The 57,671-nt window shown below is 38.4% G+C and carries 55 protein-coding genes and 1 other annotated feature (2 of these 56 cut by a window edge); of the genes, 47 read left to right on the top strand and 8 right to left on the bottom strand.

Features of this window, described 5'->3' with window-relative positions; genetic code table 11:
* The 18 genes from UR08_RS07785 to UR08_RS07700 form a co-directional block, all read left to right on the top strand.
* Nucleotides 1-769 carry the 3' portion of a metallophosphoesterase family protein gene (locus tag UR08_RS07785; RefSeq protein ID WP_115753099.1) on the top strand. The gene continues 461 nt to the left of window position 1, outside the view, so only the last 769 of its 1,230 coding nucleotides appear in the window; its start codon lies off the left edge, out of view; its stop codon occupies nt 767-769.
* On the top strand, nt 766-3,468 hold the full coding sequence (locus tag UR08_RS07780) for an ATP-binding protein (RefSeq protein WP_115753098.1): 2,703 nt from the start codon (nt 766-768) through the stop codon (nt 3,466-3,468). The genes UR08_RS07785 and UR08_RS07780 overlap by 4 nt, the downstream gene beginning before the upstream one ends.
* Before the next feature lie 38 nt (nt 3,469-3,506).
* The gene (gene yhaM / locus UR08_RS07775; protein WP_115753097.1) at nt 3,507-4,454 is read left to right on the top strand and encodes a 3'-5' exoribonuclease YhaM; all 948 of its coding nucleotides are present in this window, start codon (nt 3,507-3,509) and stop codon (nt 4,452-4,454) included.
* A 163-nt stretch (nt 4,455-4,617) separates the two neighbouring features.
* Nucleotides 4,618-5,931, top strand: coding sequence for a xylose isomerase (gene xylA / locus UR08_RS07770; protein WP_115753096.1), 1,314 nt, complete (start codon nt 4,618-4,620; stop codon nt 5,929-5,931).
* 16 nt (nt 5,932-5,947) lie between these two features.
* Complete coding sequence (xylB, locus tag UR08_RS07765) at nt 5,948-7,444, top strand: xylulokinase (RefSeq protein WP_115753095.1); 1,497 nt, start codon at nt 5,948-5,950, stop codon at nt 7,442-7,444.
* 113 nt (nt 7,445-7,557) lie between these two features.
* Nucleotides 7,558-8,007, top strand: a complete 450-nt coding sequence (locus UR08_RS07760; protein WP_115753094.1) for a VOC family protein — start codon at nt 7,558-7,560, stop codon at nt 8,005-8,007.
* 154 nt (nt 8,008-8,161) lie between these two features.
* On the top strand, nt 8,162-8,920 hold the full coding sequence (locus tag UR08_RS07755) for a Crp/Fnr family transcriptional regulator (protein ID WP_115753093.1): 759 nt from the start codon (nt 8,162-8,164) through the stop codon (nt 8,918-8,920).
* 158 nt (nt 8,921-9,078) lie between these two features.
* Nucleotides 9,079-12,090 carry an immunoglobulin-like domain-containing protein gene (locus tag UR08_RS07750; protein ID WP_115753092.1) on the top strand — a complete coding sequence of 1,004 codons (3,012 nt, stop codon included), beginning with the start codon at nt 9,079-9,081 and terminating at the stop codon, nt 12,088-12,090.
* Nucleotides 12,091-12,156: 66 nt separating this feature from the next.
* A complete protein-coding gene (locus UR08_RS07745) occupies nt 12,157-12,654 on the top strand; it encodes a DUF4352 domain-containing protein (protein WP_115753091.1) in 498 nt (165 codons plus the stop codon).
* A 22-nt stretch (nt 12,655-12,676) separates the two neighbouring features.
* Nucleotides 12,677-13,954, top strand: a complete 1,278-nt coding sequence (locus UR08_RS07740) for a nucleotide sugar dehydrogenase (protein WP_115753090.1) — start codon at nt 12,677-12,679, stop codon at nt 13,952-13,954.
* A gap of 15 nt (nt 13,955-13,969) precedes the next feature.
* Nucleotides 13,970-14,647 (top strand): YveK family protein, encoded by a 678-nt coding sequence (locus tag UR08_RS07735; RefSeq protein ID WP_115753089.1) that lies wholly within the window; start codon nt 13,970-13,972, stop codon nt 14,645-14,647.
* A 14-nt stretch (nt 14,648-14,661) separates the two neighbouring features.
* Entirely contained in the window at nt 14,662-15,333 is a 672-nt protein-coding gene (locus UR08_RS07730) for a CpsD/CapB family tyrosine-protein kinase (RefSeq protein ID WP_115753088.1), read from the top strand.
* 29 nt (nt 15,334-15,362) lie between these two features.
* On the top strand, nt 15,363-16,013 hold the full coding sequence (locus UR08_RS07725; RefSeq protein ID WP_115753087.1) for a sugar transferase: 651 nt from the start codon (nt 15,363-15,365) through the stop codon (nt 16,011-16,013).
* A gap of 46 nt (nt 16,014-16,059) precedes the next feature.
* The gene (locus tag UR08_RS07720; protein WP_240616055.1) at nt 16,060-16,764 is read left to right on the top strand and encodes a WecB/TagA/CpsF family glycosyltransferase; all 705 of its coding nucleotides are present in this window, start codon (nt 16,060-16,062) and stop codon (nt 16,762-16,764) included.
* Nucleotides 16,765-16,766: 2 nt separating this feature from the next.
* The gene (locus UR08_RS07715) at nt 16,767-17,276 is read left to right on the top strand and encodes an acyltransferase (protein ID WP_240616054.1); all 510 of its coding nucleotides are present in this window, start codon (nt 16,767-16,769) and stop codon (nt 17,274-17,276) included.
* A 1-nt stretch (nt 17,277) separates the two neighbouring features.
* The gene (locus tag UR08_RS07710; protein ID WP_115753085.1) at nt 17,278-18,513 is read left to right on the top strand and encodes an O-antigen ligase family protein; all 1,236 of its coding nucleotides are present in this window, start codon (nt 17,278-17,280) and stop codon (nt 18,511-18,513) included.
* 6 nt (nt 18,514-18,519) lie between these two features.
* Nucleotides 18,520-19,938 carry a lipopolysaccharide biosynthesis protein gene (locus tag UR08_RS07705; protein WP_115753084.1) on the top strand — a complete coding sequence of 473 codons (1,419 nt, stop codon included), beginning with the start codon at nt 18,520-18,522 and terminating at the stop codon, nt 19,936-19,938.
* Nucleotides 19,939-19,952: 14 nt separating this feature from the next.
* Nucleotides 19,953-21,071, top strand: coding sequence for a glycosyltransferase family 4 protein (locus UR08_RS07700; protein ID WP_115753751.1), 1,119 nt, complete (start codon nt 19,953-19,955; stop codon nt 21,069-21,071).
* Nucleotides 21,072-21,089: 18 nt separating this feature from the next.
* Here the strand turns inward: UR08_RS07700 and UR08_RS07695 are convergent, their stop codons facing one another.
* The 4 genes from UR08_RS07695 to UR08_RS07680 all read right to left on the bottom strand — a co-directional run bounded on the left by UR08_RS07695 (nt 21,090) and on the right by UR08_RS07680 (nt 23,663).
* A complete protein-coding gene (locus UR08_RS07695) occupies nt 21,090-21,962 on the bottom strand; it encodes a peptidylprolyl isomerase (protein ID WP_115753750.1) in 873 nt (290 codons plus the stop codon).
* Between the two features lie 135 nt (nt 21,963-22,097).
* Complete coding sequence (locus UR08_RS07690; protein WP_115753083.1) at nt 22,098-22,637, bottom strand: DUF3267 domain-containing protein; 540 nt, start codon at nt 22,635-22,637, stop codon at nt 22,098-22,100.
* Between the two features lie 172 nt (nt 22,638-22,809).
* Nucleotides 22,810-23,172 carry a YtxH domain-containing protein gene (locus UR08_RS07685; RefSeq protein ID WP_115753082.1) on the bottom strand — a complete coding sequence of 121 codons (363 nt, stop codon included), beginning with the start codon at nt 23,170-23,172 and terminating at the stop codon, nt 22,810-22,812.
* 68 nt (nt 23,173-23,240) lie between these two features.
* Complete coding sequence (locus UR08_RS07680; protein WP_115753749.1) at nt 23,241-23,663, bottom strand: HIT family protein; 423 nt, start codon at nt 23,661-23,663, stop codon at nt 23,241-23,243.
* 163 nt (nt 23,664-23,826) lie between these two features.
* On the opposite strand from UR08_RS07680, the gene UR08_RS07675 reads away from it, so the two are divergent.
* Both UR08_RS07675 and UR08_RS07670 read left to right on the top strand, forming a co-directional pair.
* Complete coding sequence (locus UR08_RS07675) at nt 23,827-24,576, top strand: ABC transporter ATP-binding protein (protein WP_115753081.1); 750 nt, start codon at nt 23,827-23,829, stop codon at nt 24,574-24,576.
* Entirely contained in the window at nt 24,563-25,783 is a 1,221-nt protein-coding gene (locus UR08_RS07670) for an ABC transporter permease (protein WP_115753080.1), read from the top strand. The genes UR08_RS07675 and UR08_RS07670 overlap by 14 nt, the downstream gene beginning before the upstream one ends.
* 101 nt (nt 25,784-25,884) lie before the next feature.
* On the opposite strand, the gene UR08_RS07665 is transcribed toward UR08_RS07670, so the two are convergent.
* Nucleotides 25,885-26,391 (bottom strand): antibiotic biosynthesis monooxygenase family protein, encoded by a 507-nt coding sequence (locus tag UR08_RS07665; protein ID WP_115753079.1) that lies wholly within the window; start codon nt 26,389-26,391, stop codon nt 25,885-25,887.
* A 165-nt stretch (nt 26,392-26,556) separates the two neighbouring features.
* Between UR08_RS07665 and hemE the strand changes: the two genes are divergently transcribed.
* The 7 genes from hemE (at nt 26,557) to gpmA (ending at nt 34,292) form a co-directional block, all read left to right on the top strand.
* The gene (gene hemE, locus UR08_RS07660; RefSeq protein ID WP_115753078.1) at nt 26,557-27,612 is read left to right on the top strand and encodes a uroporphyrinogen decarboxylase; all 1,056 of its coding nucleotides are present in this window, start codon (nt 26,557-26,559) and stop codon (nt 27,610-27,612) included.
* 4 nt (nt 27,613-27,616) lie between these two features.
* Entirely contained in the window at nt 27,617-28,549 is a 933-nt protein-coding gene (gene hemH, locus UR08_RS07655; protein ID WP_115753077.1) for a ferrochelatase, read from the top strand.
* 145 nt (nt 28,550-28,694) lie between these two features.
* Complete coding sequence (locus UR08_RS07650; RefSeq protein WP_115753076.1) at nt 28,695-29,042, top strand: hypothetical protein; 348 nt, start codon at nt 28,695-28,697, stop codon at nt 29,040-29,042.
* A 119-nt stretch (nt 29,043-29,161) separates the two neighbouring features.
* Nucleotides 29,162-29,947 carry a GNAT family N-acetyltransferase gene (locus UR08_RS07645; RefSeq protein ID WP_115753075.1) on the top strand — a complete coding sequence of 262 codons (786 nt, stop codon included), beginning with the start codon at nt 29,162-29,164 and terminating at the stop codon, nt 29,945-29,947.
* Nucleotides 29,948-30,071: 124 nt separating this feature from the next.
* On the top strand, nt 30,072-30,749 hold the full coding sequence (locus UR08_RS07640; protein WP_420812322.1) for a Bax inhibitor-1/YccA family protein: 678 nt from the start codon (nt 30,072-30,074) through the stop codon (nt 30,747-30,749).
* 142 nt (nt 30,750-30,891) lie between these two features.
* Nucleotides 30,892-33,489, top strand: coding sequence for an ATP-dependent chaperone ClpB (clpB, locus tag UR08_RS07635; protein WP_115753073.1), 2,598 nt, complete (start codon nt 30,892-30,894; stop codon nt 33,487-33,489).
* Between the two features lie 113 nt (nt 33,490-33,602).
* Complete coding sequence (gpmA, locus tag UR08_RS07630) at nt 33,603-34,292, top strand: 2,3-diphosphoglycerate-dependent phosphoglycerate mutase (protein ID WP_115753072.1); 690 nt, start codon at nt 33,603-33,605, stop codon at nt 34,290-34,292.
* Nucleotides 34,293-34,324: 32 nt separating this feature from the next.
* On the opposite strand, the gene UR08_RS07625 is transcribed toward gpmA, so the two are convergent.
* Nucleotides 34,325-34,513 carry a YjzD family protein gene (locus tag UR08_RS07625; protein WP_115753071.1) on the bottom strand — a complete coding sequence of 63 codons (189 nt, stop codon included), beginning with the start codon at nt 34,511-34,513 and terminating at the stop codon, nt 34,325-34,327.
* Between the two features lie 258 nt (nt 34,514-34,771).
* Between UR08_RS07625 and UR08_RS07620 the strand changes: the two genes are divergently transcribed.
* The 3 genes from UR08_RS07620 to fabF all read left to right on the top strand — a co-directional run bounded on the left by UR08_RS07620 (nt 34,772) and on the right by fabF (nt 38,451).
* Nucleotides 34,772-35,875 (top strand): glucosaminidase domain-containing protein, encoded by a 1,104-nt coding sequence (locus tag UR08_RS07620; RefSeq protein ID WP_115753070.1) that lies wholly within the window; start codon nt 34,772-34,774, stop codon nt 35,873-35,875.
* A gap of 163 nt (nt 35,876-36,038) precedes the next feature.
* The gene (locus UR08_RS07615) at nt 36,039-36,980 is read left to right on the top strand and encodes a beta-ketoacyl-ACP synthase III (RefSeq protein ID WP_115753069.1); all 942 of its coding nucleotides are present in this window, start codon (nt 36,039-36,041) and stop codon (nt 36,978-36,980) included.
* 229 nt (nt 36,981-37,209) lie between these two features.
* Nucleotides 37,210-38,451 (top strand): beta-ketoacyl-ACP synthase II, encoded by a 1,242-nt coding sequence (gene fabF, locus UR08_RS07610; RefSeq protein ID WP_115753068.1) that lies wholly within the window; start codon nt 37,210-37,212, stop codon nt 38,449-38,451.
* Between the two features lie 60 nt (nt 38,452-38,511).
* Here fabF and trpS read toward each other — a convergent pair whose 3' ends face one another.
* Nucleotides 38,512-39,504 (bottom strand): tryptophan--tRNA ligase, encoded by a 993-nt coding sequence (gene trpS, locus UR08_RS07605; RefSeq protein ID WP_115753067.1) that lies wholly within the window; start codon nt 39,502-39,504, stop codon nt 38,512-38,514.
* 75 nt (nt 39,505-39,579) lie between these two features.
* Nucleotides 39,580-39,804 (bottom strand) — a binding site (T-box leader).
* Between the two features lie 42 nt (nt 39,805-39,846).
* A complete protein-coding gene (locus UR08_RS07600) occupies nt 39,847-40,194 on the bottom strand; it encodes a DUF3899 domain-containing protein (RefSeq protein WP_115753066.1) in 348 nt (115 codons plus the stop codon).
* 583 nt (nt 40,195-40,777) lie between these two features.
* Between UR08_RS07600 and UR08_RS07595 the strand changes: the two genes are divergently transcribed.
* The 17 genes from UR08_RS07595 to UR08_RS07510 all read left to right on the top strand — a co-directional run.
* A complete protein-coding gene (locus UR08_RS07595) occupies nt 40,778-42,454 on the top strand; it encodes a peptide ABC transporter substrate-binding protein (RefSeq protein WP_115753065.1) in 1,677 nt (558 codons plus the stop codon).
* 207 nt (nt 42,455-42,661) lie between these two features.
* Nucleotides 42,662-43,591 carry an oligopeptide ABC transporter permease gene (gene opp3b / locus UR08_RS07590; RefSeq protein ID WP_036071097.1) on the top strand — a complete coding sequence of 310 codons (930 nt, stop codon included), beginning with the start codon at nt 42,662-42,664 and terminating at the stop codon, nt 43,589-43,591.
* Nucleotides 43,591-44,622 (top strand): oligopeptide ABC transporter permease, encoded by a 1,032-nt coding sequence (gene opp3C / locus UR08_RS07585; protein ID WP_115753064.1) that lies wholly within the window; start codon nt 43,591-43,593, stop codon nt 44,620-44,622. Before opp3b ends, opp3C begins: the two co-directional genes overlap by 1 nt.
* Before the next feature lie 17 nt (nt 44,623-44,639).
* The gene (locus UR08_RS07580; protein WP_115753063.1) at nt 44,640-45,719 is read left to right on the top strand and encodes an ABC transporter ATP-binding protein; all 1,080 of its coding nucleotides are present in this window, start codon (nt 44,640-44,642) and stop codon (nt 45,717-45,719) included.
* A complete protein-coding gene (locus tag UR08_RS07575; RefSeq protein ID WP_115753062.1) occupies nt 45,712-46,674 on the top strand; it encodes an ABC transporter ATP-binding protein in 963 nt (320 codons plus the stop codon). Before UR08_RS07580 ends, UR08_RS07575 begins: the two co-directional genes overlap by 8 nt.
* 323 nt (nt 46,675-46,997) lie before the next feature.
* Entirely contained in the window at nt 46,998-47,393 is a 396-nt protein-coding gene (spxA, locus tag UR08_RS07570; RefSeq protein ID WP_036071091.1) for a transcriptional regulator SpxA, read from the top strand.
* Nucleotides 47,394-47,591: 198 nt separating this feature from the next.
* Nucleotides 47,592-48,254 (top strand): adaptor protein MecA, encoded by a 663-nt coding sequence (gene mecA / locus UR08_RS07565; RefSeq protein WP_115753061.1) that lies wholly within the window; start codon nt 47,592-47,594, stop codon nt 48,252-48,254.
* 124 nt (nt 48,255-48,378) lie between these two features.
* On the top strand, nt 48,379-49,494 hold the full coding sequence (locus UR08_RS07560) for a competence protein CoiA family protein (RefSeq protein ID WP_165849964.1): 1,116 nt from the start codon (nt 48,379-48,381) through the stop codon (nt 49,492-49,494).
* A gap of 71 nt (nt 49,495-49,565) precedes the next feature.
* Nucleotides 49,566-51,377: an oligoendopeptidase F gene (gene pepF, locus UR08_RS07555; RefSeq protein WP_115753059.1), complete on the top strand. Its 1,812-nt coding sequence runs from the start codon at nt 49,566-49,568 to the stop codon at nt 51,375-51,377.
* Between the two features lie 503 nt (nt 51,378-51,880).
* Nucleotides 51,881-53,698: a TNT domain-containing protein gene (locus tag UR08_RS13105; protein ID WP_240616083.1), complete on the top strand. Its 1,818-nt coding sequence runs from the start codon at nt 51,881-51,883 to the stop codon at nt 53,696-53,698.
* Nucleotide 53,699: 1 nt separating this feature from the next.
* Nucleotides 53,700-54,032 (top strand): Imm59 family immunity protein, encoded by a 333-nt coding sequence (locus UR08_RS07540; protein ID WP_115753058.1) that lies wholly within the window; start codon nt 53,700-53,702, stop codon nt 54,030-54,032.
* Complete coding sequence (locus tag UR08_RS07535) at nt 54,032-54,358, top strand: Imm59 family immunity protein (RefSeq protein WP_115753057.1); 327 nt, start codon at nt 54,032-54,034, stop codon at nt 54,356-54,358. Before UR08_RS07540 ends, UR08_RS07535 begins: the two co-directional genes overlap by 1 nt.
* A 225-nt stretch (nt 54,359-54,583) precedes the next feature.
* Complete coding sequence (locus tag UR08_RS07530; protein WP_115753056.1) at nt 54,584-55,078, top strand: hypothetical protein; 495 nt, start codon at nt 54,584-54,586, stop codon at nt 55,076-55,078.
* A 501-nt stretch (nt 55,079-55,579) separates the two neighbouring features.
* The gene (locus tag UR08_RS07525) at nt 55,580-56,107 is read left to right on the top strand and encodes a hypothetical protein (protein ID WP_115753055.1); all 528 of its coding nucleotides are present in this window, start codon (nt 55,580-55,582) and stop codon (nt 56,105-56,107) included.
* Complete coding sequence (locus UR08_RS07520) at nt 56,089-56,736, top strand: hypothetical protein (RefSeq protein WP_115753054.1); 648 nt, start codon at nt 56,089-56,091, stop codon at nt 56,734-56,736. Before UR08_RS07525 ends, UR08_RS07520 begins: the two co-directional genes overlap by 19 nt.
* A gap of 341 nt (nt 56,737-57,077) precedes the next feature.
* Entirely contained in the window at nt 57,078-57,332 is a 255-nt protein-coding gene (locus tag UR08_RS07515) for a GlsB/YeaQ/YmgE family stress response membrane protein (protein WP_115753053.1), read from the top strand.
* Between the two features lie 148 nt (nt 57,333-57,480).
* A protein-coding gene (locus UR08_RS07510) for a Cof-type HAD-IIB family hydrolase (RefSeq protein WP_115753052.1) crosses the window boundary here: on the top strand, nt 57,481-57,671 show its beginning. 601 nt of this gene lie beyond the right edge of the window; 191 of the gene's 792 nt are visible here — the first part of the coding sequence; its start codon is at nt 57,481-57,483; its stop codon lies beyond the right edge, outside the window.

Genomic DNA, 57,671 nt, shown 5'->3' with positions numbered 1-57,671 from the left:
ACAAGGTGAAGCGGATTTTCATATTGCACTGTTACATGGATCTGAAGAAACAAAGTCGAGTGAACATGATGTGTATGCCCCGTTTAGTTTGAGTGAATTGAAACAAAAGGGATTCGATTACTGGGCACTTGGTCATATTCATAAAAGAGAAATTCTCTCGGAACAACCTGGCGTTTATTACCCGGGAAATATTCAAGGCCGAAACCGCAAAGAAACAGGCGCGAAGGGCGGAACGATTGTTGAACTTTCTCCAAGAGGCGCTTCATTTGAATTTTTTGAAACGGCACCAGTGATTTTTGGGAAACTGCAAATAGAACTTGATGGGAAAGTGGATCAAACTAAGCTTTTCCGGAAATTAGAGCAAGCTTTACAAGATTACCGTAAGGGGAGCCAGTCTTATATTTTAGATCTAGAAGTTTTAGTAGAAAACCCAGATGGAGTCAATTCTACGGACTGGTTGCAAATGTTTGAAGATGAAGTGTCTGCGGCGCCATTTGTATGGATAAATACGTTGAAATTTCGTCCGAAACAGTCCGAGCAAAATGAGAACTGGCAACAAGATCTTTTGTTAGCAGATGAATTAAAACAGTCGATTCAAGAATTGCAGGAAGAAGAAAACTTTTTTGAGACGATTGAATCACTTTATTTACATGCAGGCGTGCGCCAGTATCTGACTGAACTGGATGAAGACAAGCAAAAACAACTTCTTTCAGCTGCGCTTGTCAAGTTAAATGAAACCTATAGAGAAATAGAGGATGATAAAAAATGAAGATCATCTCAGTAGAAATAGTTGGGTTTGGAAAATGGGAGAATACGACATTTGACGATTTTGGCGATTTCCAGATGATTTATGGCGAAAATGAAGCGGGCAAATCGACTATTATGGCATTTATCCATAGTATTTTATTTGGGTTTCCAGCTAAGCAAAGCTCTTATTTGCGGATGGAGCCGAAAAATAAAGGGGCTTATGGCGGAAAGCTGACGTTAAGCGAGACGAGATTTGGGACGGTTGTGATTGAGCGCTTGCGCGGGAAATCAGCTGGTGATGTAACCGTTCATATGGAAGACGGGTCGCGACACGGTGAAGAGAAGCTGAATGAGATCTTAAATGGAATGGATCGTCGTACGTACGAAGCGATTTTTTCTTTTAATATTCATGGTTTGCAACAAATTGGCCAAATGAAACAAGAGGAATTTGAAAAATATTTACTTGCAACGGGGACGGCTGGATCTGATCGTTTACTTTTGATGAATGAGTCGCTAAAAAAACAACTGGATGATTTATTTAAACCTGGCGGGAAAAAACCTGTGATTAATCAAGCTGTAGAGGTAGCGAAGAAGAGTCGGGATGCTTATCTAGATTCGAAGGAACAAAATGAAAAGTATGCTGGGCTTGTTTCGAAAATGGAACGCTTGGAACAGCAAGAAGCTGAACGAGCAGGGAATAAGCGCGCGCTTCAAATTGAATTAGCGAATTTGGAGCGGTTAAAAGAAAAATGGCCGATTTATTCAGAAAAAAAAGTTTTGGCGAAACAAATTTCACAGCAAATGGAGTTTCCACCGGATGGCTTGGCTCGTTTTGATCAATTGGAAACGCGTTTTAATGAGCGGAATCACGAGCAGATGCAACTTGAGGAACGCAAAAAAGCGCTAGCTGAACGGAATTTGGTGGAGAATGAACTGGATGCTGGTTTGGCCGGGAGCATTCAAGAGCTTTTGGAGAGCTTTCGGGTCTATCAAGATCGTGCACAGCAGTTAAAGGAACAAGAAACAGAAAGTGAACTTCTGGCAAGGCAAGTGGGGATGGATTTTTCGCGGAAGCCTTTGGATGCAAACTTCGATGAGGAAATTGCGCAAATTAGTTTAGCGGATCGTGATTTGGAACGAGGCGAGCAGGAAAATAGGTTTGCGCTTGAAGCGGAACAGAAAGAGGAAAAACGTATTCAGCAAGAAGTAGATGAACTGGAAGGTCTTTTGTGGACAAGTGAAAAGACACATGAAAAGGAAGTTGAACTGAAAAAAGAGAAGAAGCAATCGCCTTATTTACTTGGCGGAGCCGTCATTTTATTGATTCTTGGCATTTCTTTGGCTCTTTTTATTCCCGGCTTTTTAGGATACATTTTACTTGTGATGGCACTTGTGCTGTTTTTGGCCGGCTTTTTTAAGAAAACTGAAAACACGGATGAAGTGGCTCGGATTGAACTCGAAGAGCAAAGACGTTACCGAGCGAAATGGAAAGAGCTACTTGGAAAGCTGGATGAAGTTTTGATGCGGATTGCTTCGCTTGAGGAAACGAAAGCGAAGTTAGATCAGGAAAGAGAGCGCATTGAGCTGGAAAAAGCCAAGCTTTATGAGCCACTGGGTTTGAAGCAAGGTATTTCATTTGATGCGGATATGGCGTTTGTAAAGGAAAGCTACACGAAGTGGTTGCGGCTTCAAGATTTGAAGGAAAGAAGGAATGTCGGGCGCGCTTTCTTGAAAGAGTGGGAAGAGCAGTTGCAGCGGTTTCCGGCAGAAGGGGATTCGACTGAGGAGAAAGTCGCAAGTTTGCGGCATAAGCTTCGGGTTTATCGCGAAAATGCGGCAAGTGCGGCGAAAAATGAAGAAAAAATGGAACAACTGGACGGACAGCTGGATCTTGCCAAGCGTGATTTAAGAAAAATGCGTGAGGAGATGGATGCTTTACTGGCTGCGGCGCAAGCGAATTCTGAGCTCGAGTTTCGGGAACTTGGGTTGCGCGATAAGGAGCTTAGGGCGGCAAGGGAGCGCTTTACTTTACTTTCGGCACAACTGCCAGAAACGCTTGATTTCTCGGCTTATCCGGACTTTGAGGCGCTTAAAGAAGCGGAACTTAAATGCAAGGAAGAGCTTACAGCTATGGACGCGGCGCAAGCTGAATTTGAACGCGTGCGAGCTGAGACGCGGCATGAAATCGCGATCCTTGAAGAAGGCGGAACTTTTTCATATCTGACGCAGGAATATTATCTGAAGCGTGACCGAGTTCGGGAGCTTGCGGATGAATGGATGACTTTAAAGCTTGCAGAGGAGCTCACAAACCGAACCGTCGCTCATTTGCAAGAAACGAAATTCCCGAAAGCGCTTGAACTCGCAACGTTTTATTTTGGAAAATTAACGGGCGGTCGCTATACAAGGGTTTCGTTCAATGATGCGAAACGAATTGAAGTGAAACGATCTGACTTTGTTGTTTTTAAGCCGGAAGAATTGAGTCAGGCGACAAAAGAACAACTTTATTTGGCGATTCGGTTAGCCTTGATTGAAATCATCGCAGAAGATTTTCCATTCCCAATTTTGATTGATGATGGTTTTGTAAATTTTGATGCCGAGCGGCTCGATTTATTGATGCAGCTTTTAAAATATCGTAAAGATGAAAATCAAGTTATTTTCTTTTCGTGTCATAAGGAAACTAGCAAATATTTTTCCGATAATCGGGTACTCGTGCTATACTAGGGTTAAAGTATTTTCAAGCAGAGAAGGCAGGCGATAAAATGGATAAAAAATTGTTGCTCCACGATGTTGGTGAGAGTGTAGATTTATTCTTGTTGATTAAATCAAGTACAAAGGGAATTGCTAGTAACGGGAAGCCTTTCTTGACGCTCATGCTGCAAGATAAGTCTGGGGAAATTGAAGCAAAGTTGTGGGATGTCTCTGAAGAGGATGAGTCAGCTTATGCGGCAGAACAAATTGTGCATATTGCTGGCGAAATTCAAAATTATCGTGGGAGAAAGCAACTTAAAATTCGGCAGATTCGCCTTGCAACACCACTTGATAATGTGAGTGCCGCAGATTTGATGGAAACGGCTCCGCTCGACAAGGAAAAAATTGCGGATGAAATTACGCAATACATTTTTGAAATGAAAAATGCGAACTTACAACGGATTACGCGTTCGCTGATTAAAAAATATCAAGATGCTTTTTATGAATACCCGGCAGCAATGCGGCATCATCACGAATTTGTCTCTGGATTAAGTTTCCATGTGGTTTCGATGCTGCGTCTGGCGAAAGCTATTTCGGATCAGTATCCAAGTGTCAATCGAGATTTGCTGTATGCGGGAGTAATTTTGCATGATCTAGGCAAGGTGATCGAACTTTCTGGTCCGGTTTCAACTTCTTATACGCTTGAAGGGAATTTGATTGGGCATATTTCGATTGTTGTCGAAGAAGTTAGCAAGATGGCGGAAGAACTGAAAATCGAAGGAGAAGAAGTTGTCGTATTGAAGCATGTCCTTCTTGCTCATCATGGTAAAGGAGAATGGGGAAGTCCGAAGCCACCACTCGTTCGCGAAGCCGAGATTTTGCACCAAATTGATTTGATGGATGCAACGATGAACATGATGGATAAGGCACTTCGCCATACGAAACCAGGTGAGTTTTCGGAACGGATTTTTGGTCTTGAAAATCGGTCGTTCTACCGTCCAAATTTTGATGCTGAATAATGAAATGGAAATGCGCGGATAATTTGATATCTGCGTATTTTTTTGTATTAGTGTGGAAGCGCTTTACAAAACAAATGGAAACGTGTATGATAATAAAGTGAATAAGTTAGTTTGTTAAACCAACAAACTAAAAAGAATTGATTTTAAAGGAGGATGTGGGCATATGAGTTATTTTCCACAAATAGAAAAAATCCAATTTGAAGGGAAAGAAACACGGAATCCATTTGCATTTCGTCATTATAATGCATCCGAAGTTGTTTTAGGGAAAACTATGAAGGAACATCTTCGGTTTGCGGTGGCTTACTGGCATACAATGACTCAAGATGGAAGCGACCCATTTGGAACGGCTATAAATGAACGTTCTTGGTTTGGCAAGTCGGAAATGGAGACCGCAAAAAATCGCGTTGAAGCTTTCTTTGAGATTCTTGAAAAATTAGGGGTTGAGTACTTTTGCTTTCACGATGTCGATATTGCGCCAGCGGGCGATTCGCTTGAAGAGTTTATGGCGAATCTTGACGAAATCACGGATTTAATTAAAGTGAAAATGGACGAAACGGGCATCAAGTTATTGTGGAACACGGCTAATATGTTTTCACATCCTCGTTTTAATAATGGTGCGGGATCGACTAATGATCCAGAGGTTTATGCGTATGCGGCGGCTCAAGTAAAAAAAGGACTGGATATTTCGAAAAAATTAAATGGGCAAAATTATGTGTTTTGGGGCGGTCGTGAAGGTTATGAAACGCTTTTAAATACGGATATGAAATTTGAACAAGACAATATCGCACGTCTTTTCAAGATGGTCATCGCGTATGCTGAAAAGATCGGTCACAAGCCGCAATTTTTAATTGAACCAAAACCGAAAGAGCCTTCGAAGCACCAATATGACTTTGATGCGGCGACAACGATGGCGTTTATCAAAACTTACGGGCTTGAAGGCGACTTTAAATTGAATTTAGAAGCTAATCACGCGACGCTTGCGGGACATACATTTGAGCATGAATTGCGTGTTGCGCGGGAATACGGGGCTCTTGGTTCGATCGATGCCAATCAAGGCGATTTGTTACTTGGATGGGATACGGATGAATTTCCAACGAATGTCCTTGATGTGACGCTTGCAATGTATGAAATTTTGGAAAATGGTGGGATCACACCTGGCGGCATTAATTTTGATGCGAAAGTGAGACGTTCTTCATTTGAAATGGAGGATTTGTTACTCGCTCATATCGCGGGAATGGATACTTTTGCTCGTGGACTCAAGGCAGCGGCAAAATTGCAAACGGATGGTTTTCTTAAAGAGGTCACCGCGGATCGTTATGAGAAGTGGAGAGAGTCGGAAATCGGGAAGGCAATTCTTTCGGATAAGGAAGATTTGGAATCTTTAACGCGTTATGCGTATGAACATGGGGATGGGATTCAGTTGAAGTCAAGCCATATCGAGTACGTGAAATCGCGTTTGAATGATTACTTGGTTTAGGAAAGGAAGTTGACGGATGGGATATGTGCTGGGGATTGATCTTGGGACGAGTTCGCTGAAAGGGATTGTCATGAATAAGCTTGGGGATGTTGTTGCGGAAGCGTCTAGCGCGTATGAGATAGATTCGCGGGCGCCGGGTTTTTCGGAGCAGCACCCGGAAGACTGGAAGAAAGCTTGTGAGGAAGTGCTCGCACAGCTTAGTGTAGAAGTGCCAAACTTTGGAACGGAACTTGAGGCGATCAGCTTTTCTGGTCAGATGCATTCACTTGTCGTGCTAGATGAGGCATTTAACCCCGTTTATCCGGCGATTTTATGGAATGACGTACGAACCACAAAGCAGTGCCAAGAGATTACGGAGCGCTTCGGTGAACAAATTCTCGAAATTACCAAAAACAGGGTTCTTGAAGGATTTACACTTCCTAAGATCTTATGGTTACAAGAAAATGAGGCGGAGACTTGGAACAAAGTTCGCCATATTATGCTACCGAAGGATTATTTGGCTTTTGTTTTGACGGGCGAACTGCACACGGAATATTCGGATGCGGCGGGGACGCTCCTGTTTGATGTCGAGAAAGCGGAATGGTCCGAGGCAATTTTGAACGAATTTGGAATTGATCAGAACTTTTTGCCACCAGTTGGTTCGTCGCTTGAGCAAGTCGGTATCGTGAAGAAAAGCTATAGAGCGCGCTTTGGCTTAAAGCAAGCCGTCAAGGTTTATGCTGGTGGGGCAGACAATGCTTGTGCGGCTTTCGGAGCGGGACTGGTGAATGATGAAGAAGCGCTCGTTTCACTTGGAACCAGTGGCGTTTTTAGCTCGTTTGAGCAAGGGCTATCAAATTATCAAGGGAAACTCCACTTTTTCAACCATGTGCTTCCAGGCGCCAATTATTCCATGGGCGTGACGCTTGCGGCCGGAAGTTCGCTAAACTGGTTTAAAAAGGCATTTGGAAAAGGGAAGTCATTCGAGGAATTGCTTCGTGATGTTCAATTCGTGGCACCGGGTAGTGAGGGCTTACTTTTCACGCCTTATATTGTAGGGGAGCGCACGCCTCATTTTGACTCGCGAATTCGAGGGAGTTTTATTGGAATCGATGCGAGGCATGAACTGAAGCATTTTGCCCGAGCTGTGCTTGAAGGGATTACTTTCAGTTTGAAAGATTCGCAAGTTTTGATGGAACAAGCTAAAAGTGAGCGGTTTCAACGGATTATTAGTGTTGGCGGCGGAGCAAAAAATTCAGACTGGATGCAGATTCAAGCGGATGTGTTTCATGCAGAAATGGTGCGACTTGAAGTGGAACAAGGCCCCGGGGTTGGCGCGTGTATGATTGCTGCACTTGGTTGTGGCTGGTTTGATTCGCCGGAAGCGTGTCGGGAAGTTTTCGTCCATTATAAGGAAGAAAGGTTTATACCAAATCCAGAAAATGTGGCTCGTTATGCCCAATTCTATTCGATTTATCGTGAGATTTATCCGGCAACAAAAGGAGTATCTCAGGAGCTTTTGAAGATGTTATAAATTTTTGAAGCAATCAGTGGTTGTATCACTGCTTGCTTTTTTGATGAGTGGGTATAGTAAAAGACATTTATACAATGCTAGGAATCCAATAATTGAGGAAATGAGGGATTTAGATGGCGAAATTATACTCATATTTAAGTTACACAAATGCGAAGGAAGCCTTAGCTTATTATGAAAAGGTTTTTGGTGCTACGAAGATTGTGCGTGTACCTGTTGGAGAAGAGCAGGCAGAAGCTTTCGGTATGGAGAAGGAACATCTCGAAGATACGACGATTCATGCAAGTTTTACTATCCTTGGAGCAGAGTTATTTTGCTCGGATAATTTTAAAGGGGATTTAATTAATGGCAACCAAATTTGGTTGATGCTAGATGTGAATAGTGAAGATGAGGAAGCTGCTCGAAAGGCCGACATGTTTTTTGAACGTGTTCAAGATTCTGGAACTGTAGATGTAACAATGCCTTATGTTGAACAATTCTGGGGTGGAAAAATGGGACAATTTGTCGATCAGTATGGTATTGGTTGGATGCTTCACTCGCAACCCTATTCGAAATTAGAGAACTGAACTTACAGAAATAAGTAGTAGAGAAGATAAAAAGTGATGATGGAAATCATCACTTTTTTATTTTTATCTTTAAAAATGCTTTCTTTTTGTTTTTTTGACAACAATTCTACACATTTTGTTCACAAATTATTCACAAAGATTGGTCGAATTTTGTATGCGTATAGAATTGAATGCAAAAAATGGTGCTATGATTAACAAAGAAGGGAGAGCTTTGGAGATGAATGAAATATATGATTTTTTGGGCGTGTATTTTGATTTTAGAAAAAAACATATGTCAGAAAAGCGTTTTAGGGCCAAAGAAATTTTTTATAATGATGTAGAAGATAATCGAAGCCAAAAAATTGTTTTGATTGAAAAAGGGATAGTTGTTGTTGAGGCTTTTACAGATGAAAGATGGGAAGTAAAAACGTTTCTTTCACACGATGATTTTGCAGGGATTGATGCTTTCTTAGGAGAAGATAAATTTGTAGAGTCGGAAAAATATCGAATTAAAGCACTTACGGATGGGGTTTGTCACTTCATAGACAAAGAGTACTTCATTAATCATATGTACGCGAATGCTCGAATTTTTCATACAGTTATTGAAAAACTGACGATGCATTATATGTTTAGCTCACATAATAATCGTAAAAAGCGAGCACCACTTGATGAAAGACTGGCAGATTTCTTTGTGGAGTTTATCAATATGACGTCAGTGCCGCGTGCTTATCGGTATGCAGAAGTACCAATTACTGTAAATAAATATTTGATCGCTAGTTTTTTACGAGTGCATCATTCAAGAGTACAAAAAGTAATCAATAATTGGATCACAGAAGGAATAATGAGTCGTGATAGCGAACATTATTTGATTGATTATGAGGAATTAATAGAAATATCTTCGCTTTTTTTGTACAAACCACAAAAAATAATGTAATCAGATTTTTATAAAGTGGTATATTAAATATTCAGTATTGTATAGAATCGATGTAAAACATAGCTTTGAAAAAAGTAGATGTTTTATATAAATATAAAATGGCAGAAGGAGGATAGCTTGCTAGATTTTTTATTTAAAAACGGAGAGGGGACATTGAATTGTCAAAAAAAGGAATTAAAAAAGGATTAGCTGTCGCGATGACAGTTGCAGTTGTAGGAGGACAAATTCTTTCTGCAGTACCGGCGAATGTGCTTGCAGAGGAGAGCAATCAAGGAAAAGAGGAGGCAAAATCGGTCCAGCCAAGAGCGGTTGGACTTAACTACAAGAATACATTTGATGTTTTACAATTTTCACCTGCTTCACCCAACTCATTGAAAATCAAAGCATCAAGTAATGCGCTTATCTCGCTTGGAATAGCCAATCAAGGAGTACAACGAATTCAAATTGATCCAGAATTTAAAGAATTCTTCCAAGACCCTAACTGGAAATCTTATCTTTCCGGAACGATGTATATTCGTGCAGGAGCGGCAGGACTTTACACAAACACACAACAAATTTCGACTGTAGCAGCTAACCAAGGTGCAAATCGTTCGAGAATTGAATTTGATGCAAACAACAATACGCTTAACCTATACGGCGAACAAGTTTTAGCTTCTACAACGATGAATATGACAAATGACATTTTCATTGATCTAGCGAAATGGAACAAAGACCGTAAAATGAGCGGTTATACAAGTGTTATCGAAAGAAAACCAAGCTACACATTTAAAGTAGATGCGGTTGATCCAGATTATATCTCACTTAATTTTGGAACTAACAACTTAGCAGATAAATCGATTACGGATAATTCGATGACTTGGTTCGAAAATTCATGGATGGAAAATAGTATTGAACCAACAACTTTACAAAGTACGGATAATAAGACCTTTAAAGGGAAGACTGTACAAGATCGAATCAATGAACATGCGAAAGACTACACAGTAGAACTTTATACAAATAATAGTTTAATTGCAAAAGGAATCGCAGTAGATACAGCTGGAAACTGGACGTATAAAGGAGCAACTAGCTATCCAGTAGGAACTATCATTACTGCAAAAGTTGTGGGAACTGAACGTGAACCAAATGCAAATGGCACCATGGATGTTAGTTATTCAAAAGTGACGAACTTAACGCTAGGTGCTCCAGATGCACCACCGGTTATCAACGCAACAGACAAAACAATCGAAGCTGGAACACCATTTTCACCGCTAAATGGAGTAACAGCAATCGATGCTGAAGATGGTAACATCACAGGAGACATTCAAGTTGTGTATAACAATGTAAATGTGAATATACCGGATACGTATACGGTTATTTATAAGGTAAAAGACTCAGCTGGAAATGAAGTAGTGAAAAAAATCACAGTGACTGTTGTTAAGGCGAACGAAGCGCCTGTTATCAGTGCAAGTGATCGGACAATTGAAGTTGGCTCTTATTTTGATCCAATGGTTGGCGTTAACGCAGTTGATCCAGAAGACGGTAACATTACTCATAAAGTAACTTACGATAGCCAAGTAAATGTGAATGCACCTGGCACTTATCGAGTGACTTATACAGTAAGAGACTCAGCTGGAAAAGTTGGTACGAAAACAATCACAGTAACAGTTGTGAAACCAAATGAAGTACCTGTTATCCACGCAAATGATCGTACAATCGAAGCTGGCTCGTATTTTGATCCAATGAATGGTGTAACAGCAATTGATCCAGAAGACGGTAACATTACTCATAAAGTAACTTACAATAGTGAGGTCAATACGAATGTACCCGGTACTTATCGAGTTACGTATACTGTAAGTGATTCTGCTGGAAAACAAGCAGTTAAAGTGATTTACGTCACTGTTAAAAAAACGACAGCTGGAACCGTAAGTCCATATGCTTATACAATTGGAACTGGTTATGTTTCTGGTGGTTATTCTGGAGATATTAAACAAGTTGCGTTAGAAGTTAATGGTGTTGTATATAGCAAAGTTAATGCATCTAGTGCTTCAGAGTTCAAATATTATGCAAAAGACAAAATTTCTTCTATGACTGATCGTGTTTATGTAATTGGTTATGACGGCACTGGAAGACAACTAGATCGCAAACAAGTTTCCATTAATCCTCCAGCTACAGTTGGAAGTGTTTCGCCGCAAACTTTTGCTGTAGGTGACGGTTTTGTTAAAGGAACTTACACTGGGAGCGTGAAAAAAGTTGCACTGGAAGTAAATGGAATGGTTTACGGTAAGGTTAATGTACTAGATGGTGCAAACTTCCAATATTATGCGAAAGATAAAATAACATCAACGAGCGATAATGTTTATGTCATTGGTTATGATGCGAATGGTAAACAATTAGATCGTAAACAAGTTGCACTTTCAGGCGTATCCACTGCGGGGGCAATTTCTCCTGAGATCTACAAAATGGGCGATGGTTTTGTTAAAGGAACTTACACTGGAAATGTTAAACAAGTGGCACTAGAAGTAAATGGAAAAGTTTATACGGCAGTTGGTGTGGTTGATCAAACTAACTTCCAATATTACGCAAAAGATAAGATTCAATCAGCAGCAGATAATGTTTATGTGATTGCTTATGATTCAAATGGTAAACAACTAGATCGTAAACAAGTTTTATTTAGCTCTGGATCAGGAGCAGTTAACCCAGGAGCTTATAATGTAGGCGATAGCTTTATAACGGGAACCTATGTTGGTGATGTTAAGCAAATTGGCTTAATTGTTAATGGAGTTACTTATAGTCCAGTTAATGTGCTTGATAACACACAATTCCGTTACTATGCAAAAGACAAAGTGAAATCAGCGGCGGATGTTATTTATGTTGTTGGTTATGATGCAAATGGTAAAGAATTAAACCGAAAACAAGTAAATATTGGCCCGTCAGCTACTGGCGTTATTTCTCCGAGTTCTTATAAAATCGGAGAGGGATTTGTATCGGGCATTTTTGCAGGAAGTATTTCGGATATAGCAATTGAAGTTAATGGACAAGCATATAGTCCTGTTACTGTACTTGATGGAGCTAATTTCCGTTACTATGCGAAAGATAAAATAAAATCTGTTAACGATATCGTTTTTGTAATTGGTTACGACAAGAATGGAAAACAGCTTGATAAAAAGCAAGTAACTATTGTAGCTAAGTAATTATAGGAATAGGCCTGTCAAGAGAAACTTCGGAGCAGGCCTATTATATAGAAATGGGGGAGAAAAATGAAGAAACTAATGGTTATGGGACTCACGATTTTTGGACTTTTGCTTGCTGCCGGTTGTTCAAACGCAGAGGAAACAGGAACTAAAGAAAAAGATGAAACCAAGGCAAAAACAACACATGTTGCTAAAAAAGATGGTCCTGTAAAAACAGTGAATAGTATTGAAATGAAGTTTGTTGATGCTTCGATTACAGAAAATGGCAAGGGAAATAAGAGGATCGCGAAGTTAAATATGAGTTTTAAAAATGATTCGGATAGTTCGTTCGGTATTGGCGGTGGCGACTTTGTACTAAAAAATGAAAAGAAAACTTATCAAGTTGATCCAGCTTCGAATAATATCGGAACAGAAATACAAAAGGGGAAAACGGCAAGTGGAGCTTTGTACTTTGAAATTCCTAAGGTAACACAAAAGGAATGGACGCTTGAATATAAACCTGTTGATCCAAATAAAAAACAAAAAGAAGTACTAGCTAGTTGGAAAATCAGTTTAGCGGAGTGATTTTAGAAAGCGGGGCTTGAAATTGAAAATTGAAGTGATGGGGCTTGGTTATATCGGCCTTCCAACTGCAATTATGTTTGCAAAGCATGGGCATGAAGTTACTGGAGTAGATGTGGTGCAAGAAGTTGTTACGACACTAAATAACGGGAAAATTCACATTGAAGAACCTGGATTAGAAGCTGAGCTGGGACGGGTACTTGAAACAGGGCGCTTTAAGGTGCAAATGCAAGTGGAGCAAGCAGATGTGTTTATTGTGGCTGTTCCGACGCCAAACTTGGATGATGCTTTTAAAAGTTGTGATTTAACTTATGTGGAGCAAGCGATGGGAATGATTATTCCACACCTTGAAAGAGGAAATACGATCATTATTGAATCAACAATTGCTCCTCGGACAACAGATACGATTCTTGCATCCAAGATTAAGCAGGCGGGTTTTGAGGTTGGAAAGGATATTTTTCTTGTGCATTGTCCGGAACGAGTGCTTCCAGGGAATATTTTGCATGAACTTAAATGGAATAATCGAATTATCGGTGGGGTTACTAAAGCTTGTACACTCAAAGGGGTAGAAATTTACGGGAGTTTTGTTGAAGGGAAATTATTAGAGACAAGTGCTGCTGTTGCGGAGCTATCAAAACTTATCGAAAACACATATCGTGATGTGAATATTGCGCTCGCTAATGAAATAGTGCGAATTGGGGATGTGCTTGGGATTGATTCACTTGAAGTTATTCGTTTGGCTAATTATCATCCACGTGTAAATATTCATCAACCGGGTCCGGGCGTTGGAGGGCACTGTCTTGCGGTAGATCCGTACTTTATTATTTCTGAAGCTAGCGAAGAAACAGCACTTATTCAGATGGCGCGTCAAATTAATGAAAGGACACCTGTTTTTCTTGCTCAAAAAGTTCGGGCATTAATGAAAAAATTGGGTGGTAAGAAAATAACGATTTGCGGGATCGCCTATAAGGGAAACGTAGACGATGTGCGCGAAAGTCCGGCACTTAAAGTGCTTGATGAACTCAAGAAGGATTTTGAGATTTGCGTTCACGACCCACATGTCAAACGGTTTGACTGGATTGAACGGGACTTAACTCGTGCTGCTCAAGATAGTGATTTGCTTTTGGTCTTAACAGATCATGACGATTATCAGGTTATTTTGGAAGACGTTTTTCAAGTGATGCAACAAAGGGTTGTTTTTGATACAAAGGGAGTTGTTTCTCAAACGAACGACAGGGTTGACTATTTAACACTTGGCGATTTATCCAAGATAAAGTCCCATGAAGAGAAGGCGAAAATTTAAACACGGGGGATAGTTATGGAAAAGAATGTAACATTTGTTCATTTGTTAAAGGCCTTAAGTCGCAATAAATGGCTGATATTTTTAAGTACTGGAATAACGATTTTGTTGATGATTGTTTACCTGACTTTTGTTGTAAAACCTGTGTATAGTACAACCACGCAAATGTTAATTAATCAGTCTAAGCAGACAGTAGCTGTTTCGGATCCACAAAATGTGCAAGCGAATTTGCAGCTAGTGAACACATATAGCACGATCATTAAGAGTCCAAGAATTCTGTCACAAGTTAAAGAGAACTTAGGAGATAAATACAGTTTAGAGGAATTAATTGATGCAGTTGAAGTGAAAAGTGATGCAGATTCTCAAGTGATTTCTATCGTTGTTGAAAATGGCAACTTAGAGGAAGCTGTTCGGATTGCAAATCAAGTTGCGCTTGTGAGTAAGAAACAAATACCGAAAATTATGAATATTGATAATATAACAGTTCTTTCTTCAGCTAGTTCGTCGGATCATTTAGAGCCCATCAAGCCAAAGAAAACATGGATGTTGATCTTTGCTTCTTTTCTCGGAATTTTTATTGGCTTATTTGTTACGTTTGTCCGTACAATACTTGATCGGACGATTAAAAATGTTGAGGATATTCACGAAACGATGGATGTTTATTTATTGGGTAGTATTTCTGAAATGAAAAAATAGAAAGGGAGAGCGTATTGGAAGGCAAGTTAGATAAAAGAAAACGAATAGTTCATACGGAACCCGCATCTCCAATTGCAGAACAATTTCGAACGATTCGTGCCAATATCGACTTCTTGACAGTGGGAATGCCTTGCAAAGTGATTTTAGTGACCTCACCTGAGGCTGGAACTGGGAAGTCTACGGTGTCATCAAATTTGGCAATTTCTTATGCACAACAAGGGAAGAAGACGTTATTGATAGATATTGATATGCGAAAACCTACCATTCATAAAACTTTTAATAAGCCACTTTTCCGTGGTGGATTATCGGGTGTTTTGCGAAAACAATTGGATATTCTAGATGCTTGCCAAGACACGGAAGTTGAAAATTTGACAGTGTTAACGAGTGGTACGCTTCCGCCTAATCCAAATGAATTGCTTGGCTCAAAACGGATGGCTGAGATTATTGCGGAACTTCGAGAAGAGTTCGAACAGATTATTGTTGATGCACCACCGGTGACGATTGTTTCAGATGCTCTTGTAGTGGCACCAGAAACAGATGGGATTATTTTAGTTTTTCGCACTGGGAAGACATTAAAAGACGGTGCAAAAGCAGCTTATGAACAGTTAGCCTTATCTCGCACGCAGGTTCTTGGAGTGGTTTTAAACGGGGTTGATGAGGCGCATCATTATTATTCAGCGTATTAAAGTAATATTTGAAAAAAGGGGGAAGCAATGTGGAAGAGCGGTATGAAAGTCAAGGCATATATCTAGTGAATGAAAGTTTTTACGTCAAAGTAAAGCGTTTTTTAGGGATTTTCTTGGCAACAGTTGGACTTCTGATATTGCTACCGTTATTTGGTATCGTCGCACTGTTAATCAAAGTTTCAGAACCAAAAGGGAGCATTTTTTTTAAGCAAATTCGTGTTGGAAAAGCGGGGAAAACTTTTGAAATCTATAAATTTAGAACGATGAAAATGGATGCAGAAAAAGAACTTCAAAAATATTTAGAGTTAAATGAAGTAAGTGGACCAATGTTTAAAATAAAAAAAGATCCTCGAATAACACGAATCGGAAAAATTTTACGGAAAACAAGTATTGATGAATTACCTCAGCTATTAAACGTTCTAAAAGGCGATATGGCATTGATCGGTCCGAGGCCACCGCTTCCAAGGGAAGTCGAAGTTTATACAGCTTATGACAAACAGCGACTACAAATTACACCTGGATGCACGGGGATGTGGCAGGTCAGTGGGAGAAACACTTTGAGTTTTCACGAAATGGTCGAATTAGATTTGTTTTATATTCGAAACGTTTCGCCGTCTTTGGATGCCAAAATCTTGTGTCGTACGGTACTTGTTTTATTTCATCCAAAAGGAGCGTATTAAATTGCAGACAAAAGGCAGGAAACGAGTGTTTTTACTAGGGAGTTTTTTGGATACTTTAACGCTCCAAGAAACACTAGAACGTATTTCAAAAGCAGTCGAAAATCGTGAAGTGATGCAACATGTTGTGATTAATGCTTCAAAAATCAATTTAATGGCGCAAGACGCTAAATTAGCTGGAATCATTAATGAAAGTCCACTTATAAATGCAGATGGAAAATCCATTGTTTGGGCTGCACGTTTTCTTGGATATAAGATCCCAGATCGCATCACGGGAATTGACTTGTTTGAGTATTTAGTAGCACTAGCTGCTCAAAAAGAGTGGCGAGTTTATTATTTTGGAGCAACAGAGGAAGTGGTTCGTGAAGTGGTTCGGAGGCATCAAATGATGTATCCAAAACTTAAGTTAGCAGGTTTTCGAAATGGGTATTTCACGGATGAAGAGTCGGTTCAAATTGCGAGAGAAATTCATGCAAGTCAAGCAGATTTACTTTTTGTGGGTTTTTCTAGCCCTAAAAAAGAGTATTGGATTAGCGATTATCAGACCATTATGCAGGTGCCCTTTGCAATGGGGGTTGGAGGAAGCTTTGATATTATTGCAGGAAAAACGAAACGAGCACCAATTTGGGTACAGCGTGCGGGATTTGAATGGTTATATCGTCTCTTGCAGGAACCAAGGCGCTTGATGAAACGCTATATCATTGGGAACACGCAATTTATTGGAAAAGTTTTGAAAGAAAGGATGCAGCGATAATAATGACAAAATGGCTATTCGCACTACTTAACCTTCTGCCAATGCCAAGTAAACATCCAATGGGTTTAATCCTTAGAAAATTGAAAAATCGTTTAGCAAAGCGTTTTTTTGGTGGCTGTGCAGAAACAAGTAATTTGCGACCTTTCCTGAAATTGAGACATCCGCAGCATATTTTTATTGGCAAGGAGTCTTCTATTGGCGATAAAACTAAGATTGTAGCTAGTGCAAGAGTTTCAATTGGTGATTATGTTTTGATGGCTCCAGAAGTTATTATTTTGACAGAAAATCATCGAATTGATGGAAAAAAACAAATCTTGTTTAGTGGCACAGAAAAAAAAGAAGTAAGAATTGGTAATGATGTGTGGATTGGGACGCGTGCGATAATCTTACCTGGAGCTTCTATTCCAGAAGGCTGTGTTGTAGCAGCAGGAGCTGTTGTTCCAGCAAAAGAGTATCCGGCGTACGCAGTGATTGGCGGTATTCCAGCACAAGTAATCAAAATGAGGCAATAAAATGAAATATCGGCGGATCTTTATAGGGTTATTTGTGATTTTTCCATGGATTGATTTTTTGAATGGGTTTTTCCTATCAATGAATCATAACGTACCAATTGGTGTTTTTTATCGCATTACCTGCCTTATTTTTCTTTTGGTGGCGATTTTTCGAAAAGGTATTGCGAGAAGTAATTTTTCAATCCTCACGATCAGTATTATAGGTCTTTTGATAATAGAACTATTTTTGCAAACGATTTTCTTGCAAATGTCTATAAATGAAGTGTTTGAAAATATGATTATGCTAATAAAATGCATGATTTGGTTGTTAATGCCGTATTTTGTCTATCAATATCGAACTTTCTTCACTGTCCAAGATTTTGAGAAAATCAGTTTTTATATCAGTCTTTTTTTTGCACTTTGTTTACTTGTTCCTTATTTTTGCGGATTCGGAAATACTACTTACTCAGATGGGGCAGGTTATAAAGGTTTTTTCTATGCCACAAATGATACAACATTTGCCTTTATTTTTGCTCTTACTTTTATAGGTTGGTATCTCCTCGCTTATTTTAAAGAATGGCACATTGTGAAGCGTCTTTTTTTATTAGTTCTCTATACTGCTTTATTCGCTTGCTTATTTTTACTTGGGACGAAATCTGGAATCATCTGGGGGATTCTTTTAACGACTTACAACCTTTTCTCATTTTTATTCAAGAAAACAACAGAAGTTGCTTCGTTTACGAAATTATTAACGGGATTTACATTTATCCCAGCGCTTTTTTATCTTTTTTACGAAGGAATTGACAAGATAATTCAAGGATTAAGCGATGTCATTACAAGACTTACTTACTTCTTTCGATTGTTTGATGGAAATCTGCTCACCTTTATCACCAGTTCACGAAGTACCTTTCTAGCAGCCAGTTGGGAGCAATTTACCCAAGAAAATTCGCCAATTTTTTATTTTATTGGTTATGGTTTTAGTTATCGAATGAAAAACTGGGGGATAGGGGATAATGTCGAAATGGATCTTTTTGATACGTTGTTTTCACTTGGTCTAATCGGCTTAGGCTTAGTTTTATTACTTTTTAGTTATTACATATGCTTAATGATTCAGAACCGAATTAAAAATATCTTTAGCTTTCTCTTTTTTATAGCGATTATTTATGCTTTTTTTGCAGGGCATATTTTCTACTCTGCCCTTTGCTCAACTATTTTAGGAATTATTTGTTCGGCATTATTACTAATGAAGAAAGAGTGAGGACGATTGAAAAAGACAATCCTTCAATTTGGTCAATATGCATTTGGATCAATGGGATCAGCAATCATTAGCTTTATCACAATGCCTATAATCACATATTTTATTTCGCCAAGTGAGTATGGTAAAACTAGTATGTTTATGCTAATGCAGACTTTGCTGATCAGTTTTATTTATCTTGGCTTTGACCAAGCCTTTGGACGAGAATTCTATGAGTATTCGGATAAAAAACGTCTTTTTATAAGTGCCATTTTCTTTCCCATTATATTTGCTGTCGTATTGATTCTCTGCATGATTTTGTTTGCTGGACAGCTTTCAGAGCTCCTTTTCCATTCGGATACTTACAAAGGTGCGATTTATTTTTTGGCAATCTCTATTCCATTTTTAATTTTTGAACGATTTATTTTCATGTATATTCGGATGGAGAAAAAAGCACTCGAGTTTTCTTTATTTAACATTTTAATCAAGCTATTCATCTTGATCTATACTTTTACTTTCTTAATTTTATTTGCGCATTCTTTCATAACCGTTGTGTACGCTGCCATTTTTGGCCAATTATTGGGGGATATCTTGATGATCGTAAAAAATCATAAACTCCTATCTTTCCGAAATTTCAAACTAGATTTCATCGTGCTAAAGCGATTAACTCAATTTGCGATTCCTGTCGTATTTGCTACCCTTCTTTACTGTTTATTTGTAATCATGGATAAACTGTTCCTAAGACAATTTAGCACTTTTGAGCAATTAGGCTTATACACTTCAGCATTTAAAATTGCGAGTGCCTTACTCATCATCCAAAATGTGTTTGCGAATCTCTGGGTTCCAACGGCGACAAAATGGTATATCGATAAGCGGCCCCTTGCAGATTTTCAGCGGGTTAGTGAGATCATCTTATTCTTGCTAGCCATTTTGTTTATTTTGCTTCTCTTTAGCAAACACTTGCTAATAGGATTTTTATCCGCCGATTACGCACAGGCAGCCTATATTTTTCCATTTCTATGTTTTTATCCAATTATGATGACCGTGAGTGAAACAACGAATGTTGGCATTGGCTTTTCGAGAAAAAGTCATTTAAATATCTATGTTTCCCTCATTACGCTTGTTGTCTCTCTTTTATTGAATTTTTTACTTGTTCCAAATCTTGGAGCTATTGGAGCCGCGATTGCTATGGGAACTAGTTATGTAGTTTTCTTTCTAGTTCGGTCTATTTTTTCAAGACTAGTCTGGGAAACTTTTTCTTTAAAAAAACACTTTATTTGTATCCCTATTCTTTATCTGGCAGCGCTTGTGAATACTTTTATCCATCAAATAAAACTTGTAAATGAAATGAATCTAATCATTTTATTGTTCTTAGTTATTTTGAATCGAAAATGGCTAGGAAGGCTATTTCAAATATGTCGTCAATTTCTAAAAAAGCCAATCGAATGAAGGAGGAGGAATTTTTGAAAATATTCATGATTGCCAATATGTACCCATCAAAGCGCTATCCCTCTTATGGGGTTTTTGTGAAAAACCATTTAGAAATGCTTGAAGTATTGGGGTTTCATGTGGATAAACTTGTAATGAAAAAACGAATGAGCAAGTTTTTTAAAAGCTTGGCGTATTTGAGTTTTTATCTTCGGATCATTTGCAAGTTGCTTTTTCAAAAGCAAGCCGTACTCTATATTCACTACGCCTCGCATGTGGCTTGGCTTATTTGCCTTATCAAGAAGTGGAAACCAGAGTTACGCATTATCGTGAACTTGCATGGAAGTGATGTATTTCCAGAAACTAAGCTTCAACAAAATTTACAGAACCAAGTGAAAAAGCTTGTACAGCAGGCCGAAAAGGTAGTTGTTCCTTCAGCCTATTTCGAAACAGTTGTTATGCAAAAGTACACGATTTCGCAAGAAAAAATTTTCATTTCGCCATCAGGGGGAATTAATTTAGCGATTTTTAAACCAAAAAAACTAGGGAACGATAAGCGAGAAACAAGACAGGAGATCCTTCTTGGCTATGTGGGGCGAATCGACGTTGGAAAAGGTTGGGAGGATGTTTTGCGAGCATTTACAGCGCTTAAAAAAGCAGGAACAGCACGCTGGAAGTTAATCATGATTGGAAGCGGGAAAGAAGACGAGAAAAAGCAGTCTTTAGCAGAGGAACTGCATATACAGTCGGATGTCGAATTTCGACCGCTTATTCCGCAACATGACCTGCCAAACTATTACCGTAAGTTTGATTGCTTTCTTTTTCCAACTAGGCGAAAAGGCGAGAGTTTGGGACTGGTTGGCTTGGAGGCGATGGCATGTGGAACGCCAGTGATTGGAAGTCAAATTGCGGGGTTAGAGAGTTATTTAGAAAACGGGAAAAATGGGTTTTTCTATCCACCAGGAGATGTGGGTGCGCTCATTAGTGTGCTTAATCAATTTGCTCAGCTTAGCGAGGAACAAGTTTCGATGCTTTCAAAAGAAGCGATTTTGACAGCTGAAAAGTATGATAGAAGACTTGTCAAACGAAATTTTGAGTCCTTTATGATTGGATTTATGGGAGAAAATAAAAAAGCACCAGCTCGCTTGAGCTGATGCTTTTTTCAGTTATGCTTATTTACTTTTAGAACTGTTACTTGAAGAATATTGACTGAAAGCATCTTTCAAGTCTTTATCTTCAACTTTAATGCCAGCATCTTTGTAAACTTTCTTCAATGCTTTTTGCATGTTTTCTTGTGTAACTTGTGAAGCGATATAAGCTTTTTTCACAGCTTTTTTATCTTGTTCAAATGTTGTTTTCTTAGCAGGTTTTACCATTTCAATGATGTGGTAACCGTATTGAGATTTAACTGGAGCACTGATGTCGCCTTTTTTCTTAAGTGCATAAGCCGCTTTTTCGAAAGCTTCATCCATTTTTCCAGGGCCAAAAGCAGGAAGTAAACCACCATCAGCTTTTGTGCTTGTATCAGTTGAATATTCCTTAGCTAGATCTTCAAATTTCGCACCATCTTTAAGTTTCTTTTCAACTTCTTTAGCTGTATCTTCTTTTTCAACTAAGATGTGGCGAACTGTGATATCTGGTTGCCAAGTTTTGTAATAAGCTTTTAGTTTTTTGTCAGTTACTTTGACATTATCTTCAGTAGCTTTTTCAACAAGCATGTTGTACTTGATGTTTTCTTTAAAGCTATCTTCAGTTAAACCACTTTGAGCAAGAACGCTAGCGAATTGATCGCCATATTGATCTTTATACGTCTTAACCTTCGCGTTCACTTCTTTATCGGTAACCTTGTATTTTTTGTCAAGGACCTTTTCAAAAGTAAGTTGTTGAACAGTTTGGCTGCCGTACTTATCTTTCATTGCATCATATAATTCGTCTTTTGTAACATTACCGTCGTCTGTTTTAACAACAGCTCCGCCACTACCACATGCTGTAAGTCCAACAACCGCAAGCGCAGAAACGATTCCAAGCGCTGCTTTCTTTTTAATATTCATTTAAAAAATACACACTCCTTAAGTTGATCGAATAAATTCTCTGTATCCAAGTAATATCATACCACAAATTATTAAAAAAATGGCCAGAAAACAAAAATCTAATAGTTTTTTAATTTTATTCCCATTTAGTTAATCTGAAATTAAAACCGAATAACCGCGTTTCGCTTCCTCGATATAACAGCTTTTTGGCAAGTTTCGCAAATTGTTTGCAAGGATAAAAGCTGGATAGCTCATTCCAAAATGAACAGCCAGTAAAATTAGGAAGACAGGTGAATTCCAAATAGGAACCATCGTCATCCAAAAAATCAGTAGCAATAAAATAGCAAAAAAAGGAAAAAGCAAGGAAAATAGATAATCTTTTTTTGGCATGATATTTAGCACTTTGATTTGAATACAGGGCAGTACATAAAATCGGCGAACGAATTGAATGCGAATGCTCGATCGGTATTTAAATGAAGCTAAGATATAAAGCACTTTATGAAGTGGATAAATAAAAAGTAGTGCTATAAATGAGATTTCGTTATATTCCGGAGAAAAATCGCCTGGAACAAAAAAATTGTGAACAAGAAATAAAAGGCAAAGCATGAAAAACCAACTTAATCCCCCTTTTAGAATCATGCGATGATAGGTATCACGGCGCACTGTGTTCACAGATTTCAAACAACGCATTACTTCGTTCCTCCAATAATGTTCAAGATTGTATAAGTATTGTAGTCCCTATAGCTAGTGATTTCAACCCTTTTTGGGAATTTTTTTCTATTAAATAAAAATAGTTTACAGATAGAGATTAAAAACATAAAAAAACCTAGTTTCTATGGAGCTAAGAAACTAGGCCATGGTTCTACTTATTATCTTTTTTTAACGTCTTTTCAAGATCAGCAATGGTCCGCTGCATATCTTTGATTTCATCTTTCAAACGTTTTTTCTCAGGTTCCATTTCTTCATTCCACTTGGAAACAGAATCCATAATATCGCTTGAAACATCTTTGATTAAAGTAGACCCTTCAGTTCCGAGAACTTGAATGGACTGCAATAATTCGTTAGCGTTATACGCCAATTCTTTTAAGACAACAGAAGCCTCACCTGATTTTTCAACAATGTCAGATCGAAGTTCTCGACCAGATTTTGGTGCAAACAAGATGGAAGTCACAGCTCCTGCAGCGGCACCGATAACTGCGCCTAAAAATAGCGATTTTTTATTCATCATGACCAGCTCCTTCAATTAATAACCAACTTTTATTTAAGTAAGGAAAACGAACGACAGCTTAAAAATTAGCTAAGCTGTTCACGTATTGCCTCTGCACGCTCTTTAAATTCCTCATCATTATAAGTGCTTGAGTTATCTTTCCAAATCAATCCAAAATCGTCTTTTTTCGAATAGCGTGGAATAAGATGAACATGACAATGAAAAACCGTTTGAGAAGCGATTTCTTCATTATTATTCAAAATATTCATCCCCTCAAGTGGAAAAGCTGCTTTTAAAGCATTAGCAATTTTGGGAATACGACGGAAAAGTTCCGCAGCAGTTTCAGGCGGCAAGTCAAAAATATTACGCACATGTTTTTTTGGAATAACAAGTGTGTGTCCTTTAGTCACTTGACTTAAATCAAGAAAAGCCAACACTTGGTCATCTTCATAAACTTTCTCAGAAGGAATTTCTCCTCGAACAATCTTACAGAAAATACAATCATCCACAAGGAACGCCACCTTTCTTTTCATTCAGAATCCTCTATTCTTAATTTACCATAAAAAAAAAGGAAAAGCATGTAATAGAGATAAATAATTATGAGAAGTTTATGCTTAAATATGCTATTATTAAACTAGTCCAATCACAAATAAAAAAGGAGGCTGTAATAGAATGCCTTTACTAGAAGTAGAACATCTGACAGGCGGCTACACCAAGCGACCAGTCTTAAAAGATATTTCTTTTGAAATTGATGAAAAACAAATTATTGGCCTTATTGGCTTGAATGGTGCAGGAAAAAGTACAACGATTAAACATATTACGGGACTTATGCAGCCCAAGGAAGGACACATCCGAATTAACGGGCATGAACTAACCGATGATGTTGAAGCGTACCGGTCGCAATTTTCCTATATTCCGGAAACGCCCATTCTTTATGAAGAATTAACACTTTATGAGCATCTCGAACTGACTGCGATGGCTTATGGTCTTTCTAAAGAAGAGTTTGAGTCAAGAATGATGCCACTTCTAAAAGAATTTCGTCTTGAGAAAAAACTAAACTGGTTCCCAGCTCATTTTTCAAAAGGAATGAAACAAAAAGTGATGATCATGTCTGCCTTTTTAGTGGAGCCCAAACTTTATATTATTGATGAACCTTTTGTTGGACTTGATCCACTAGGGATTCAATCACTTCTCGGCTGGATTCGAGAAATGCGTGATAAAGGCTCAAGCATTTTGATGTCGACTCATATTCTCGCGACAGCAGAAAAGTATTGCGATGCGTTTATTATTTTGCATCAAGGAGAAATCAGAGCGCGTGGAACACTCGAAGAACTTCAAGCTCAATTCGGGATGGACGGAGCATCTCTTGATGAGATTTATATCCAGTTGACGAAAGAAGAAGCTGAAGATGAAGAAATTTGATAGTGTTGAACTTTTCAAAAAGCGATTCAGTTCTTATACCGACGAATTAAATAAATATCTCCGTTATATGTTCAATGATCATTTGCTCTTTGTACTGATCATCGGTATAGGCGCCGGTATATTTTATTATGCCGATTGGGTAAAACATATCAATCCGAGCTTCCCAGCCATTCCGCTAATGGTAGTTTTATTAACAGCTTCACTTTGCTTTGCTTCTATGGTAACGCTTTTGAAGCGTCCAGATACAGTTTATCTAACCGTTAAAGAAACCGAGATGCTTCGCTATTTTGAGCGGGCAAAGCGAGTAACCATCGCTTTGCAAAGTTATTTATTTGCGATTATCTTACTTGTTGCAATGCCAATGTACACGGCTGTTACGGGGTATCACTATAGCCGATTTATCGGGCTTGTTATACTGCTAGTTGTCCTTAAAGCATGGAATGTCTATGTTGGGTTTGAAACCGCGAAATTAGACAATAATGACAGCACTTGGCTATTTTTCCGAGTTTTTGTTACCGCATTAATGGTTTACTTGTTGCTTGCCTTTTCATTTTGGTGGACAATTCCAGTTGTCCTCATTGCGCTACTTGTTTCATATTATTTAATCCGCGGGCAAGCTAAAGGAAAAGTGCTGCGGTTTGAATATCTTGTTGATAAAGAAGAAGCAAGAATGAATCGATTTTACCGCCTAGTGAACTTGTTTACAGATGTTCCGCATTTAAAAGGAACTGTGCGAAGAAGAAGCTATCTCGACTTTCTTTACAAACCGATTCCTTATGCAAAAAGAAAAACCTTTGCTTACTTGTTTAGCCGTACCTTCGTGCGAACAAATGAGTACATTGGTTTATATGCCCGACTAACAGTGATCGCGCTCATTTTGTTGATTTTTGTTCAAGGCTTTTATTTAAACATTATTTTCTCATTACTGTTTATTTATTTGACGGGTTTTCAGTTCATCCCAATGCTACGACATTTTGATGGACAAATGATGCTAAGACTTTATCCGATTCAAGATGCCATCAGAAATCGAAGTTTCATCCATTTTATCCGAATCCTACTTGTTTTTCAGGCATTGCTGTTTGGCATTGTTGGAATTGCACAAAACGGTTCGATTGGTGGACTAGTGATTCTTGGAATTAACCTTATCTTTGTTATCGCATTTTCATTTTTGTATATTCCATTTCGAGTCAAAAAGATTTATCAATAAAAAAGAACAGAAACGTCAAGAGTTCCATTTCATGAATGGCTTTGTTTGACGATTTCTGTTCTTTTATTTTTGGCTAATCAGTCAATTTATTCATTGACTTTTTATCTCGCATCATGATCGAACTCGGGGAAATGATACGTATCAATGTGTGAAAAGCCAATTTGTGTATTATTCTTTTCCATCATGGCAACAATCCGTGCGTGATAAGGAGTAGCTTTAAAAGCTTGGTAATACATCTCTGAATCCCAGAAAGCTAAAACTAAGAATTTGTTTTGCGTAAGCGATTGCCCGAGTTGAACACACTGTAAACCGGGAGTTTCATGGAGTTGGCGCACCATTTGTTCATAGTTTTGCAAGAAAATTGGAACCTCTTCATCACGTTGCATCATTATATATTCAAGTGTAACAAAACCGTATCCTTTCATTTTGCCAGAAGATTGTAACTTACGATATGTATTTTCTTCTTTAAAGACGCTCGCTCCAGACGTTTCATGAAGTAAAATCGAATGCTCATAATTTTGTAAAAGCATGATGCCTTCGCCAGGATGCTCCGCTAAGATTTGACGTAAATAATGTTCCGTTCCAGAAGTAATGTAAATATATTCCATGATTTTGACCTGCTTTCTGTGAAATTATTAACCTTTACAGCCCCTCATTTTCCCAATAATACCAACTTTTAAACGTAATAGGAAGCATTCTGTTTGGTTTTAAAAGACATTTTTAGTATCCTTAAGAGTGTGAAAAAATTAGCATTCAAGAAGGAGAGGCGCTCGATGAGTAAAATAACGAACGACTTATTTTTAAAAGCCGCAAGAAGTGAGCCAGTTTCGCGAATTCCCGTCTGGTATATGCGCCAGGCAGGACGATCCCAGCCCGAATACCGCAAACTGAAAGAAAAATATTCACTTTTTGAGATTACACATAATCCTGAACTATGTGCTTATGTGACGCGTTTGCCCGTGGAAAACTATGGTGTAGACGCTGCAATTTTATACAAAGATATTATGACGCCGCTTGTTGGACTTGGCGTTGATGTTGAAATTAAAAGCAACATTGGTCCAGTCATTCAAAACCCAATCAAAACTATTGCAGACGTTGAAAACCTCTCAGAACTTCATCCAAAACAAGATATTCCTTATATTCTAGATACCATCAAACTTCTGACCGAAGAACAACTCACCGTTCCTTTAATTGGTTTTGCGGGCGCACCGTTTACCCTCGCAAGTTACATGCTAGAAGGCGGCCCCTCAAAAAACTACTATAAAACAAAAGCGATGATGTACCGGGACCCAGCCACTTGGTATCTCTTAATGGAAAAACTTGGCAAAATGACAGCTGACTATTTGAATGCGCAAATTGAGGCAGGCGCTAGCGCCGTCCAATTGTTCGATTCATGGGTGGGCGCACTAAGCCGCGAAGACTATGCCAAATACATCAAGCCAATTATGCGAAAAATCATCAATGGTATCAAAGTAAGCCATCCAGAAACCCCCATCATCATGCAAGCAGTTGCATCAAGCCACCTACTACAAGAATTTGCCGACTTAAAAGTGGACGTTGTTGGAATCGACTGGCGCATCCAAATTGGTCAAGCCAGAACTTTACTTCCAGGGAAAGCCTTACAAGGCAATCTTGATCCGAGTTTGCTTCTTGCTCCCGAAAAGTGTCTTGAAAAAGCACAAGCCATTTTAAAAGAAGGAAGTAAGCATCCAGGCTTCATTTTTAACCTTGGTCACGGTGTTTTTCCAGAAGTAAAACCGGAAATGTTAAAGCAATTAACTGACTTTGTTCATGAAAACAGTGAAAAATTACTAAAAGAAGGAGATTGAAACAATGAAAACTGTAGGATTACTTGTTATGGCATATGGGACGCCATATAAAGATGAAGATATTGAACGTTACTATACCGACATCAGACATGGTAAAAAGCCAACTGAAGAAATGATAGCGGACTTGCGGGATCGTTATCATGCAATCGGAGGGCTTTCACCACTTGCAAAAATTACAGAAGAACAAGCTTATGGACTTGAACGCGTATTAAATGAAGCTCAAGACGATGTGAAATTTAAAGCTTACATAGGTCTAAAACACATCGAGCCGTTCATTGAAGACGCGGTCAAGGAAATGTATCAAGACGGAATTGAAGAAGCCATATCGATCGTTCTTGCCCCGCATTATTCAAGCTTTAGTGTTGCTTCTTATAACAAGCGAGCGCAACAAGAAAGCGAAGCGATCGGCGGACCGAAAATCACTTCCATCAATGACTGGTATAAAAATCCACTATTTATCAAAATGTGGGCGGACCGAATTAACGAAACAGCAAATGAAATTCCAGAAAACGAGCTCGAGGATACCGCCCTTATTGTATCGGCGCACAGTCTTCCTGAGAAAATCAAACAATTTGGCGATCCGTATCCTGACCAGTTAAAAGAAACAGCCGAATTGATTTTTAAAGAAGTGAAAGTGCCACATTACGCGCTTGGGTGGCAAAGTGAAGGGAAAACAGGAGAACCTTGGCTTGGTCCAGATGTTCAAGATTTAACTCGCGAGCTTTATGAAAAACATCACTATAAACACTTTATCTATACGCCAGTTGGTTTTGTCGCGGAGCATTTGGAAGTACTTTACGATAATGACTATGAATGTAAAGTAGTAACAGATGAAGTGGGAGCAAGCTATCATCGACCAAAAATGCCAAATGCAGATCCAGAATTTTTGAATGTATTGAAATCTGTTGTTTTGGATGCTTACCACGAAAATCATTAAAAAAGAGCCAACTGGCTCTTTTTTAATGGAATGATATGAAAACGATTTCTTAATTTTTAGTAGAATACTATGTTGCTTTAATCAGATTCTCATTTTTGTCGGGCATAATAAATGAGTACAATAAATCAGCGAGGAGGATATACAAATGGAAACGCTGAATGAACTCAAACAAATAATGGAAAATATGACAATTTACATGTCGATAAATGGATATACGAAAAGAAGCTTTGCGAAAGCAACGGGAATCTCTCAAAATACATTTACAGCAATGACGGCTGGGAAAATAAAAAATGAGAAGAAAGCTGTGCGCTACATAGAGCAAGCAACTGAAAGGTTAAATCTGGAACAAGATTACTTCAAAAAATCACGTGAAGAAATTATGCGAGCTCCGATTAATTATCAAGATGAAGAAAAACTGCATACTGGCAATGAGAAATTCAATGCCCTCAGTTTACTTCTTAAAATTGGCGAAATTCATTATAAATGGGAATAAAAGAACGGGCGTGAAACGAAACATTTCGCGTCTGTTTTTTTGTTATTGACTAATCAAGTAATTTCAACTAAAATAGAACCAATTTTGAGGCTAGTTATTTTGGATTGGGAGTGAAGTACTTGATTAAAAAGCTGATGGCGTCAGATGACCAAAAGCTAAAAGCGTTACTTAAACCGGAAGCTCTATTGAATATTTTTATTCTTGGAGATATCGAAAATTTTGGTTATGATCATGAGTTTATTGACATCTGGGGGGATTATGACGCGGAAGGAGAACTTCGAGCTTGCCTACTTCGGTTTGAACGAAATTTTCTACCTTACTCGAAGACAGATGATTTTGACGCAGCAGGATTTGCAGAAATTATTCAAGCACATGAAAATACAATGATAAGTGGTATGCCGCGAGCAACGGAGCCGCTTGAAAAACTTATTCCAGAGTTAAGTGAAAAGAGTCACAAATCGCACTTCTGCAAATGTGAGAATGCAAGTATGATGGATGCGAACGGAGAAGTCATTATCCGCTCAGCCGTAGAGGAAGAAGTCGGTGAAATCATCAAACTGAGAAAACAAATCAAGGAATTCGGCGAGCGAAATGAAAATGAAGAATTAATCGCAGCGCAACTTGAACAAGGCTCAAAACGAATTTATTACATTGAACAAGATGGCAAGATAGTGTCTGTTGCAGAGTCCACTGCTGAAAATTCCTTTTCGGCAATGATCGTTGGAGTAGCGACACTTGCGGAATATCGCGGACGAGGATTTGCCAGCACGATCATGAAACGACTTTGCTGCGATTTGTTAGCAGAAGGGAAAACGCCATGTCTGTTTTACGATAACCCAGTAGCTGGGAAAATGTACCGCAAAATTGGATTTACGGACGTTGGCGATTATACCTTATATCGTTAAAGCAAGAAACAAAAGAGGTAGCCTTTTCAATGGAAGAGGCTATTTTTCATAAAACTGGACTGCAGTTGTATAGAAATTTAAATGAAATTTGCTATACTAAAAGAAGAAACAATGAACAGGAGAGATGGAAATGAATGATGTAAAAGCACATCAAGTTGAAGCAAGTAGAACCGCATCCAAACAGGTGATTATGCAAAAAGTGTTAAACTGGTTTGTCATCTCGCTGTTAGTGGCGACGATAGGAGCAGCAGTAGGCAACTCACTCGATCCAAGTTGGTTTATTCCACTTGTTATCTTAGAATTTGTTTTCCTTATAGCAGCCATTATAGTGCGCCGGAGCAAAACAGCTAACCGGACATGGGGGTTTCCACTTTTACTAGGTTTTGCTTTCGTTACGGGGCTCATGACTGGTCCAACACTCACTTATTTTTTCACTGCTGGAGCTGGAATGGCCGTTTTGATGGCCTTTGTAACAGCTTCTGTCACTTTCACAGTGTTAGGGTTTGTTGGAGCAAAAATGAAAAAGGATTTACAATTTCTTAGTTCGGCTTTATTTGCCGCACTAATCATTTTAGTGCTATTTTCCTTATTTGGTTTATTCGTTCCGATCGGCGGCATGACAACAATCATCGCAGGATTTGGAACCTTACTCTTTTCTGTGTATATTTTGTTTGATTTTAACCAAATTATGAAACGAGATGTGACGCTTGATGATGTACCTATGCTGTCGTTAAGTTTGTATCTTGATTTCCTCAATCTGTTTTTATATCTGCTTCAACTTTTCGCGGGTTCACGTGATTAAATAGGATCACTAGGGGTTTTTCCTCTAGTGATTTTTTTTCAAATAAGTGGGTATACTATTAGACAAAGCGAATAAAATCTTTTATAATTGTTTTAAAGGTCAAATAAGGTCAAACTTATTTCTTTCCAAAGGAGGCCAAAAAATGGAAATGCAAAAATTTACCCAGCAAGTACAAGAGACCATTGCAGAAGCACAAAAACTTGCTGTAGAAAGAGAACATCAAGCGATCGATGTTTCACATGTTTTTAAAATCCTATTACAAGAAAGCGACTTTGCCAAGCGAGTTTATGAAGTGGCAGAAGTCGATGTTGAAAAATTAAAACAAATCGTAGATAGCGAACTGGACAAAATCCCTGCAGTAATGGGGACGAGCGTTAGATACGGTGAGTCAATGAGTAACGAATTGTACCAGTTAATTGTCCGTGCTGAAACAGAAGAAAAAGAATTGCAAGATGAATTTATATCCACAGAGCATTTGCTTCTTGCAATCATGGAACAAAAAGAAAACCCAATAACAAAGGAAATCGAGTCACAAGGTAAGACAAAGAAAACAATTTTGGATGCTGTTCAAATGATCAGAGGAGGAAAAAGAGTGACTAGCCAGAATGCAGAAGAAAATTATGAAGCATTATCTAAATATGGCCGTGATCTTGTCGCCGAAGTGCGAAGCGGCAAGCTTGATCCAGTCATTGGCCGTGATACTGAAATTCGGAATGTGATCCGGATTTTATCACGTAAAACGAAAAATAATCCAGTATTAATCGGAGAACCAGGCGTTGGGAAAACCGCTATCGTAGAAGGTCTTGCTCAACGGATTGTGCGTAAAGACGTTCCAGAAGGCTTGAAAGATAAGACGATTATCTCGCTTGACCTAGGATCGCTAATTGCAGGTGCGAAATATCGCGGTGAATTTGAAGAACGCCTAAAAGCAGTCTTACAAGAAGTGAAAGAATCAGATGGTCAAATTCTCCTCTTCATTGATGAGATCCATACTATTGTCGGTGCTGGGAAAACCGAGGGCGCTATGGATGCCGGCAATATGTTGAAACCAATGCTCGCTCGCGGCGAGCTTCATTGTATTGGCGCGACAACACTTGATGAGTATCGCCAGTACATTGAAAAAGATGCAGCTTTAGAACGCCGCTTCCAAAAAGTGCTAGTTCCAGAACCAACCGTAGAAGATACCGTTTCGATTTTGCGTGGCTTAAAAGAACGTTTTGAAATTCATCATGGTGTTAATATCCATGACAATGCACTTGTGGCGGCAGCAACACTTTCAAATCGCTACATTACCGATCGCTTTTTACCGGATAAAGCAATTGACTTGATCGATGAAGCTTGTGCAACGATTCGTGTTGAAATCGACTCTATGCCAAGCGAACTGGATGAAGTAACTCGTAAAGTGATGCAGCTTGAAATTGAAGAAGCAGCACTCAAAGAAGAAAAAGATCCAGCGAGTGAGCGCCGACTTGAAATGTTGCAACGCGAACTAGCGGACTACAAAGAAGAAGCCAATAAAATGAAATCGAAGTGGGAAAGCGAAAAAGGCGAAATCGGCAAAATTCGTGAAGTGCGTGAACAAATTGATGCCATGCGCCATGAGTTAGAAGAAGCTGAGAACAACTATGACTTAACACGTGCAGCAGAACTGCGACATGGCAAGATTCCTGCAGCAGAAAAAGAACTCGCTGAACTTGAAAAACAAAACCGTGAAAAAACACAAAATGAAGATCGGTTGTTGCAAGAAGCGGTGACAGAAAACGAAATCGCCGAAATTATCGGACGCTGGACCGGGATTCCCGTTACGAAATTAGTGGAAGGTGAACGCGAAAAACTGCTCAAGTTAAGTGATGCGCTCCATGAAAAAGTAATTGGCCAAGATCAAGCAGTGGATCTTGTAAGTGATGCAGTGCTTCGGGCACGTGCAGGAATCAAAGATCCAAAACGCCCAATCGGTTCCTTTATTTTCCTTGGACCAACTGGGGTTGGGAAAACGGAGCTAGCCAAAGCACTTGCCTATAATATGTTCGATTCAGAAGATCATATGATTCGAATCGATATGTCCGAGTATATGGAAAAACATTCAGTTTCCCGGCTTGTCGGGGCGCCTCCAGGCTATGTTGGCTATGAAGAAGGCGGCCAGCTAACCGAAGCAGTGCGACGCAATCCGTATTCCATCATTTTGCTCGATGAAATTGAAAAAGCCCATCCAGATGTGTTTAACATTCTTTTACAAGTTTTGGATGACGGTCGCATTACAGACTCGCAAGGTCGAATGGTCGACTTTAAGAATACTGTCATCATCATGACAAGTAACATTGGTTCGACAATGCTTCTTGAACGAGCTGAAAATGGCGAAATATCGGATGAACTTGAACAAGATGTCTTGGCGACGCTTCAAGCTTCCTTTAAACCAGAATTTTTAAACCGGGTAGACGATATCATCTTATTCAAGCCACTCACACTTGAAAATATTAAGGGCATCGTCGAAAAACTTGTGGATGAGCTTCAAGAACGACTTGAGGCACAAGAAATTCACATTGCGATTTCTGATGAAGCGAAGAGCTTTATTGCGGAGGAAGCCTATGATCCGGTTTACGGGGCACGTCCTTTGAAACGTTACTTGGTTCGCCATGTTGAGACACCACTTGCGCGTGCGATTGTTTCAGGCGAAGTTATGCCTCATTCGTCCGTTGAGATTGGTCTCGAAAATGGAGCGTTTACCTTTAATACGAAATAAATGATGTGAAAGCAGGGTCTCTTGCTTCTTGCAAGGGGCTCTTTGTATGTTTGAAATTTGGAAACGAGGGAATTTTATGGAAGAAAAGGTTAAGTTCGAAAGGATGAGGAAAAATGAAACTGGTTTTAATTCGCCACGGACAAAGTGAATGGAATAAACTGAACTTGTTCACCGGCTGGCATGATGTTGATTTGTCGGAACAAGGTGTAGAAGAAGCTAAAACTGCGGGAAAACGGATTAAAGAAGCTGGGCTTGAATTTGACGTTGCTTTCACTTCCGTTTTGACGCGTGCTATTAAAACGCTGGATTATGCGCTTGAAGAATCAGGCCAACTCTGGGTGCCTGTACATAAGTCTTGGCGGCTTAATGAACGGCATTATGGTGCGCTACAAGGCTTGAATAAAAAAGAAACGGCAGAGAAATATGGTGCCGATCAAGTGCAACTTTGGCGCCGGAGCTATGATACGCTTCCTCCATTACTAGATGAAAATGACGAACGCCAAGCTAAAAATGATCGTCGTTATCAGTTGCTAGATACACATGCGATTCCTTCGGGTGAAAATCTAAAAGTGACACTTGAACGGGTGATTCCTTACTGGATGGACACGATCGCACCGGAAATTAAGTCAGGTAAGCGCGTTATCATTGCAGCGCATGGGAATAGTTTGCGGGCACTCGTGAAGTTCTTAGAAGGTATCAGTGACGATGCTATCATGGAACTTGAAATCCCAACAGGCGTTCCACTTGTTTATGAATTAGATGAAGATTTAAAACCAACGAATAAATATTATCTAGACAAATAAAAAAAGCGCTCCGTTTTTGCGGAGTGCTTTTTTTATTTGATGTCGTAAATTTCACTGTCCTTAGGCATGAGGGCAGGAATAATCAAAACGAACACAGAAATTCCAACTGTTAAAATTAAACCAGTTGTTAAACTAAACGGTACAGAAAGCATTGATGAAAGAACGAATTCAGCCATCATTGATAGGAAAAAGACCCAAATTACTGTAACGATATAGCGCATTCGAAACACCTCATTTCACATCATTCAACAGTTTCATTCTAGCACAAAGCAAGGGAGCTTGACAACTTGTGAGATAGTTGGTAATATCCTTGGAGGCTAGGAAGAAACAAGCTATTTACCTTTGGTTTGTATTTGTTTTGACATCAAACTGTTATTAGAAACACACTAAACTAACATAAAGATTTGGTACAATGTAACAAGACTTGTTAGTCAATAAAGAAAATAAACACTCGAAGAACAGGATGTGCTCGAAGTAGAATGAAAAAATGGAAATTAGCGCTTGCGGCTTTTATTACAGCAGTAGGAATAAGCGCACCACTTGCAGCAACACAAGCGGAGGCAACGGATGAAATAGCCGTTCAAGCATCTCTGCAGAAAATGACTTTAAACCAACAACAATTTATTCAAGATATCGCGCCAAAAGCGCAGGAATTACAAAAGAAATATCAAGTATTAAGCAGCGTTTCGCTTGCCCAAGCAATTGTTGAATCAAACTGGGGAAACAGCGGCTTGTCCACTGAAGCGAACAACTTATTTGGCATCAAAGGTTCTTATAATGGATCTTCTGTCACAATGTCAACCAAAGAATATAGCGGTGACGAAGTAAAACAAATTGATGCAGCATTTCGGGCTTATCCAGACCGAGAAGCTTCTCTTGAAGATCACACGCTACTATTTGTAAATGGGACAAGCGGAAACCCGTCTTTATATCAAGCGGTTTTAGGGGAGACAGATTATAAAAAAGCAGCACTAGCAATTGAAGAAGCTGGTTACGCAACAGATCCGAATTATGCAGAAGTTTTGATACAAACTGTTGAAATGTTTGGTTTAACTGCTTATGACGATATTTACGATCACATGAAAAAAGAAGAAAGTATGCTAGCGTATGGTGCAGTCGAAGAGCCGAAAGATTATGCAGTTTGGAACTTGCCGAGCGGGATGGAAGACGCCGAAAAAACAGTTCCTGCGGAATCTTTAAAAGGAAAACAGCTGCGCGTAGGTAAAAAAGCAGAAATGCAAAATGGCAGCCACTGGTTTGAAATTTACGACGAACAAGATAAACGAATCGGTTGGCTAGAAGAAAACGCGATGAATGTTTTCTACACAACTAAAAATGAAACTGATTTTGAATTGAAGAAATATATTATTGATTCCGATCAAAAAATTTATCGCTATCCAGTAGAAGACCAAAAACGTGTGGCTGGCGAAATGAAGACATATAAAGGTCAAAAGTTAGAGATTGACCGCAGAGCAGATGTGAAAAACGAATACTGGTATCGTTTCAAAGATAAAGACGGTCAAGTCATCGGCTGGTCGAAGGCACCAGGATTCTCAGATAACAATCCAAATAAAAAGAAATAAACTTATTAGCCCTTTAGAGTTACACTTTTATGTAAAGTGAGTGACTAAAGGGTTTTTTGATGCTAGAAGAAAGAATGGTTGCCAAAAAAACAGCGTTCTGTTAAAATTAGTACCAGGTCATAAAAACAGCTTTTTAAATTCGTTCAAATATGGAGGAATCGTAATGAATGCAGGAATTCTAGGAGTAGGGAAATACACACCTGAAAGAATTTTAACAAATTTTGATTTAGAAAAAATGATGGATACATCAGATGAATGGATTAAAACAAGAACTGGAATTGAAGAAAGACGCATTGCGCGTGATGATGAATATACACATGATATGGCATATGAAGCAGCTAAGAATGCAATTGAAAATGCGGGCTTAACTCCAGAAGATATTGATTTAATTATTGTCGCAACAGTTACACAGGAAGCTAACTTCCCGTCTGTTGGGAATATCATTCAAGATCGCTTAGGTGCGAGACACGCAGCTGCGATGGATCTTGAAGCTGCTTGTTCTGGTTTTACTTACGGGATTGTAACAGGCGCACAGTTCATTCAAACAGGCGCTTACAAGCATGTCGTAGTAGTTGGGGCTGATAAGCTTTCAAAAATTACAGACTGGGATGACAGAAGCACAGCTGTCTTGTTTGGAGACGGAGCAGGGGCTGTTGTAATGGGCCCTGTTTCAGAAGACAAGGGACTGCTTTCCTTTGTGCTTGGATCAGATGGTTCTGGTGGTAAGTACCTTAACTTGAAAGAAGAAAATGACAAACTTTACATGAACGGACGTGAGGTGTTCCGATTTGCTGTTCGAAAAATGGGCGATGCTTCCCTTGAAGTTCTTGAAAAAGCGGGGCTTCAAAAAGAAGATCTAGACTTGTTAATTCCGCACCAAGCAAACATTCGGATTATGGAAGCTTCACGAGAACGGCTTGACTTGCCAGAAGAAAAAATGATCAAGACAGTTCAAAAATATGGCAATACATCGGCTTCTTCGATTGCACTTGCACTTGTTGATGCCGTTCAAGAAGGACGCGTAAAAGACGGTGACAATTTGTTACTAGTTGGTTTTGGCGGCGGTTTAACTTGGGGTGCACTTGTGCTTCGTTGGGGTAAATAATTGAAAATAAGGGTGCGCAGATGGATTACGAATTTATGTCGAAGTAGGCGCATCCTTTCTTTTTTTGTGATATAATAATAGCGGCTTTATGGTCGCTTCAATAGAAATTGAAATTTTATTTTGTTCTTTTATTTTGTTTTTTTCTATGATTGAGGCAACCATTTTAAAAAATGACTCCTGATTAACAGAAGTTGTTTTTTCATGAGCTCAAAAACAAGGAGATGAGAAAATGGAGAAAAGAAGAGTCGTTGTTACTGGAGTTGGAGCTGTTACGCCAATTGGGAATGACGCGGAAACAGCATGGGATAATGCCAAGAAAGGTGTAAACGGTGTGGCTCCACTTACTCGTTTAAACCCAGATGATTTTCCAGTCAAAATCGCAGCTGAACTAAAAGACTTTGATGTCGAAAAATATATTGACAAAAAAGAAGCGCGTAAAATGGATCGCTTTACGCATTATGCAATTGCAGGTGCAGAGATGGCGCTTCAAGATGCAAACTTTACGGTAGATGAGACAAATGCTGAGCGTGTAGGTGTTTGGATTGGTTCTGGAATTGGTGGCATGGAAACCTTTGAGAACCAATATGAAACTTACAGCACACGCGGTCTTCGCCGCGTTAGCCCGTTCTTCGTTCCAATGATGATTCCAGATATGGCATCTGGACAAGTTTCAATTCGCTTTGGAACAAAAGGCATCAATACGGCAACGGTAACGGCTTGTGCGACAGGAACGAATTCCATTGGAGATGCATTCAAAGTTATCGAACGTGGTGATGCGGATGTAATGATTAGCGGTGGAACTGAAGCGCCGATCACAAAAATGTCGCTCGCAGGATTTTGCGCAAACAAAGCTTTGTCGCTTAACCCAGATCCAGAAACAGCATGTCGCCCGTTCGATAAAGACCGGGATGGATTTATTATCGGTGAAGGTGCGGGAATTGTTATCCTTGAAGAATATGAACATGCAAAAGCACGTGGAGCTAAAATTTATGCCGAAGTTATCGGCTATGGGGCAACGAGTGATGCTTATCATATTACAGCGCCAGCCCCAAATGGTGAGGGTGCCGCCCGTGCCATGAAAATGGCGCTTCAAGATGCTGATGTAGCACCAGAAGAAGTTGATTATATCAATGCACACGGGACAAGTACAGGTTACAATGACAAGTATGAAACAGCGGCAGTAAAAACCGTTTTCAAAGATTACGCGCATGACTTGCTCATTAGTTCTACAAAATCGATGACAGGCCATACACTAGGAGCATCTGGCGGAATTGAAGCGATCTTCTCGGTTCTTGCTATCCGTGACGGTATTGTGCCGCCAACGATCCATTTGAAGCATCCAGACCCTGAGTGTGATCTAGATTATGTAGCAAATGAAGCCCGTGAAAAAGATGTGACAATTGCAATGTCGAACTCATTCGGCTTCGGCGGTCATAACGCAACACTTGTGTTTAAAAAAATAACAGACTGATCTTATAAAAGAAGCCTGCAAGATTTTTGATATCTTGCAGGCTTCTTTTTCATGTTTTTGTTAACGACGCTTGCGGCCAAGTCCCATTGCATTTTCCATTTTACGCAGTGTTTTGCCCGCTTTTATTCTAGCTTTTTCTGCGCCTTCATCCAAGATGTGATCCAGTTCTTCAGAACCAAGATAATATTCATATCGTTCCTGAATGGGCGTTAATTCAGCTACGACGACTTCAGCCAAATCGTTTTTGAAGTCACCATAACCCTTATCTGAGTATTCATTTTCCAGCTCTTTGAAAGTTTTACCAGTAAGAGCAGAATAAATGGTTAGTAAATTCGAAATCCCAGGTTTATTTTCTTTATCATAAGCAATAATACCAGATGAATCCGTTACAGCACTTTTTATTTTTTTCGTTATTGTACTTGGTGGATCAAGTAAGTAAATGGAGCCTTTTGTATTTTCATCCGATTTGCTCATTTTTTTGGAAGGCTCTTGGAGTGACATGACTCGAGCTCCTTGTTTAGGAACATACATTTCTGGAACTGTGAAAACTTCATTGTGCTTGTTATTAAAACGAATAGCAAGGTCTCGTGTAAGTTCGATATGTTGTTTTTGATCTTCGCCAACAGGTACAAGATTAGTTTGATAAAGCAAGATGTCTGCGGCCATAAGCGGCGGATAAGTTAGTAAACCAGCACTTACCCCAGCCTTTCCAGCTGATTTATCTTTAAACTGTGTCATGCGTTCCAATTCACCTATATAAACGTTACATTGTAAAATCCAAGCTGCTTGTGCATGGGCAGAAACCTCGGACTGAACGAAAAGAGTAGATTTTTTTGGGTCCAGTCCAACTGCCAAATAAAGCGCTGCTAGACTACGAATATGCTTGCGTAACTGTAACCGATCTTGTGGAACGGTAATGGCATGTTCGTCGACGATACAATAATAACAATCAAATTCATCTTGAAACTGTCCAAATTGTTTTAACGCGCCGATGTAATTTCCAAGTGTCAAGTCTCCACTTGGTTGAATGCCTGAAAAGATGATTTTTTTCATTGTTTTTCCTCCTTGACGATACCTAACATCTCATGAAATAAAAAAAACGCCTCTAGCTAGAATTTTTTGGTTCTAGCTAGGGACGAATTTATTTTCCGCGGTGCCACCCTGTTACTTCTTGCCAAATGCAAAAAGCGCTTAAAAAAGATAACGGCTTTATGCCGCTGACGGCTACTTTTTGTGTTCACAGTCAGTCCTCAGGAAGCCCATTCGATTCAGCCGATTTATCTGTTTGCACCAACCACAGACTCTCTGGGAAAAGGAACTGAATGTACTTTTCTTCCTTGTTAACGCATCGTATATAATGTTTTCAGTTTATCAATTTAATAATCAGTTGTCAAACTAAAGATAGTATAGGATAAGCGATAGCATGCTGCTTAAAAACACAAGAACACTACTTAAAATCATGTCTGCATAAGGTAAACCAACGAGCTCAGAAAGCATCATATCGGAGAATTCATTTTCTTCATCACCACGAATTTTCCGTGCTACTTTTCGGAAACCATAGTGTACCCGATCCAAAAAGCCACTGCGCATAACATAAACGAGTAAACCGATTAGAAAAGCAATCAAACTAACATAAAAAGAGATGTTGATGTAATGGATGAGAGCAAGTCCTGTCCCCCAAAAAAGAATGGCAAAAATGATTAATTCTTGAATTAGTAAATAAATAAACGTACGTTTTAGCAATCTCTTCACCTCGAAATAGGAATCGTTCTAACTTTAGCATAAAACAGATTAAAAAACGAATAGTTACTGGACTTTTTATTTGTATGGAACGAGCCAAATTAGTTCAAACAAAAAGTGTTCTTGAAAAAAATTCAAAAAAATAATAGTGCTAATTTTGTTCTGTACCAAGGGTTTTCTTGTTTTTTAACAAAAAAAGTGAAATTTTTATATGGACAACCGATTAAAAAAAGTATATAAATAAAGATAATCCTATTTTCATTTGGGGTTAATCAGATTTTCACTTTGCTCTAAAAATAGAGATTGTAAATTCAAATGTTGGAAAGGGAATAAAGTTGTTCGATTAAACTAACCTTATTTTCTGAAAACTTAATCAATGTAAAATTATTAACGGAAAGTCAGACGTGGACTGTTCTTCTAAATTGATCAAATTGTCTAATTTTTTCGTTTTGATAATTTTTTAACAAATTGAAACTTTCATCCTGTTTCGTTTAATTGGTTTAAAATAATTTACAAATCTTTAATTATTAGAGTATAATTATAAGTGAAACAATTTTTCAGAAAAATAAAAAAGGGAGGTATTTTAGTGAAGAAATCTAAATTATTTTTAGCACTTGGATTTACACTAACGCTGAGCTTAGGTCTTGCAGCTTGTGGAGGAGGAAATTCTTCAAGTTCAGATAGTAAGAGCTCTAACTCTGGTAAGGCTTCTGGAGAGCAAGTACTTAATTTAACAGAGAGCGCACTAATTCCATCAGCAGATAGTTCAAAAGCAGATGATCAGGTAGGGCTAAACGTACTTAACCAAACAAATGAAGGTCTGTATGCACTTGACAAAGATGGCAAACCAGCTATCTCTGGTGCTGCTGAAGAGCCAAAAATTAGTGACGACAAGACAGTCTATACCTTCAAATTACGCAGTGACGCGAAATGGTCTAACGGCGACCCTGTAACAGCAAATGACTATGTGTTCTCTTGGAGACGAGCTGTTAACCCAGACACTGCCGCAACATATTCTTATCTATTTGATGCTATCAAAAATGGTAGCGACATTGTAGCAGGTAAGAAAAAACCTGAAGAATTAGGAGTTAAAGCAGTTGATGATACAACGCTTGAAGTAACACTTTCGAAACCGACAGCGTACATCAATTCACTTTTTGCATTCCCAACATTCTTCCCACTTAATGAAAAATTTGTAACTGAAAAGGGCGAAAAATACGCTCAAAACAGTGATAACATTCTATACAACGGTCCTTTCCAACTTAAAGACTGGACAGGAACAAATAAAAAATGGACTTACATGAAAAATGATAAGTACTGGGATAAGAAAAATGTGAAATTGAAACAAATCAACGTTCAAGTAGTTCAAGATGCTGGTACGGGCGTTAACCTTTATAACACAGGTAAAACAGATCGTACGGTATTAAGTGCTGAATACGCAGCGCAAAATAAGAGCAACAAAGACTATGTAGTAGTAAATGATTCATCTACTTTCTACATCAAATTTAACCAAGAACGTAAAGGTGAAAAAACACCACTTGCAAACAAAAATATCCGTAAAGCAATTGCACTTTCCATTGATAAAAAATCTTATGTAGATACGGTGTTGCAAAACGGATCGAAACCTGCTAATAACTTAGTGCCACCTGAATTCACATTTGATCCGAAAGATGATAAGGATTACGTGAAAGAATCTGGCGCACATTTGAAATATGACAAAGCTGAAGCTAAAAAAGCTTGGAAACAAGGTCTGAAAGAACTTGGAACAGATAAAGTAACACTTGAGTTCACAAGTGACGATACTGAAAATGCGAAAAAATCTTCTGAGTTTATCCAAAACCAACTTGAAAAAAATCTGGATGGTTTAACAGTTAAACTTAAAAACGTTCCATTTAAAGTTCGTTTACAAAATGATCAAAACCAAGATTATGACTTCTCAATGAGTGGCTGGGGCCCTGACTATCAAGATCCATCGACATTCTTAGATCTATTTAAAACTGGTGGTTCACAAAACAGAATGAGTTATTCGAACCCAGACTATGATAAGATTCTTAAAGATGCATCTGATACGTATGCAGCTGAAACGCAAAAACGTTGGGATGAAATGGTGAAGGCTGAAAACATCTTGCTTACAGATGATGTAGCGATCCAACCACTTTATCACCGTGCTAATGCATACTTGCAAAAAGATTACATCAAAAACTTACAAAAGAATCCATTTGGTCCAGATTATACGTACAAACACACGTATCTGACTAAATAAAGTATATCTGTAAGAAATACTTGATTGAAACGAGAGAGTATATTTCGGTATACTCTCTCCTTTTTGATGATGCTTGTAGTCTTATGGCGAGAAGTTTTTACTTAGAAAAAACAGGCGAAGTGAATTGTGTCTTATCCTTTAAGGTGGGCTTGATTTAAACTAGCTTATCCAATATAAAATGAAAAATTTGGGAGGTGTAGAGAAAGGATGGCAAAATATACATTAAAGCGCATTTTCTACATGTTAATTACGCTTTTCATCATTGCTTCGGTTACATTCTTCCTAATGAAGCTTTTACCTGGTACACCTTACCGGAATCAGGAGAAACTTTCTGATGAACAGATTCACATCATGAATGAAAAGTATGGGTTGAATGATCCGGTTCCTGTTCAGTATTTTAATTACATGACAGGACTTGTAAAAGGGGATTTAGGAGTATCTTTCCAACTTGATAACCGTCCAGTGTCTGAAATTTTAGGAGCACTTATCGGACCATCAGTGACTCTAGCACTAGAAGCAATGGTTTTTGGACTATTATTTGGGGTTATACTCGGGGTGATTGCCGCGATGTATCAAAATAGGTGGCCGGATTATACCAGCACCTTCATCGCGATACTCGGGAAATCCATTCCTTCTTTCGTTTTCGCGACGGTCTTGCAATATTGGATCGGAGCAAAATTACAATGGCTTCCAGTGGCTGGCTGGGGAACTTTTGCTGATTCTATCTTACCGGCATTTGCGCTGGCGATGTTCCCACTTGCAACAGCAGCCAGGTTTATGAGAACTGAACTGATTGACGTTTTTGCTTCGGATTATATTCTACTTGCTAAAGCAAAAGGGAACAGTCGCACAGAAATTGCAGTGAAGCATGCGATTCGAAATGCTTTAATTCCACTGATTACGGTGCTTGGACCACTTTCTGTATCACTTATGACTGGTTCACTTGTTATTGAGAATATTTATGGGATTCCAGGGATTGGTAGTCAATTTGTTTCATCAATTCAAACGAATGACTATCCAGTTATCATGGGAACAACCATTTTATTTGCTGTGATGTTGATCTTTATTATTCTTGTAGTTGATATTTTATACGGATTGATTGATCCTCGAATTCGTGTGTCGGGAGGTAAGAAATAATGGCAGAAAAAATTGCAAAAGAAATGTTTCAGCCAGCGCAAGTTCAAGATGCAGAAGCAGATAAAATTTCGCGCCCTAGTCTCACCTTCCTACAAGATTCATGGATTCGGGTAAGAAAAAATAAAGCTGCACTTGTATCACTGATTGTGCTTGGTGTAATTATCATTATGGCTATTTTTGGACAGTATTTCTCTCCAAACTTAGGACCAAACCGTAGTGTTAACTATCAAGATACACCGTATGCGAGTTTGCCGCCAAAAGTTCCAGGGTTTGAAAATATGCCGTTTTGGAATGGACACCAAAATATCGGCGGGCAAGATGTAGATGTGTATAAACAAAAAAATGTTAAAGAAGGTACTTATTACTGGCTAGGAAGCGACACGCTTGGACGTGACCAATTTGCACGTATTTGGGCAGGAACACGAGTTTCACTTATTATTGCTGTAGTAGCAGCATTGTGTGACCTTGTCATCGGTGTTGCTTATGGAATGATCTCCGGCTTTGTTGGAGGTCGTACAGATAATATTATGCAACGTATACTTGAAGTTATTTCTGCAATTCCAAACCTTGTTGTTGTTATTTTGATGCTTCTTGTATTAGATCCAGGGATTATGTCTATTATCATTGCTATTGCGATGACCAGTTGGATAACCATGGCTCGGGTCGTCAGGGGACAAGTTTTAAAACTAAAAGATCAGGAATTTGTGCTTGCGTCGTTAACACTCGGTGAGTCTGTTCCTAAGATTCTTATGAAACATTTACTTCCTAATGTTTCTGGCGTCATTATCATCAATGTTATGTTCAGTATTCCGAGTGCCATTTTCTTCGAAGCTTTCTTAAGCTTTATCGGACTCGGTCTTCCGGCTCCGACAGCTTCGCTCGGAACATTGATTAATGATGGTTATAAGACTTTGCAAGTACTTCCTTACATGGTTCTTTATCCATCCGTTGTACTTTGTATAATCATGATAGCATTTAACTTAATCGCAGACGGGCTTCGCGATGCGTTTGATCCGAAAATGCGCGACTAAAGGAAAGGTGAGGAACGATGGAAAAATTGTTAGAAGTAAAAGATTTGCACATTTCCTTCCACACTTATGCCGGTGAAGTTCAAGCGATTCGCGGAGTGAGCTTCGATCTTCATAAAGGAGAAACACTTGCTATCGTGGGAGAATCTGGTTCAGGAAAGTCGGTTACGACGAAAGCCGTTATGCGACTTCTTCCTGAAAGCAATTCGAAAATAAAATCTGGTCAAATCCTTTTCGATGGGAAAGATTTGGCTACTGCTAGTGAAAAGCAAATGCAAAAAATTCGTGGGAAAGATATCGCGATGATTTTCCAAGATCCGATGACTTCTTTAAATCCAACGATGACAATTGGCAAACAAATTTCTGAACCGCTAATCAAGCACCAAAAAATTGGCAAGTCAGAAGCGCATAAAACGGCGTTACGCTTATTGCAACTTGTTGGGATTCCAAATGCGGAAGAACGAATTAAACAGTATCCGCACCAATTTTCTGGAGGAATGAGGCAACGTGTCGTTATTGCGATTTCACTTGCTTGTAACCCGCAAATTCTGATCGCAGATGAACCAACTACGGCGCTCGATGTAACCATTCAGGCGCAGATTCTTGATTTAATGAAAGATCTTCAAAAGAAAATTGACACGTCTATTATTTTTATCACGCATGACCTCGGCGTTGTAGCGAATGTTGCTGATCGCGTTGCGGTTATGTACGCTGGGAAAATTGTGGAAATTGGAACGGTAGATGAAATTTTCTATAATCCGCAACACCCGTATACTTGGGGATTAATTAGTTCCATGCCGACGCTTGATACGGATGATGAAGAACTTTACGTGATTCCTGGGACACCACCGGATCTTTTGAAACCACCAAAAGGCGATGCTTTTGCGGCGCGGAATCAGTATGCGATGCAAATTGATCTGGAGGAACAGCCACCAATGTTTAAAGTTTCGGATACGCATTATGCAGCAACTTGGTTGCTACATCCGGATGCTCCTGAGGTGACGCCTCCTGATGCTGTTCTTAGACGACAAGAGCAATTTGCAAAAGAACACCCGAGGATGCAAGCTGTTCACGCGAAGGGAGTTGAGCAAGGTGAGTGAGAAAGAAAAATTACTCGAGATTCATAATCTGAAACAGTATTTTAACCAAGGTAAAGCTAATGAAGTGCGCGCTGTGGACGATATTTCCTTCGATATTTATAAAGGCGAAACGCTTGGTCTTGTTGGGGAATCAGGTTGCGGTAAATCGACAACGGGTAGAACGATTATTCGTTTGTATGATGCAACGGGTGGTGAAGTGCTGTACAAAGGAAAAAATGTACATGCTAAGAAGAGCCGCAAGGAAATGCATGAATTCCGTAGAAAAATGCAAATGATTTTCCAAGATCCATATGCGTCGCTTAATCCACGTATGAAAGTACGCGATATTATTGCGGAAGGGATTAAGATTCATGGGCTTGCGAAAACGCCTGAGGAAGCAACACAACAAGTTTATCACTTACTGGAAACAGTAGGATTGAGTAAAGAACATGCTGGACGTTATCCTCATGAATTTTCTGGCGGTCAACGTCAAAGAATCGGTATTGCACGTGCTTTAGCTGTTCAACCTGAATTTATTATCGCTGATGAGCCTATTTCTGCTTTGGATGTTTCTATTCAAGCACAAGTAGTTAACCTTTTGCGCGATCTGCAAAAAGAAAAAGGGCTTACGTATTTATTTATTGCGCATGACCTTTCAATGGTTAAATATATCAGTGATCGTATTGGTGTTATGTATTTTGGGAAGCTAGTGGAGCTTGCTCCTGCTGACGATTTATATCGTGCACCGCTTCATCCATATACTGAGTCTTTATTATCTGCAATTCCACTTCCGGATCCGAATTACGAGCGTTCTCGAGTTCGTAAACTTTATGATCCGAGTTCACATGAGTATAAAGATGGAGAAGAAATTAAAATGCGTGAAATTGCGCCTGGACATTATGTATATTGTTCGGAAGCAGAAGAAGAGATGTATAAAGAAAAACATGCAAAGCTGACAAGTGCAGCGATGAAATAAAAAAGGGCCTCGCGCAAGTGAGGCTCTTTTTGTGTTTGTGAAAAGAAATTAATAAAATTCTCATTAAATTTTAATTTTCTTATCTTTTTTTTCATGCTGGTTTAGTTTAAGGAATGTATAGTAAGGGTAAGATACATTTGACGACTCACTAAATCCTTTTTCTAGTCGAATAAAAAATTTAAAATAGCTCTATAGAATTTCACAATTTTAGTGTATAATGAGAATGTAGGTTCTTGATTGCTATTTTCAAAAAGAGAATGGATTAGCAATTCGTTTTTTGAATGAAACAAAAAAATTAACCGATTAAGGAGTGTGAATGTCTAATGGTAACGTTATACACTTCACCTAGTTGCACATCTTGTCGCAAAGCACGAGCTTGGTTGGAAAACCATGAAATTCCATACAAAGAAAGAAATATTTTTTCTGAACCGTTAAGTTTAGATGAAATAAAAGAAATCCTTCGTATGACGGAAGATGGAACCGATGAAATTATTTCAACTCGTTCAAAAACATTTCAGAAGCTAAATGTTGATTTAGACAGTTTGCCTCTGCAAGAGCTTTTTGAATTGATTCAGAAAAACCCAGGGCTTTTAAGACGTCCAATTATTATCGATGAAAAACGTTTACAAGTTGGATATAACGAAGACGAAATTCGTCGTTTCTTGCCAAGAAAGGTGAGAACTTATCAATTGCGTGAAGCTCAAAAAATGGTTAACTAATTGAAAGCTGTTGGAAATCTAGCTAAGGTTTCCGACAGTTTTTTTGTTCAGTTCGGAAACTTGCGCAAAATGTAATTTTGAGGTAAGATAAGAGCCCAAAAGAATAAAAGGTGGTATAATCATCTATTATAAGATAAAATATAGGTATGAAGTTTACCCTTCGTTGTCAGTGACTAAATTGGAAGGGAGAGTGTGACGATGGAAATTGAACGAATTAATGAGGATACAATTAAATTTTACATTTCTTATCTGGATCTCGAAGAGCGCGGCTTCAATCAGGAAGATGTCTGGTATGATCGCGAAAAGAGTGAAGAGCTTTTTTGGGAAATGATGGATGAGCTGAAGTATGAAGAAGAGTTCGCTCCTGAAGGTCCGCTCTGGATACAAGTCCAAGCTTTAAAACATGGTCTAGAAGTATTTGTAACGAAGGCGAATTTGTCGAAACAAGGCGAAGGAAACTTTGAACTTAGTTCGGCTAGTCAAGATGAACTGGCTGCTGAGGAACGAATTGAGAAAATGTTAGAAGAAAACTTTAATCCAGTTAAAAAGGATTCGGAGGACGATGAAGGCACATTAGAGTTTGTCTTGTCATTTAATGACTTTGAAGATTTAATTCAAATGAGTCACGCATCTGGACTTCAAAATGTAGACACAAAGCTCTACGTTTATCAAGATAGATATTTCCTTTATGTGGAATTTCCTGAAACTCAATATAATGAATCAAACATTGACAATACGGTCAGCATATTGCTTGAGTATGGCATTGAGTCAAACTTAACAGGCTACATGTTGGACGAATATGGTAAACTGATTTTTGATAATCCGGCATTAGAACAAGTAAAACAATATTTTGTTGATTAAGAAATAAACAGGGCTCGTTTCTAAAATATAGAAACGAGTCTTTTTTTGTGATTTTAAAATAAATGAAGGGTTTGGGTGTAGTCTTGTCGAAATGAATAAATAAAACGAGTAAAGGATGTTGGAAATGTTTACAGCAAAGAACAAACAAGGTGACTATTTTACAGCTACGCAGGCGAACATTTCACATTTAAAAGCGAAGCAAGATTCCTTTTTATGTCCAGCGTGTGGAGAAGAGCTAATTCTTAAATGTGGTGATATTAAACTACCTCATTTTGCGCATAAGCAGGGAGCAAGATGCCGCTTTTCTTCAGAAGGAGAGACGAGAAAACATTTACTGGGGAAAAAGGAGTTATGTCGTTGGTTACTTTATCAGGGATTTGAAGTAAAACTAGAAAGTTTTCTCCAAGCTATTCATAGACAAGCAGATCTTCTGGTTGATGGGCAGTATGCGGTTGAGTTTCAGTGCTCGACGATTCCAACTTCTCAATTGCTGGAGCGAACAAATGACTATCTATCAGAAAGGTTTATTCCGGTTTGGTTACTAGGCCAAGACATTATAAAAAACAAATTTAGCTATGCTTTTTCAAATTTTCAACAATGTTTCATTAGAAAAAGTGAAGAGCTGGGCTATTATTTGCTTTTCTTTCAACCAGAAAAGCGTAGAATCGAGTGTATTCACCATCTTGTCCATGCAGGGAGTAAATACTTTTTTGGGGAGCGTTTGCTTCTCCCGTTAACCCTCCCACTTAGTGAAATGAAGCAGAAAATGAGAGCGGCCAAAGGAGGAAAACAGAAAAAATATCAACCTCACCACCGCGAAATTGAACGGGAACGGCTTTGCTACTACTATGCGAAATATAAGTCACGGAGTCATTTTATGCAAGAACTCTATCATTCAGGTTTCTCGCTTTATCATTTACCCCTTCAAGTCGGAGTGCAATTGAGTAAACAATTTCTTGTTCATACGGCTCCCGTAGAATGGCAGTTTTCGCTTTGGATCCATTTCTTTGACCGACTCGAAGCGGGGGAGAGTTTTGCGTACAAAGCGATTGCTGAACGTTTTCGAGCTTGTGTAGTACCGTTAAAAGTACTGGGCTTTCATGAAGAAGAAGCGGAGGAATTATTAAAAGAATATCTTCTATATCTGGAAGAAAAAGAGATACTTGTTGAGATTTCGAGTGGGAACTACCGATTGCTTAGAAAAATGAAATGGCGACAAACCCCACAAATTTTTTCTTAATTTATGATTTTTGCATTTTTATGATTTTTAGATCATAATAAAAAGGAAGATTGATTTGGGGAGGTTTTAAGATGGCAGAGAACAAAATAGGAGCATTGCCTGCAAGAAATGAAGTGCCAGAAGAACTGACTTGGGATCTTACAACTATTTTCCCGTCAGATGAGGCTTTTGAAAAAGAGTTTAAAGAAATTCAAGAACTAAGCAAGCAAAGTGAACAATTCAAAGGAACGCTTGGAGATAGTGCGGAGGCGCTTCTAAGAGCCTTAAAGTTTCGCGATGCACTTTTCGATCGACTTGAGAAATTATATGTATACGCGCATTTGAAGCTTGATCAAGATACAGCAGATGCAACGTATCAAGGAATGAATAGTCGAGCAGGAAGTCTAATCACGCAAGTAATTACAGGTTTAAGTTATTTTGATCCTGAGATTTTATCCATTGAAGAGACGCGCCTTAAAGCGTTCTTAAATGAAAATAAAGAACTTGAATTATATAAGCATGTTCTTGAAGAATTAAATTTAAGTCGCCCTTATATTTTATCTGAAAAAGAAGAAGCGATTTTAGCAAATGCGGGCGAAGTGCTTGGCAGTTCCTCGAATACATTCAGCACACTAAACAATGCTGATTTGAAGTTTCCAGTCATTCGCGATGAGAATGGGAATGAAGTTGAAATTACGCATGGCCGCTATGGGAAGCTACTTGAAAGTAGTGACCGTCGTGTTCGCGAGGAAGCGTTCAAAGGACTTTATTCCGTTTATGAAGGCTTAAAAAATACTCTTGCTCAAACATTAAATGGTCAGGTGAAAAAATCTAATTTTTATGCATCCGTGCGAGGCTATCAATCAGCTCGTGAGGCAGCCCTTTCTGGAAACCATATTCCTGAAACGGTATATGATTCGTTAGTACAGACAGTTAACCAACATTTACCACTATTACATCGTTATGTTGCTATGCGCAAGAAAATTTTGGGCTTAAAAGATTTGCGAATGTATGATATGTATACACCACTTTCGAGTGAAGTGAAGTTAGAATTCTCTTATGAAGAAGCGAAAGAGCTCGTTTTAGAAGCTTTGAAACCATTAGGTGAAGAGTATCAAGAAATTCTCAAAAAAGCTTTCGCAAATAGATGGATTGATGTGGTTGAAAATAAAGGTAAACGAAGTGGTGCTTATTCGTCAGGAGCGTATAGTACTAATCCTTATATCTTGCTAAACTGGCAAAATAATATTGATAATGTGTTTACACTAGCTCATGAATTAGGGCATAGCGTCCATAGTTACTATACACGAACGAATCAACCTTATATTTATGGAGACTATTCGATATTTCTTGCGGAAGTAGCATCAACAACGAATGAAAACCTTTTGACGGATTATTTGCTTAAGAAATATGAAGATCCCAAAGTTCGAGCTTATCTACTTAACCATTATTTAGATGGGTTTAAAGGAACTGTTTTCCGTCAAACTCAATTTGCTGAATTCGAACATTTAATCCATCAAGCAGATCAAAATGGTGAAGCCTTAACTGCAGAGTTCTTGACTGAACAATATTTCAAGATCAATAAAAATTATTACGGTGATTCGGTCCAATATGATCCTGAAATTGGCTACGAGTGGTCCCGTATTCCGCATTTTTACATGAATTACTATGTATATCAATATGCGACGGGCTTTTCCGCTGCATCTGCGTTAAGTGCTAAAATTTTACATGAAGGAACTCCGGCTGTCGAAGCTTATTTAGATTATTTAAAAGCGGGGAGTTCAGATTTCCCAATTGAAGTTTTAAAACGTGCAGGTGTAGATATGACAAGTAGCCAAGTCATTGAAGATGCGTTGGAAGTTTTTGAAGCGCGTCTAATCGAACTTGAAAAATTGGAAAATTAACTTTGTGAAATTATAAATTTACAAAAAAAGTTTTAAGAGGAAGCCTTGCTAATTGAGAAAGCTTCCTCTTTTTTTAAATGTGTGAGATACTGTATTATTCGTTTAGCTGGAAAGAGAATATCCTAATAAAGCCAATTTGTTAGACTGTTCTTTTAATTGCTTGTGAATAATAATACAGTGAAGAGAAAGCTAATTTTTCATCATTATAAATAAAAGAAAAAGATAAAAAAAACTTCCAAAAAAAGTTTGTGAAGTATTGAATTATGTATTTAGATATGATATATTAATACCGTGAAATAAATCACAAACAAATACCCCCTTTATTTGATTGTGTGAATTTCTCCTTTTGATTGCGCTGAAAGAAGCTGTACCCATTGCGGTACAGCTTTTTTCGTTATGTTGAATTTTTTTCTTCTACCTAATTTTCTCCCTAAAAATGCATATATGAGACAAATTTATTTATTCTGTCTGATGAAAAATAAATAGGTGGGTGAATGTGATTGGTGAAAGATGTTCATTATCAGGAAGATGATTTTGGAAAAGCAGAAAAAAGCATCGGAAGCCTCATTGGAAAAGGCGTTTGGGGGAAAGGTGCCATAGACAGCCTAAAAGATGTTTCCAAGAACTTAGAAGAAATGGAAAAGGATATTGCGAGATTGGATGCAGATGGTGCTATTTCTTTTTCTCACACGGATAACAGAAAGAAGCTCCAAGAACTCTATGAAGATTTTGAGGTCTTACATGACTTTGCGGGAGAAGCAGGGGAACTTGTGAATGATAAGATTGACCAGCCTTTTTATGAGGCATTAGATGAATTTGTGGAAGGCATGCGGGACTTAGACGCTTCGAAGTTTACAACGAAAAATCGGATTGGTGCGACTAAAACCATTACAACGTATGCAAATAGCTACACACGGGAAGAAATCGAAGTGCCTAAAAAAGAAGTCAGTTTGGATGATTTGTTCAGCGGAGATAATTATTATGCCGATCAAATGAAACTCCAGTACGAGGAGTGGAAAAGGCAGAACAAAGATCAAGAAGTGAGCCGAAAAGAGTTTAGAAGTGCCATGTTGAACTCACGAGCCTTTGAATATACTTCTATCAAAGATGAGCAACAGAAAAAAGAGTTTTGGGTGAATGTGGTGGCAACGGTAGCCATTGTGGGCGTGAGTATTTTCTGCCCGCCTGCCGGACTCGCATTAGGTTTGGCTTATGGCGGCTTAGAAATGAGTGCGGCACTTAGCGGAAAGGACTGGCTAACAGGTCGCGAACTGGATACATCAGAAAGAGCGATGCGTGGAGCCTTTTCGCTGTTGGATATTGTGCCAGGAATGAAGGCTTTTTCAGGAGGCACGCAAGCCATTCGATCAGGTACTAAGCTTGCCAGTCTAAGCGATAATCTTCTGCACGGTGTGAAGAGCATTCCATCTAAAGCGGATGACTTGATTAAGTTGGGACAGAAAAGCGCCTTAACACGAATAAATAGTTTAAAAACGACTGTGAAAGAAGGCATACATACAGGGATTGGAAAGGTTACGAGAGGACTGGATGAAGTCGGGAGAGTAGCGGATAACTTTAAAGGTAACTTGAATCTAAATTCAAGGCGTCAGCTCGCTCCAGAAAGTGTGGGAGCTATTCCACCAAGTGGAACATCTCAAGTAAGCAATGCGACGGAGAAAATGAAAGAGGTTTTACAAAAGTATGACCTGAATTTGAATGGCGGAGGACGTCAAACAGATGATATAATCAAAGAAACAAGCAAAGCGTTTGAGCCTGAAAAAGTAACATTGAAAAATGGTGAGACAGCTTATAAATCTGCGCGCGGCGAACTTGTTCGCTCTCCCGATTATTTAGATGAAGCTGGGGAAATAAAATGGCCACCGAAAGGAACAGATGGCTTTGTTTGTGATAGTGGTGGAAAGCCAATAAAGACTGATGCTAATTTGAAGGCAGGTCAGGTAATTGATAGATATGGAGATCCATTTGGTAAATTCACAAGTCCAGTTGAAGAAGGAAAAATATTAGAATATGATACTAGAGGGCTTCCTTATCCTGAAAGTGTGAAGCCGTACCATCAATGCGAAGTCACTAAAGACATAAATTTAGAAAATGTTAAAGAAGCTTTTAACTCCTTAAATGGTTCGGCTAAAGATGAATTAATGGATGATATGAGAGACTTTAACTTTACTTTTGAAGACATCGCAAATCCACAAAAAGGAAAAATAGCAGAAGTATTTGGGGCTGGTGGAGGAACTCAAATACAACTAGGAACTGTAGTTGATTGGTATGAAAGATTAGGTTTGATGAAGGAGTTGAAATAAGTTGAACGAAGAGATTAAAGAATATAAAGAAAGAATGGAAGACACAATAGAGTTGTTAGATTATAAGGCATTGAGGTATTCACTTTTTGCAGGAGAAAATAAGCATCGAGAAGAATATCAGATAAGAATTGAATATATAGATGGCTTTTTTGAGGTGTATGTTACCGGTGAAAGAGCTTCTGTTTCTGGAGTAAATAAATTTGATGAATTTTCTGACGCACGAATGGAATTTTTAATTAAAGCACAGCTCATGATTTTGCGGAATCGTCGCAGAGTTAGAGATGAAAAACCTACTGATTATTCTTGTCCGTTATGGGATGGCTGGGAAAGATAGTGATTGAAGAATATAAAGAAATGATTCAGCGCGATATTGACTTATTAGGATATTCAGCATTAAGATATTCACTTTTCGCTGGTCGAAATAATAATCGTGCTGAATATCAGGCGAGAATTGAATTTATAGATGGACACTTTGAGGTTTATATGACAGGTGAAAGAGCTTCTGTTTCTGGATCAAAAAAATACGATGATTTTTTTCAAGCATATAAAGATTTTATGTATAGAATACAAAGTAGAGTGATAACAAATAGAAAAAGTGTTAGGAACAATGAACTCCCTGAATACCCATGCCCTTTGTGGGATAACGAAAAAGCAGAATGAACTAAAGCCCTGATAAACGTCGGGGCTTTTTATGTCTAGACAATTAAAATAATTACAATTGAAATTAGAATATTCTTTCTAAAATCCTAAAAAATGAAAAAACTATAGGTTTTTGGTCATTCGCGACAAGAATCAGACTTTTCATTACATTTTTGGTTTTACAAAAACATTTCATGCTATACTCAAGGTGTAATAAAACAAAAACAACGGAAAGAGGGATTTAGCATGAAAAAATATTTTGCTGCAGTATTAGCCGTTTTTTTGATTTTGGGAAGTATTGTTCCAGCTACATCATTTGCAACAAGTGAAAAAACTGTATTGATTTCAGCAGATGAAAGTCAAGAAACATGTGAGGACTTAAATCTTATACAACCAGCAGGAGAAATTGCACTGTTTTCAAATCAGACAACAGCTGGAGGGTCTAAGTATAGTCTTGTGTCTAGGAAAGTTGTTAATTTAAATCATACTGGAACTAACTTAGCATATAAAGCACTTATGGCTGGTGGTCTTGCATCGGTTCCGATGGGGAGTGCTGTTGCTAGAGCTATGACAACTACATTTTTTAGCGGTTTAGTTAAGTCGTATAAGTATATGAGGCAATCAATTTATAAGAGATCAGATAAAAAATACCATTATTATAAAGTCATTGACGAGTTTACAAACAATAAGAAGACTTGGAAGGGACCTGTTCAAGTTAGTTATCAAAAAGTCAGAAGGTAAAGATTGATTAGGAGTTGATGGTATGAATTATAAAAAGTGGATAGGATATGTACTTTTCTTTATAGTCGTTTTCACGATAGGAACAAAGTTACTTAAAAATTTTGAAGTTAGCAACCTGATTATTTCTACAATAGTATATTCTATTGCAATTATTCCGAATGTTAGAAAAAAGAAAAACGAATCAAAACCCTGACAAAAGTCGAGGTTTTTACCTCCCTAAAAATCTCCCTAATTCATTTAGTTAGTTATTAATAATTATTGCGTTCAAAATAAACAAAATGGCTATAAAACAGTAATTATCCCCTTCATCAGACTAGTTATTTTAGTTTTTGAATCAATAATTGAATATTATATATAAAATCCTAAAAATATAAAAAACTATAGATTTTTGGTCGTTCGCGACAAGAATCAGACATTTCATTACATTTTTGATTTTACAAAAACATTTCATGCTATACTCATGGTGTAATAAAACAAAAACAACGAAAAGAGGGATTTAGCATGAAAAAAGATAAAGCATTGAAGATTGTAACACCAATAATAGCGGGGATTTTAGTATTGGCACCAACTTTCACCGCAAATGCTGATGAAGCAGTGAACAATCATCCTAAATCTTCACTGGGAAAAGCAGTTGATAAAGTCGAAATTCCGAGTAATTCAAATGAACCTGTACCATTTGCTGTTGAACCAGAGCTTCAATCGAGGGCTGTATCAGCACCTATCATTGCAATGGGAACTTATAACGTATCAAAAGTTGGTATGAGAGCCACAATGAGGGCTACTGGCACTGGAAAGAATTGCAGGATTACTAAAGTTGACTATAAGATATATATAAACTATGATAATAATCGACGACAATTTGTTACTGATACCTTAAGACAGAATAGCCCTAAATTAAACATTTCAAAATCATGGTACTATAAATTACCGGGTATATATAAAGTTAAATTCACAGGACAAGCTTATACAACAAAAGGTCCTGGGATGATTGTTTCAGGAGTGAAAACAATATGGATCCCAGTGAGGTAAGTCGCGATTTAATTCAATTAAATAAAATAAAACCTTTTATCTTTTTTTCATTGTTTATAATGGTGATTGAGCAAAGGGACTTGACGCCTATAGATATCGAGCATGAAGCAACAGTTACTTTTCAATATCCACTTCCTGAGAATTATGCTTCACAGTCTTTCTTGTATTGGCAGACTTTTTTTAAAGAAGTGGAAATTGTTGAAGACATAGAATTGTTGAGTGTGAGAGATGTTAAGCAGGATATTATAGAGCAATTGAATGATTTGTATAAAACACAAAGACTCCCGAAAGGGTATGCTGCGTTTTATAAATGGTTAGTATTGAAAGAAGAGGTTTTATTATCTGATCTAGAAAAGAGTATTCCTTTTTTTATAGATCAAATTTTATATGAGTATGATATGTCTGCGAATGAACATCCTCACTTAGAGGAAGAAGACATGGCAACAATATTTCCAATTTGTCGAAAGATGACAAAAGAAATAAATGAATTCGTTCAAGAAATATTTGCGCCATATTTTAAAAGAATTAAAGTAGTGGTTGTTCCAAAAGAAGGAGAAATGAAAGCTTTATTCGTAGAATTAGGTGAGCCTTATTTGAGGAAGCACTGTCCGCTTAATGAGTTATTGTAAGACTTCAAAATATGATTAAGGATTTGATCTAAGTTAAAACCCCTGACAAAAGTCGGGGTTTTTATCTCCCTAAAAATCTCCCTAATTCATTTATTTAGTTATTAATAATTATTGCATTCAAAATAAACAAAATGGCTATAAATCAGTAATTATCCCCTTCATCAGACTAGTTATTTTAGCTTTTGAATCAATATTTGATTGTGTGAATTTCTCCTTTTGATTGCGCTGAAAGAAGTTGTACCCATTGCGGTACAGCTTCTTTCGTTATGTCAGATCAAAAACAATTTAAAAGGTTTAAAACACCTTCCTAAGAGGTAAAAAAATATAGGGAGGTGAATGTGATGTTTCATTTAATTTGGGTACTTATTATTGGTGCTGTCATTGGTATCATTGCAGGTGCTTTGACAAGTAGAAAAATGCCGTTAGGATGGATTGGGAATATTTTAGCTGGCTTAATTGGTTCTTGGCTTGGCGAAAAACTTTTAGGAAGTTGGGGTCCGCATGTCGCTGGAATGGCAATCTTCCCGTCTATCATTGGTGCTGTTATTTTAGTAGCTATCGTATCATTCTTTATCGGAACGCAAAAAAGGGAGTAGCACGTAATCATGAATTTATTTAAAGCTGTGCCGAATTGGGTACAGCTTTTTCTATGCTAAGAATCAAATAGAGTTCTGTTTTGTGCTAAAATAGAGACAAATACTATTTTGAGGGAAGGGCCTTCAAAAGAAGCAGAGAGGATTACATATGATTAAACTAGTAGCGGTAGATATGGATGGAACATTTTTAGACGACCAAAAAAATTATGATGAGGATAGATTTGCCAAAGTGTTTGATAAGATGCAAAAACAGAAAGCTGAATTTGTTGTTGCAAGTGGAAACCAGTACGTTCAGCTTGTACAATTTTTTGAGCCTATCAAAGAAAAAATTACCTTTAT

Origin of the sequence: Listeria kieliensis (assembly GCF_003369925.1) — a bacterium.
GTDB classification, from domain to species: domain Bacteria; phylum Bacillota; class Bacilli; order Lactobacillales; family Listeriaceae; genus Listeria; species Listeria kieliensis_A.
This window is presented reverse-complemented; position numbering and strand designations above follow the sequence as displayed.

Bases quoted from the DNA above. Each gene is read 5' to 3' on its own strand.
- yhaM (WP_115753097.1), top strand. From the start codon at position 3,507: ATGGATAAAAAATTGTTGCTCCACGATGTTGGTGAGAGTGTAGATTTA.
- clpB (WP_115753073.1), top strand. From the start codon at position 30,892: ATGGAAATGCAAAAATTTACCCAGCAAGTACAAGAGACCATTGCAGAA.
- UR08_RS07560 (WP_165849964.1), top strand. From the start codon at position 48,379: ATGTTTACAGCAAAGAACAAACAAGGTGACTATTTTACAGCTACGCAG.
- hemE (WP_115753078.1), top strand. From the start codon at position 26,557: ATGAGTAAAATAACGAACGACTTATTTTTAAAAGCCGCAAGAAGTGAG.
- mecA (WP_115753061.1), top strand. From the start codon at position 47,592: ATGGAAATTGAACGAATTAATGAGGATACAATTAAATTTTACATTTCT.
- UR08_RS07745 (WP_115753091.1), top strand. From the start codon at position 12,157: ATGAAGAAACTAATGGTTATGGGACTCACGATTTTTGGACTTTTGCTT.
- trpS (WP_115753067.1), bottom strand. From the start codon at position 39,504: ATGAAAAAAATCATCTTTTCAGGCATTCAACCAAGTGGAGACTTGACA.
- UR08_RS07515 (WP_115753053.1), top strand. From the start codon at position 57,078: ATGTTTCATTTAATTTGGGTACTTATTATTGGTGCTGTCATTGGTATC.
- UR08_RS07670 (WP_115753080.1), top strand. From the start codon at position 24,563: ATGAAGAAATTTGATAGTGTTGAACTTTTCAAAAAGCGATTCAGTTCT.
- UR08_RS07685 (WP_115753082.1), bottom strand. From the start codon at position 23,172: ATGAATAAAAAATCGCTATTTTTAGGCGCAGTTATCGGTGCCGCTGCA.
- UR08_RS07520 (WP_115753054.1), top strand. From the start codon at position 56,089: ATGGATCCCAGTGAGGTAAGTCGCGATTTAATTCAATTAAATAAAATA.
- UR08_RS07530 (WP_115753056.1), top strand. From the start codon at position 54,584: ATGAAAAAATATTTTGCTGCAGTATTAGCCGTTTTTTTGATTTTGGGA.
- UR08_RS07675 (WP_115753081.1), top strand. From the start codon at position 23,827: ATGCCTTTACTAGAAGTAGAACATCTGACAGGCGGCTACACCAAGCGA.
- xylB (WP_115753095.1), top strand. From the start codon at position 5,948: ATGGGATATGTGCTGGGGATTGATCTTGGGACGAGTTCGCTGAAAGGG.
- opp3b (WP_036071097.1), top strand. From the start codon at position 42,662: ATGGCAAAATATACATTAAAGCGCATTTTCTACATGTTAATTACGCTT.
- UR08_RS07780 (WP_115753098.1), top strand. From the start codon at position 766: ATGAAGATCATCTCAGTAGAAATAGTTGGGTTTGGAAAATGGGAGAAT.
- UR08_RS07735 (WP_115753089.1), top strand. From the start codon at position 13,970: ATGGAAAAGAATGTAACATTTGTTCATTTGTTAAAGGCCTTAAGTCGC.
- opp3C (WP_115753064.1), top strand. From the start codon at position 43,591: ATGGCAGAAAAAATTGCAAAAGAAATGTTTCAGCCAGCGCAAGTTCAA.
- UR08_RS07760 (WP_115753094.1), top strand. From the start codon at position 7,558: ATGGCGAAATTATACTCATATTTAAGTTACACAAATGCGAAGGAAGCC.
- pepF (WP_115753059.1), top strand. From the start codon at position 49,566: ATGGCAGAGAACAAAATAGGAGCATTGCCTGCAAGAAATGAAGTGCCA.
- UR08_RS07755 (WP_115753093.1), top strand. From the start codon at position 8,162: ATGCGTATAGAATTGAATGCAAAAAATGGTGCTATGATTAACAAAGAA.
- UR08_RS07715 (WP_240616054.1), top strand. From the start codon at position 16,767: ATGACAAAATGGCTATTCGCACTACTTAACCTTCTGCCAATGCCAAGT.
- xylA (WP_115753096.1), top strand. From the start codon at position 4,618: ATGAGTTATTTTCCACAAATAGAAAAAATCCAATTTGAAGGGAAAGAA.
- hemH (WP_115753077.1), top strand. From the start codon at position 27,617: ATGAAAACTGTAGGATTACTTGTTATGGCATATGGGACGCCATATAAA.
- fabF (WP_115753068.1), top strand. From the start codon at position 37,210: ATGGAGAAAAGAAGAGTCGTTGTTACTGGAGTTGGAGCTGTTACGCCA.
- UR08_RS07615 (WP_115753069.1), top strand. From the start codon at position 36,039: ATGAATGCAGGAATTCTAGGAGTAGGGAAATACACACCTGAAAGAATT.
- UR08_RS07640 (WP_420812322.1), top strand. From the start codon at position 30,072: ATGGAAATGAATGATGTAAAAGCACATCAAGTTGAAGCAAGTAGAACC.
- UR08_RS07710 (WP_115753085.1), top strand. From the start codon at position 17,278: ATGAAATATCGGCGGATCTTTATAGGGTTATTTGTGATTTTTCCATGG.
- spxA (WP_036071091.1), top strand. From the start codon at position 46,998: ATGGTAACGTTATACACTTCACCTAGTTGCACATCTTGTCGCAAAGCA.
- UR08_RS07525 (WP_115753055.1), top strand. From the start codon at position 55,580: ATGAAAAAAGATAAAGCATTGAAGATTGTAACACCAATAATAGCGGGG.
- UR08_RS07580 (WP_115753063.1), top strand. From the start codon at position 44,640: ATGGAAAAATTGTTAGAAGTAAAAGATTTGCACATTTCCTTCCACACT.
- UR08_RS07665 (WP_115753079.1), bottom strand. From the start codon at position 26,391: ATGGAATATATTTACATTACTTCTGGAACGGAACATTATTTACGTCAA.
- gpmA (WP_115753072.1), top strand. From the start codon at position 33,603: ATGAAACTGGTTTTAATTCGCCACGGACAAAGTGAATGGAATAAACTG.
- UR08_RS07620 (WP_115753070.1), top strand. From the start codon at position 34,772: ATGAAAAAATGGAAATTAGCGCTTGCGGCTTTTATTACAGCAGTAGGA.
- UR08_RS07650 (WP_115753076.1), top strand. From the start codon at position 28,695: ATGGAAACGCTGAATGAACTCAAACAAATAATGGAAAATATGACAATT.
- UR08_RS07625 (WP_115753071.1), bottom strand. From the start codon at position 34,513: ATGCGCTATATCGTTACAGTAATTTGGGTCTTTTTCCTATCAATGATG.
- UR08_RS07690 (WP_115753083.1), bottom strand. From the start codon at position 22,637: ATGCGTTGTTTGAAATCTGTGAACACAGTGCGCCGTGATACCTATCAT.